At 66.3% G+C, this 55384-nt stretch carries 54 protein-coding genes (1 of these 54 cut by a window edge); 21 read left to right on the top strand and 33 right to left on the bottom strand.

Translation table 11 applies throughout. From position 1 onward, the window contains the following. Nucleotides 1-333: 333 nt before the first annotated feature. Nucleotides 334-777 (bottom strand): hypothetical protein, encoded by a 444-nt coding sequence (locus tag J6500_RS03185; protein WP_225711212.1) that lies wholly within the window; start codon nt 775-777, stop codon nt 334-336. A 140-nt stretch (nt 778-917) separates the two neighbouring features. Continuing rightward, complete coding sequence (locus J6500_RS03180) at nt 918-4391, bottom strand: indolepyruvate ferredoxin oxidoreductase family protein (protein WP_225711211.1); 3474 nt, start codon at nt 4389-4391, stop codon at nt 918-920. Between the two features lie 196 nt (nt 4392-4587). Between J6500_RS03180 and J6500_RS03175 the strand changes: the two genes are divergently transcribed. The 4 genes from J6500_RS03175 (at nt 4588) to J6500_RS03160 (ending at nt 7387) form a co-directional block, all read left to right on the top strand. Further along, nucleotides 4588-5541, top strand: a complete 954-nt coding sequence (locus J6500_RS03175) for a hotdog family protein (RefSeq protein ID WP_225711210.1) — start codon at nt 4588-4590, stop codon at nt 5539-5541. Between the two features lie 51 nt (nt 5542-5592). Next, nucleotides 5593-6147, top strand: coding sequence for a carboxymuconolactone decarboxylase family protein (locus J6500_RS03170; protein WP_225711209.1), 555 nt, complete (start codon nt 5593-5595; stop codon nt 6145-6147). A gap of 1 nt (nt 6148) precedes the next feature. Further along, on the top strand, nt 6149-6949 hold the full coding sequence (locus tag J6500_RS03165; RefSeq protein WP_225711208.1) for an SDR family NAD(P)-dependent oxidoreductase: 801 nt from the start codon (nt 6149-6151) through the stop codon (nt 6947-6949). Nucleotides 6950-7168: 219 nt separating this feature from the next. Beyond that, on the top strand, nt 7169-7387 hold the full coding sequence (locus J6500_RS03160; RefSeq protein WP_225711207.1) for a hypothetical protein: 219 nt from the start codon (nt 7169-7171) through the stop codon (nt 7385-7387). Nucleotides 7388-7479: 92 nt separating this feature from the next. Here the strand turns inward: J6500_RS03160 and J6500_RS03155 are convergent, their stop codons facing one another. Both J6500_RS03155 and J6500_RS03150 read right to left on the bottom strand, forming a co-directional pair. Then, nucleotides 7480-10662 (bottom strand): efflux RND transporter permease subunit, encoded by a 3183-nt coding sequence (locus J6500_RS03155; RefSeq protein ID WP_225711206.1) that lies wholly within the window; start codon nt 10660-10662, stop codon nt 7480-7482. 28 nt (nt 10663-10690) lie between these two features. Beyond that, nucleotides 10691-11935, bottom strand: a complete 1245-nt coding sequence (locus J6500_RS03150; RefSeq protein WP_225711205.1) for an efflux RND transporter periplasmic adaptor subunit — start codon at nt 11933-11935, stop codon at nt 10691-10693. Between the two features lie 205 nt (nt 11936-12140). On the opposite strand from J6500_RS03150, the gene J6500_RS03145 reads away from it, so the two are divergent. Together J6500_RS03145 and J6500_RS03140 are read left to right on the top strand one after the other, a co-directional pair. Then, nucleotides 12141-12746 (top strand): TetR/AcrR family transcriptional regulator, encoded by a 606-nt coding sequence (locus J6500_RS03145; protein ID WP_225711204.1) that lies wholly within the window; start codon nt 12141-12143, stop codon nt 12744-12746. A 106-nt stretch (nt 12747-12852) separates the two neighbouring features. Beyond that, a complete protein-coding gene (locus J6500_RS03140) occupies nt 12853-13077 on the top strand; it encodes a hypothetical protein (protein WP_225711203.1) in 225 nt (74 codons plus the stop codon). A gap of 16 nt (nt 13078-13093) precedes the next feature. On the opposite strand, the gene J6500_RS03135 is transcribed toward J6500_RS03140, so the two are convergent. Genes J6500_RS03135 through phnG form a run of 9 tightly spaced genes read right to left on the bottom strand, consistent with a single transcriptional unit; the run spans nt 13094 to nt 20052 of the window. Further along, entirely contained in the window at nt 13094-13705 is a 612-nt protein-coding gene (locus J6500_RS03135) for a pyridoxamine 5'-phosphate oxidase family protein (RefSeq protein WP_225711202.1), read from the bottom strand. After that, the gene (phnN, locus tag J6500_RS03130; RefSeq protein ID WP_225711201.1) at nt 13692-14327 is read right to left on the bottom strand and encodes a phosphonate metabolism protein/1,5-bisphosphokinase (PRPP-forming) PhnN; all 636 of its coding nucleotides are present in this window, start codon (nt 14325-14327) and stop codon (nt 13692-13694) included. Before phnN ends, J6500_RS03135 begins: the two co-directional genes overlap by 14 nt. Beyond that, entirely contained in the window at nt 14324-15478 is a 1155-nt protein-coding gene (locus J6500_RS03125) for an alpha-D-ribose 1-methylphosphonate 5-triphosphate diphosphatase (protein WP_225711200.1), read from the bottom strand. Before J6500_RS03125 ends, phnN begins: the two co-directional genes overlap by 4 nt. Before the next feature lie 14 nt (nt 15479-15492). Beyond that, nucleotides 15493-16191, bottom strand: a complete 699-nt coding sequence (gene phnL, locus J6500_RS03120) for a phosphonate C-P lyase system protein PhnL (protein ID WP_225711199.1) — start codon at nt 16189-16191, stop codon at nt 15493-15495. A gap of 8 nt (nt 16192-16199) precedes the next feature. Next, nucleotides 16200-16997, bottom strand: a complete 798-nt coding sequence (phnK, locus tag J6500_RS03115) for a phosphonate C-P lyase system protein PhnK (RefSeq protein ID WP_225711198.1) — start codon at nt 16995-16997, stop codon at nt 16200-16202. Continuing rightward, nucleotides 16990-17874 (bottom strand): alpha-D-ribose 1-methylphosphonate 5-phosphate C-P-lyase PhnJ, encoded by an 885-nt coding sequence (locus tag J6500_RS03110; RefSeq protein ID WP_225711197.1) that lies wholly within the window; start codon nt 17872-17874, stop codon nt 16990-16992. The genes phnK and J6500_RS03110 overlap by 8 nt, the downstream gene beginning before the upstream one ends. After that, nucleotides 17871-18974 carry a carbon-phosphorus lyase complex subunit gene (locus J6500_RS03105; protein WP_225711196.1) on the bottom strand — a complete coding sequence of 368 codons (1104 nt, stop codon included), beginning with the start codon at nt 18972-18974 and terminating at the stop codon, nt 17871-17873. Before J6500_RS03105 ends, J6500_RS03110 begins: the two co-directional genes overlap by 4 nt. A gap of 3 nt (nt 18975-18977) precedes the next feature. Further along, nucleotides 18978-19586 (bottom strand): phosphonate C-P lyase system protein PhnH, encoded by a 609-nt coding sequence (gene phnH, locus J6500_RS03100; RefSeq protein WP_225711195.1) that lies wholly within the window; start codon nt 19584-19586, stop codon nt 18978-18980. 4 nt (nt 19587-19590) lie between these two features. Next, a complete protein-coding gene (gene phnG, locus J6500_RS03095; protein WP_225711194.1) occupies nt 19591-20052 on the bottom strand; it encodes a phosphonate C-P lyase system protein PhnG in 462 nt (153 codons plus the stop codon). 116 nt (nt 20053-20168) lie between these two features. Between phnG and phnF the strand changes: the two genes are divergently transcribed. Next, nucleotides 20169-20894, top strand: coding sequence for a phosphonate metabolism transcriptional regulator PhnF (phnF, locus tag J6500_RS03090; RefSeq protein ID WP_225711193.1), 726 nt, complete (start codon nt 20169-20171; stop codon nt 20892-20894). Nucleotides 20895-21235: 341 nt separating this feature from the next. Here phnF and phnE (J6500_RS03085) read toward each other — a convergent pair whose 3' ends face one another. The 4 genes from phnE (J6500_RS03085) to phnC all read right to left on the bottom strand — a co-directional run bounded on the left by phnE (J6500_RS03085) (nt 21236) and on the right by phnC (nt 24876). Further along, nucleotides 21236-22084: a phosphonate ABC transporter, permease protein PhnE gene (gene phnE, locus J6500_RS03085; protein WP_225711192.1), complete on the bottom strand. Its 849-nt coding sequence runs from the start codon at nt 22082-22084 to the stop codon at nt 21236-21238. Beyond that, the gene (phnE, locus tag J6500_RS03080; RefSeq protein WP_225711191.1) at nt 22081-22965 is read right to left on the bottom strand and encodes a phosphonate ABC transporter, permease protein PhnE; all 885 of its coding nucleotides are present in this window, start codon (nt 22963-22965) and stop codon (nt 22081-22083) included. Before phnE (J6500_RS03080) ends, phnE (J6500_RS03085) begins: the two co-directional genes overlap by 4 nt. An 84-nt stretch (nt 22966-23049) precedes the next feature. Continuing rightward, nucleotides 23050-23985 (bottom strand): phosphonate ABC transporter substrate-binding protein, encoded by a 936-nt coding sequence (phnD, locus tag J6500_RS03075; protein WP_225711190.1) that lies wholly within the window; start codon nt 23983-23985, stop codon nt 23050-23052. Nucleotides 23986-24060: 75 nt separating this feature from the next. Then, nucleotides 24061-24876, bottom strand: coding sequence for a phosphonate ABC transporter ATP-binding protein (gene phnC, locus J6500_RS03070; protein ID WP_225711189.1), 816 nt, complete (start codon nt 24874-24876; stop codon nt 24061-24063). 191 nt (nt 24877-25067) lie between these two features. Between phnC and J6500_RS03065 the strand changes: the two genes are divergently transcribed. The 3 genes from J6500_RS03065 to J6500_RS03055 are packed head-to-tail and all read left to right on the top strand — an operon-like array spanning nt 25068 to nt 27607. Beyond that, a complete protein-coding gene (locus tag J6500_RS03065; RefSeq protein WP_225711188.1) occupies nt 25068-25733 on the top strand; it encodes a transferase hexapeptide repeat family protein in 666 nt (221 codons plus the stop codon). Continuing rightward, nucleotides 25730-26902 (top strand): alpha-D-ribose 1-methylphosphonate 5-triphosphate diphosphatase, encoded by a 1173-nt coding sequence (locus J6500_RS03060; protein ID WP_225711187.1) that lies wholly within the window; start codon nt 25730-25732, stop codon nt 26900-26902. Before J6500_RS03065 ends, J6500_RS03060 begins: the two co-directional genes overlap by 4 nt. Before the next feature lie 12 nt (nt 26903-26914). Beyond that, a complete protein-coding gene (locus J6500_RS03055) occupies nt 26915-27607 on the top strand; it encodes a DUF1045 domain-containing protein (RefSeq protein WP_225711186.1) in 693 nt (230 codons plus the stop codon). Here the strand turns inward: J6500_RS03055 and J6500_RS03050 are convergent. Further along, nucleotides 27604-28074, bottom strand: a complete 471-nt coding sequence (locus J6500_RS03050; RefSeq protein ID WP_225711185.1) for a LysR substrate-binding domain-containing protein — start codon at nt 28072-28074, stop codon at nt 27604-27606. The genes J6500_RS03055 and J6500_RS03050 overlap by 4 nt on opposite strands. Before the next feature lie 193 nt (nt 28075-28267). Between J6500_RS03050 and J6500_RS03045 the strand changes: the two genes are divergently transcribed. Continuing rightward, on the top strand, nt 28268-29398 hold the full coding sequence (locus tag J6500_RS03045; protein WP_225711184.1) for an aromatic ring-hydroxylating oxygenase subunit alpha: 1131 nt from the start codon (nt 28268-28270) through the stop codon (nt 29396-29398). Nucleotides 29399-29416: 18 nt separating this feature from the next. After that, nucleotides 29417-30202, top strand: coding sequence for a crotonase/enoyl-CoA hydratase family protein (locus J6500_RS03040; RefSeq protein WP_225711183.1), 786 nt, complete (start codon nt 29417-29419; stop codon nt 30200-30202). Nucleotides 30203-30220: 18 nt separating this feature from the next. Here the strand turns inward: J6500_RS03040 and hemC are convergent, their stop codons facing one another. The 11 genes from hemC to J6500_RS02985 form a co-directional block, all read right to left on the bottom strand. Beyond that, nucleotides 30221-31234, bottom strand: a complete 1014-nt coding sequence (gene hemC, locus J6500_RS03035) for a hydroxymethylbilane synthase (RefSeq protein WP_225711182.1) — start codon at nt 31232-31234, stop codon at nt 30221-30223. Between the two features lie 60 nt (nt 31235-31294). Further along, the gene (gene pncA / locus J6500_RS03030; RefSeq protein WP_225711181.1) at nt 31295-31915 is read right to left on the bottom strand and encodes a bifunctional nicotinamidase/pyrazinamidase; all 621 of its coding nucleotides are present in this window, start codon (nt 31913-31915) and stop codon (nt 31295-31297) included. A 5-nt stretch (nt 31916-31920) separates the two neighbouring features. Further along, a complete protein-coding gene (locus J6500_RS03025; RefSeq protein ID WP_225711180.1) occupies nt 31921-32739 on the bottom strand; it encodes an aspartate dehydrogenase in 819 nt (272 codons plus the stop codon). Beyond that, nucleotides 32739-34121, bottom strand: coding sequence for a M20/M25/M40 family metallo-hydrolase (locus J6500_RS03020; protein WP_249781317.1), 1383 nt, complete (start codon nt 34119-34121; stop codon nt 32739-32741). The genes J6500_RS03025 and J6500_RS03020 overlap by 1 nt, the downstream gene beginning before the upstream one ends. A 161-nt stretch (nt 34122-34282) precedes the next feature. Then, the gene (locus J6500_RS03015) at nt 34283-34771 is read right to left on the bottom strand and encodes a RidA family protein (protein WP_225711179.1); all 489 of its coding nucleotides are present in this window, start codon (nt 34769-34771) and stop codon (nt 34283-34285) included. Between the two features lie 24 nt (nt 34772-34795). Then, entirely contained in the window at nt 34796-35206 is a 411-nt protein-coding gene (locus J6500_RS03010; RefSeq protein ID WP_225711178.1) for a c-type cytochrome, read from the bottom strand. Further along, complete coding sequence (locus J6500_RS03005) at nt 35203-36795, bottom strand: flavin monoamine oxidase family protein (RefSeq protein WP_225711177.1); 1593 nt, start codon at nt 36793-36795, stop codon at nt 35203-35205. The genes J6500_RS03010 and J6500_RS03005 overlap by 4 nt, the downstream gene beginning before the upstream one ends. A gap of 107 nt (nt 36796-36902) precedes the next feature. Next, the gene (cnbZ, locus tag J6500_RS03000) at nt 36903-37655 is read right to left on the bottom strand and encodes a 2-amino-5-chloromuconate deaminase CnbZ (RefSeq protein ID WP_225711176.1); all 753 of its coding nucleotides are present in this window, start codon (nt 37653-37655) and stop codon (nt 36903-36905) included. 106 nt (nt 37656-37761) lie between these two features. Continuing rightward, nucleotides 37762-38829 carry a lytic transglycosylase domain-containing protein gene (locus J6500_RS02995; protein WP_225711175.1) on the bottom strand — a complete coding sequence of 356 codons (1068 nt, stop codon included), beginning with the start codon at nt 38827-38829 and terminating at the stop codon, nt 37762-37764. 146 nt (nt 38830-38975) lie between these two features. Then, nucleotides 38976-40097 (bottom strand): amino acid ABC transporter permease, encoded by a 1122-nt coding sequence (locus J6500_RS02990; protein WP_225711174.1) that lies wholly within the window; start codon nt 40095-40097, stop codon nt 38976-38978. A 1-nt stretch (nt 40098) separates the two neighbouring features. Continuing rightward, nucleotides 40099-41286, bottom strand: a complete 1188-nt coding sequence (locus J6500_RS02985; RefSeq protein ID WP_225711173.1) for an amino acid ABC transporter permease — start codon at nt 41284-41286, stop codon at nt 40099-40101. A gap of 83 nt (nt 41287-41369) precedes the next feature. Between J6500_RS02985 and J6500_RS02980 the strand changes: the two genes are divergently transcribed. From J6500_RS02980 to J6500_RS02960, 5 genes are all read left to right on the top strand, one after another. Then, entirely contained in the window at nt 41370-42245 is an 876-nt protein-coding gene (locus J6500_RS02980) for a MurR/RpiR family transcriptional regulator (protein WP_225711172.1), read from the top strand. A 17-nt stretch (nt 42246-42262) separates the two neighbouring features. Beyond that, nucleotides 42263-43612 (top strand): aspartate aminotransferase family protein, encoded by a 1350-nt coding sequence (locus J6500_RS02975; RefSeq protein ID WP_225711500.1) that lies wholly within the window; start codon nt 42263-42265, stop codon nt 43610-43612. 12 nt (nt 43613-43624) lie between these two features. Further along, nucleotides 43625-44635, top strand: coding sequence for an amino acid ABC transporter substrate-binding protein (locus J6500_RS02970; RefSeq protein WP_225711171.1), 1011 nt, complete (start codon nt 43625-43627; stop codon nt 44633-44635). A 290-nt stretch (nt 44636-44925) separates the two neighbouring features. Further along, nucleotides 44926-45561 carry an aspartate/glutamate racemase family protein gene (locus J6500_RS02965; protein WP_225711170.1) on the top strand — a complete coding sequence of 212 codons (636 nt, stop codon included), beginning with the start codon at nt 44926-44928 and terminating at the stop codon, nt 45559-45561. A gap of 104 nt (nt 45562-45665) precedes the next feature. Next, nucleotides 45666-46913, top strand: coding sequence for a multidrug effflux MFS transporter (locus J6500_RS02960; protein WP_225711169.1), 1248 nt, complete (start codon nt 45666-45668; stop codon nt 46911-46913). A gap of 88 nt (nt 46914-47001) precedes the next feature. Here J6500_RS02960 and J6500_RS02955 read toward each other — a convergent pair whose 3' ends face one another. Further along, nucleotides 47002-47430: a DUF983 domain-containing protein gene (locus tag J6500_RS02955; protein WP_225711168.1), complete on the bottom strand. Its 429-nt coding sequence runs from the start codon at nt 47428-47430 to the stop codon at nt 47002-47004. 81 nt (nt 47431-47511) lie between these two features. Between J6500_RS02955 and J6500_RS02950 the strand changes: the two genes are divergently transcribed. Together J6500_RS02950 and J6500_RS02945 are read left to right on the top strand one after the other, a co-directional pair. After that, nucleotides 47512-48888, top strand: a complete 1377-nt coding sequence (locus tag J6500_RS02950; RefSeq protein WP_225711167.1) for an aminotransferase-like domain-containing protein — start codon at nt 47512-47514, stop codon at nt 48886-48888. A 184-nt stretch (nt 48889-49072) separates the two neighbouring features. Further along, a complete protein-coding gene (locus J6500_RS02945; RefSeq protein ID WP_376707749.1) occupies nt 49073-50365 on the top strand; it encodes a serine hydrolase domain-containing protein in 1293 nt (430 codons plus the stop codon). Nucleotides 50366-50686: 321 nt separating this feature from the next. Here J6500_RS02945 and J6500_RS02940 read toward each other — a convergent pair whose 3' ends face one another. Continuing rightward, nucleotides 50687-51919 (bottom strand): rhodanese-like domain-containing protein, encoded by a 1233-nt coding sequence (locus J6500_RS02940; RefSeq protein WP_225711166.1) that lies wholly within the window; start codon nt 51917-51919, stop codon nt 50687-50689. Between the two features lie 247 nt (nt 51920-52166). Here J6500_RS02940 and glgC point away from each other — a divergent pair, with 247 nt between their 5' ends. Both glgC and glgA read left to right on the top strand, forming a co-directional pair. Beyond that, on the top strand, nt 52167-53429 hold the full coding sequence (glgC, locus tag J6500_RS02935) for a glucose-1-phosphate adenylyltransferase (RefSeq protein WP_225711165.1): 1263 nt from the start codon (nt 52167-52169) through the stop codon (nt 53427-53429). Further along, on the top strand, nt 53426-54880 hold the full coding sequence (gene glgA, locus J6500_RS02930; protein WP_225711164.1) for a glycogen synthase GlgA: 1455 nt from the start codon (nt 53426-53428) through the stop codon (nt 54878-54880). Before glgC ends, glgA begins: the two co-directional genes overlap by 4 nt. A gap of 7 nt (nt 54881-54887) precedes the next feature. Here glgA and J6500_RS02925 read toward each other — a convergent pair whose 3' ends face one another. Further along, nucleotides 54888-55202 (bottom strand): hypothetical protein, encoded by a 315-nt coding sequence (locus J6500_RS02925; RefSeq protein ID WP_376707748.1) that lies wholly within the window; start codon nt 55200-55202, stop codon nt 54888-54890. Nucleotides 55203-55332: 130 nt separating this feature from the next. After that, nucleotides 55333-55384 carry the end of a serine hydrolase gene (locus J6500_RS02920; protein WP_225711163.1) on the bottom strand. It continues 992 nt past the right edge of the window, so 52 of the gene's 1044 nt are visible here — the last part of the coding sequence; its start codon lies off the right edge, out of view; the stop codon is at nt 55333-55335.

The following is a 55384-nucleotide window of genomic DNA, read 5'->3' as shown; positions in this document are numbered from 1 at the left end:
CCGCCGACGGTTTTGCGACAGCGGGATGACTCGGAGCATGTCCGCCAGTTCGTCATTGCGAGCAAGGCGAAGCAATCCATCGTTCCGCATGGACGGCGCCATGGATTGCTTCGCTTCGCTCGCAACGGTGGAAGCAGTCGAGCACCCACTCCCTCACCGTCACCCTGAGGAGGCCGCGATGCGGCCGTCTCGAAGGGTCGACCGCCGGCCCTCTCCGCGGACGCATCCGGGCCGGTGCATGCTTCGAGACGCGCGCAAGGGCGCGCTCCTTAGCATGACGGGTTGGTAATTGCGCGCGGGTCAGGCGACTAAGAGGGACGCGGCTGCAGCGCGTCAGCGCCGCCAGTTGCAGATGCCGCCGCTGCGGCAGGGCCAGGTCTGGATCCGGGTGTCGCGGGCCTGCGCGTCGAGCGGGTTGGTGTGGCGGCGCGTCAGCCTGGCGCGGGCGGGCACGTGCGTGGCTGCGCGTTTGCGCTCGTGCGCCTTCTCGGCGGGCGGCGTCACCTTGGTGGTGCGGACGGCCCTTTGCGGCGCGACCTTAGTCTCTTCGACCTTCGGCCCGGCGCTGGCCTGCGGATCGCTGCTGTGGTCGGCCTTCGCTTCGACCGGGACTGGCTCGAACTGCGCCGGCGGGCCGAGGCGCTTCGGCGACAACACCGCCTTGGACAGATCGAGGCTGAAATATTCGCTCGGGCGATACTCGTCAGCCCGCGCCACGCCACACAGAGCCAGGGACGCAGTACAGAGGGCGGCGATACAAGCGCTTTTCAGGACCATGAACACGGCCTTCCTGAAATCACTCAAACGGAACAGGCATCATTTAGGGACGCGCCCGTGCATTTCCAGCCGGGGTTGCCGTCAGGGTTACCGGTCAACGATGGCGGCCGCGGAAAGTTCCGGCGGGCCGCCATCCACCTCTATTCGGCCGCCTGCGCCATCCGCTGGCCGATCGCGCTTTCCAGCCGCGCGCACTCGCCGCGATAGCGGGCGACGTTGGCCTCCTTGATGTGGCCATAGCCGCGTACGAGGTCCGCCGCCTTCGCCAGCGCCACCAGCCGCGGCAGGTCGAGCGGCCTCTTGCCGTCGAGATGACGCAGGATCATCGCCGAATATTCGACCGGCAGGGCGCGCTCCATCTTGCGCTCCGCCGTGTAGCCGAAGATGTCCCACCTGGTGCCGCGCAGCCCCTTCAGCCTCGCCAGCAGCCCGAACGCCTTGAAGATCCAGGGGCCGAACTCGCGCTTCTGCAGCCGCCCGGTGACGGGATCGCGCTGCGCCAGCAGCGGCGGCGCCAGCAGCACCTTCACGTCGGGGTTGCCCTCGAACTGCTCCCGCAACGCCTTGCTGAACTCGCCGTCGGAATAGAGCCGCGCAACCTCGTATTCGTCCTTGTAGGCCATCAGCTTGAACAGGCCCTTTGCGAAGGCCTCGGTCAACTCATGCGAGCCCGGCGCCGCCGTTGCCTCCGCGGCGCGGACGCGCGCGACGTCGTCGAGGAAACGTTTTGCATAGGCCGCGTCCTGATAGTCGGTAAGAAACTTGGCGCGGAACGCGATCGCCTCGTCCAGCGTCCGCTTGGCCGGTGCCGTGCCCGCGCTCTTGAAGCACGCGGCGCTGACCACGCGCGGCAGATCGTGCGCGGCAAGCCGGCCCCAGGAGAACGCCGTCTTGTTCATCTCGATCGCGGCGCCGTTGAGTTCGATCGCCTTGAGGATCGCGTCCAGCGACAGCGGGATCGCGCCGCGCTGGAACGCGAAGCCGAGCATGAACGCGTTGGTGGCGATGCTGTCGCCCATCAGCGCGGTAGCCAGCCCGGTGGCGTCGAGGATGTCGAGATCGCCGGGCGTCACCGCGCCGTTCAGTGCATCGCGCATCGAGCTCGCCTCGAAATCGATATCCGGGTCGATCACGAAGCTCGCGGTCGGCAAGAGATCGGCGTTGACGACGGCGCGGGTGACGCCGCGCTCGGCGCGGCTCAAGGCCGGATCGCTGGTGGCGACGACGATGTCGCAGCCGAGGATCAGATTGGCATTGCCCGGCGCGATGCGCACGGTAGTCAGCATGTCGGCCGCCGGTGCCAGCCGGACATGGCTCATCACCGCGCCGTTCTTCTGCGACAGGCCGGTGAAGTCGAGCGTCGAGCAGGCCAGCCCCTCGACATGCGCGGCCATGCCGAGCAGCGCGCCGATGGTGATGACGCCGGTGCCGCCGATGCCGGTGACAAGGATGTTGTACGGCGCGGTCAGCGTGGCCGCAGTCGGCGCAGGCAGGTCAGCGAACAGCGCCTTGGGATCGGCGGCCGTGCGGTCGGCCTTGCGCAGCTTGGGGTCCTGCACCATCACGAAGCTCGGGCAGAAGCCTTCGACGCAGGAGAAATCCTTGTTGCAGTTCGACTGGTCGATGCGGCGCTTGCGGCCGAGCTCGGTCTCCAGCGGCTGCACCGAGACGCAGTTCGACGCCACCGAACAGTCGCCGCAGCCTTCGCAGACGCGCTCGTTGATGAAGACGCGTTTTGCGGGATCGGGAAACAGCCCGCGCTTGCGGCGGCGGCGCTTCTCGGCGGCGCAGGTCTGGTCGTAGATCAGGACGGTGAGGCCCTCGATCTCGCGCAAGGTCCGCTGCACGGCATCGAGCTCGCGGCGATGATGGATCGTGGCGCCCGGCGGGAAATAGTTGGCAGGATATTTGTCGGGATCGTCGGAGACGATCGCGAGCCGCTTGGTCCCCTCGGCCGCGACCTGATGCGCGATCTGCGACACCGTGAAACCGCCCTCGGCCGGCTGGCCGCCGGTCATCGCGACCGCATCGTTGTAGAGGATCTTGTAGGTGATGTTGACGCCGGCCGCGGCAGCGGCCCGCAGCGCCAGCAGGCCGGAATGCGTGTAGGTGCCGTCGCCGAGATTCTGGAACACGTGCTGTTCGCTGGTGAACGGCGCCTGCCCGATCCAGGCGACGCCCTCCGCACCCATATGCGAGATCGTCGCGGTGCGGCGGTTCGGCACCGACAGCGCCATGCCGTGGCAGCCGATGCCGGCCATGGCGCGGCTGCCGTCCGGAATCTTGGTCGAGGTGTTGTGCGGGCAGCCCGAGCAGAAATACGGCGTGCGCGACAGCTTGGCCGTGCCGGTGCCCTCCGCCGGACGATCGAACGCCTCGAGCTTTGCCAGCCGCTGCTCCAGCGCGGGGCTGCGGTGGCCGAGCTTGCGCAGACGCGCCACCATGGCGGCGGCGACCATGGTCGGCGTCAGCTCGCCTTCGCTCGGCAGCAGCGGCGCGCCGCTCTCGTCGCGCTTGCCGACCACCGAAGGACGCTTCGAGGCGTCCATGTTGTAGAGAATGCGAACCAGCTGGTCTTCGATGAAGCCGCGCTTCTCTTCGACCACCAGCACGTCCTGCAGGCCTTCGGCGAAGGCGCGCGCGCCGCGCTCCTCCAACGGCCAGGTCAGCGCCACCTTGTAGATGCGCAGGCCGAGCGCCTCGGCCTCGGCATCGGTGATGCCGAGATCGGCGAGCGCTTGGCGCAGATCGAGATAGGCCTTGCCGGTCGCCATGATGCCGAGCCGCGCCGGCTTCGAATCCAGCACGATGCGATCGAACCGGTTGACGCGGGCGAAGGCGGCGACCGCCTGCATCTTCGGCCCGTGCAGCCGCCGCTCCGCCTCCAGCGGCGGATCCGGCCAGCGGATCGAGAGACCATCCGGCGGCATCTCGAAATCGTCGGGCATGATGATCTTGATGCGGTCGGGATCGCTGACGATCGAGGCCGAGCTCTCGACCGTCTCCGAGATCGCCTTGAAGCCGACCCAGCAGCCGGAATAGCGCGACAGCGCGAAGCCGAGAATGCCGAGATCGAGATAGTCCTGCAGCGTCGCCGGATTGACCACCGGCATCAGCGCCGAGGCGAACACCTGCTCACTTTGATGCGCCAGCGTCGAGGACTGGCAGCCATGGTCGTCGCCGGCCAGCGCGATCACGCCGCCATTGCGCGACGTGCCGGCCGAATTGGCATGCTTGAGCGCATCGAGCGAACGGTCGACGCCGGGGCCCTTGCCGTACCAGATGCCGAACACGCCATCGACCTTGGCGCCCGGGAACATGCCGACCTGCTGGCTGCCCCACACCGCCGTCGCCGCGAGATCCTCGTTGAGGCCGGGCACGAAGGCGATGTCGTGCTCGCGGAGGAAGGATTTCGCGCGCCACAGCGCGTGGTCGTACATGCCGAGCGGCGAGCCGCGGTAACCGGAGATGAAACCCGCGGTGTTCAGCCCGTGCGCGCGATCGCGTTCGCGCTGCAACATGGGCAATCGGACCAGCGCCTGGGTACCGGAAAGGAAAATTCGCTTGGTGTCCAACCGGTACTTGTCGTCCAGTCCAACGTCCATCAACGTCATCAGTCTCAGCTCCCCGTCCCGTGCCGGTCCGAACCGGTCTCATTTTCTGCGCAGCATCATGCATCAGCATGCACTGATTTTGCTATGCATGAACAGGCCCGATCCATGGGCGCAGCACATATCTCATGTTGCGATTGCGAGGGCTTGCCGAAGCCTGGCTTCTTTGAAACGGTGGCGCGCAAAGGGAGACCCGAGGATGCTGACAGTCGAGACTGCGTTCACGACGGAAATCGTGCAAGACGGTGATCTGTTGGTCGGACCATGGCGGCAGCCGAAGCAGATGCTGCAGGCTCAAGTCTACGACTCGCACGCCTCGATCCACGACGATGCGACCGCGAAGAAGCTCGGCTTCCGCGGCGGCACCATCGAGGGTCCGACGCATTTCAGCCAGTTCGCGCCGCTCTGCGAGCGGATATGGGGCCGCGCCTGGTTCGAGACCGGCTGCCTGTCGGCGCATTACCGCAATCCCGCCTTCGAGGGCGAGGAGGTGCAGGCCCGGATCGAGAAGCCGAAGGATGGCCAGACCGTCTGCGCGATCGGCATGATCAAGCGCGACGGCACCGAGGTCTTGCGCGGCACCGCGTCGGTCGGTGGCGACGGCAGCGAAACGGCCCTCAGCCGCCGGCTCGGCGAATTGAAGCCGCTGGCCGATCCCGTCATCCTCGCCGACATCAAGGTCGGCATGAAGACCGCCCGGCAGCCGATCAGGATGGATTTCGACCAGCACATGGGCGACCTCTATCCGTTTTCGCTGGCTGACAAGCTGAAGGTGATCACCGAGCCCTCCGACGGCTACTACGCGCAGGAGCACAATCCCTGGGGCCGCGCCATCATCCCGATGGAGATGCTGAGCGTGCTGTTCCAGTATCGCGCGCGCGAGGACCGGCTGCCGGTGCGGGGCCCCGCGGTCGGGCTGTTCGCCGACCAGGAGATCCGCCTGCTGCGCGGCCCGCTATTCCCCGGCGAGACCTATTTCGCCGAGCGCGAGGTCGTCGCGCTCTCCGGCAGCAAGCGCACCGAAAGCATGTGGGTGCGCACCACCGTGTTCGACGCCGACAGCACGCTGGTTGCGACCATGCTGCTGAACGGAGCCAGCATGAAGGATTCCTACGCCAATTACGAGCGCGAGCACAAAGCCCTCTACGGCTGAAGCGACAGCCGCCTCCCCCCGCAAGCCGCCGAACCAAGGATAACAACAACAATGGCCCGCCTGCCCTATCTCGAAGCCGAACAAGTCGCGCCCGAATATCGCGACATGCTCAAGCGCAACACCAATCTGCACAAGCTGCTGGTGAACTCGCCGGACATGGCGCGCGCCTTCAACGGCATCGGCAGCTACATCCGATTCAAGAGCAAGCTCGATCCGCGGCTGCGCGAGCTTGCGATCCTCCAGGTCGGCTGGCTGGAGAAATCCGAGTACGAATTCACCCACCACGTGAAGATCGGCAAGGAGTTCGGCGTCACCGACGAGGACATCCAGGGGCTGATGGCAGAGACCGACGGCAAGCCGTCGAAGCTCGAGCCGCTGGCGAAGGCGATCCTGAAAGGTGCCCGCGAGATGGTGCGCGAGCTCGCGATGTCGGATGCGACCTTCGCCGAGATCAAGAAGGAGCTCTCCGACGAGCACATGACCGACCTCGTACTGACGATCGCGTTCTACTGCGCCGTGGTGCGCGTGCTCGCCACCATGCAGATCGACAACGAACCCACCTACAAAGAGGTACTTCAGCAGTACCCGATCCCGGGAGTGAAGTGAGATGCGCCTGCAAGATCGTGTCGCCATCGTCGTCGGTGCCGGACAGAGCCCCGGCGAAGGCATCGGCAACGGCCGCGCCACCGCGCTGACCTTTGCGCGCGAAGGCGCCAGGGTGCTGTGCGTCGATCACAATCTGGCCTCGGCGCAGGAGACCGTCGATCTGATCGCGGCGAAGGGCGGCACCGCGGCGGCCTTCAAGGCCGATGTGACGAAGGACGCCGACATCAAGGCGATGGTGGCCGATGCGCATGGGCGCTGGGGCAGCATCGATATCCTGCACAACAATGTCGGGGTCAGCCTGTCCGGCGGCGATGCCGAGCTGCTCGACATTACCGAAGAGGCGTTCGACCGCTGCGTCGCGATCAATCTGAAGAGCTGCATCCTCGCCGCCAAACATGTGATCCCGATCATGCGCAAGCAGCAGCGCGGCGCGATCATCAATATCTCGTCGATGGCCGCGATCACGACCTACCCGTACGTGGCCTACAAGGCGACCAAGTCGGCGATGATCGCCTTCACCGAACAGCTCGCCTACCAGAATGCGCAGTACGGCATTCGCGCCAATGTGATCCTGCCGGGGCTGATGAACACGCCGATGGCCGTGGACACCCGTGCGCGCGAATTCAAGAAGAGCCGTGCCGAGGTCGAGGCCGAGCGCGACAGCAAGGTGCCGCTGCGGCAGAAAATGGGCACCGGCTGGGACGTTGCCAATGCGGCGCTGTTTCTCGCCTCCGACGAGGCCAATTTCATTACCGGTGTCACGTTGCCGGTGGATGGCGGTGCCAGCGTGCGGCGCGGTTAACAGGTCGATCTGTGCGATTAACCTGTGTGACCTGACCGCCGTTAATCTCTGTGACGAGATCACGCGTCAATGCGCCCAACGATTCGAAAAACTTGAAACATTCCAATGACACGGCGATGTGACGAGGCGTCCACATAAATCGAAATCCTGACTCGTTGTGGTCGCACGAAATTCATCTGCGCTCTGTATCTGGCTGCCCAGAAATTGGAGTGCCTGGACATGAGCGAAGAACTCGAACTCAGACCTGATCAGTGGGATGCGTTGAAGGCGCTGCGGGCCCCCGCGGCAAACCCTTCCAGACTGAACCGGTATGCGGTCGATAGCCTTGTGACCCTCGGCTTTGTTGCGGTGCGGGGCGATTCGTTCGCGTTGACACCGGCGGGCCGCAAGATGCTGGTCCGCGGTTCGTCACAATTGCTGCTCGACATCGCCGCCTGAAATCACTGGAAACGCCTCAAACGAGAGCCTCGGTTCCGATCGACATCGGAACCGAGGCTCTCGCTTTTGATGTGGAGCGAACCCGCGCGGCATCATGCCGCGTGGGTGTTTCCGGGAATGGTCGCCTCGCCGTGCTGCGTCAGCGGCTTCATGCCAGTGAGACTGCGCAGCAGCACATAGAATACCGGCGTCAGGAACAGGCCGAAGATCGTGACGCCGATCATGCCCGAGAACACCGCAACGCCCATCGCGCGCCGCATCTCCGAACCGGCGCCGGTCGAGAGCACCAGCGGCAGCACGCCCATGATGAACGCCATCGACGTCATGAGGATCGGCCGCAGCCGCAGCCGGCTCGCCTCGATCGCGGCCCGGATCGGCGAACGGCCAGCGAATTCGAGCTCACGCGCGAACTCGACGATCAGGATCGCGTTCTTCGCCGACAGGCCGACCAGCACGATCAGGCCGATCTGGGTGAAGACGTTGTTGTCGCCCTTCGACAGCCAGACGCCGAACATCGCAGCGAGCAGGCCCATCGGCACGATCATGATGATCGAGAGCGGCAGCGCGAGGCTCTCATAGAGCGCGGCGAGCACCAGGAACACCAGCAGGATCGCGAGCGGAAATACCCAGATCCCGGAATTGCCGGCGATGAACTCCTGATAGGTCAGGTCGGTCCATTCGAAGGCAAAGCCGGGCGGCAACACCTCGGCTGCGATCCGCGTCGCCGCCTCCTGCGCCTGGCCGGAGGAATAGCCGGGCGCCGCGGCGGCGTTGATGTCCGACGACAGGAAGCCGTTGTAGCGGATCGCGCGCTCCGGACCGGCGCTCTGGCGCACCTTCAGCAAGGCCGACAGCGGCACCATGTCGCCCGACGACGAGCGCACCTTCAACTGCCTGATGTCGTCGGCGCGCGCGCGGAACGGCGCGTCGGCCTGCACATAGACCGAATAGGTGCGGCCGAACTTGTTGAAGTCGTTGACGTAGTAGGAGCCGAGATAAATCTGCAGCGTGTTGAACACCTCCGTCACCGGCACACCGAGCTGCAACGCCTTGGTGCGGTCGATATCGGCGAACAGCTGCGGCACGTTGACCTGGAAGCTGGAGAACGCGCCGGCGATCTCCGGCGCCTTCGAGATCGCCGCCATGAACGCCTTGGTCGCGTCGTTCAGCGCGTCATAGCCGAGGCCGGCACGGTCCTCGATCTGTAGCTTGAAGCCGCCGATGGTGCCGAGGCCGTTGACCGGCGGCGGCGGGAACATGGCGATGAAGGCTTCCTGGATGCCGGCATATTTCTTGTTTAGCTCGGCCGCGATCGCATTGCCGCTGAGCGCGGGATCCTTGCGCTCGTCGAACGGTTTGAGCGTCGAGAACACGATGCCGGCGTTGGAGGAGTTGGTGAAGCCGGAGATCGACAGGCCCGGGAACGCCACCGAGCTCTCGACACCGGGCTGGGTCAGCGCGATGTCGCTCATCTTGCGGATCACCTCCTCGGTGCGGTCGAGCGTGGCGCCGTCAGGCAGCCGCGCGAACCCGACCAGATACTGCTTGTCCTGGCCTGGCACGAAGCCGCTCGGCACCTGCTTGAACAGCACGCCGGTCAGGCCGACCAGCACCACATAGAGACCGATCACCGCGGCCTTGCCGTAGATCACCTTGGTGACGGTGCGGCCATAGTTCTCGGACGACTTCGTGAACACCTTGTTGAAGCCGCGGAAGAACCAGCCCAGCGACTTCTCCATGATCAGCGTCAGGCGGTCCTTGGGCTCGTGATGGCCCTTCAGCAGCAGCGCCGCCAGCGCCGGCGAGAGCGTCAGCGAGTTGATGGCGGAGATCACGGTCGAGATCGCGATCGTCAGCGCGAACTGCTTGTAGAACTGGCCGGTGAGGCCGGAGATGAACGCCAGCGGCACGAACACCGCGATCAGCACCAGCGCGATCGCGATGATCGGACCCGACACTTCGCGCATCGCCTGGTTGGTGGCATCGCGCGGCGACAGCCCGGATTCGATGTTGCGCTCGACGTTCTCGACCACGACGATGGCGTCGTCGACCACGATGCCGATCGCGAGCACGAGGCCGAACAGGCTGAGCGCGTTGATCGAAAAGCCGAACACATGCATCACCGCAAACGTGCCGACGATCGACACCGGCACCGCCAGCAGCGGGATGATCGAGGCGCGCCAGGTCTGCAGGAACAGGATCACGACCAGCACGACCAGCGCGATCGCCTCGAGCAGGGTGTGGATCACGGCCTCGATCGAGGAGCGCACGAACTGGGTCGGGTCGTAGACGATCTGGTAGGACACACCCTCCGGCATGTTCTTCTTGATCTCGGCCATGGTGGCGCGGACGTTGTCCGAGATCTGCAGCGCGTTGGAGCCCGGGGCCTGGAAGATCGGCAGCGCCACCGCCTGCTTGTTGTCGAGCAGCGAGCGCAAGCCGTATTCGGACGCGCCGAGCTCGATCCGCGCGACGTCGCGCAGCCGCACCACCTCGCCATTCGCGCCGGTCTTGACCACGATGTCGCCGAACTGTTCCTCGGTCGACAGCCGTCCCTCGGCGTTGACCGAGAGCTGCAGGTCGATGCCCTTGACGCTCGGCGAGGAGCCGACCACGCCGGCGGCGGCCTCGACGTTCTGCGCCTGGATCGCCTTGACGATATCGTTGGCGGTCATTGCATGCTCGGCCGCCTTCTGCGGATCGACCCAGATCCGCATCGAATAGTCGCCGGCGCCGTAGAGCTGGACGTCGCCGACGCCGTCGATCCGTGCCAGCCGGTCCTTGACGTTGAGCACCGCGTAGTTGCGCAGATACGTCATGTCGTAGCGGTTGTTCGGCGACAACAGATGCACGACCATGGTGAGGTCGGGCGAGCTCTTCTTGGTGATGATGCCGAGCTGGCGCACCACCGCCGGCAGGCGCGGCTCGGCCTGCTGCACGCGGTTCTGCACCAGTTGCGTCGCCTTGTCGGGATCGGTGCCGAGGCGGAACGTCACGGTCAGCGTCATCGCGCCGTCGGTGGTGGCCTGGCTCGACATATAGAGCATGCCCTCGACGCCGTTGATCTGCTCCTCGATCGGCGTTGCCACCGTCTCGGCGATTACCTTGGGATTGGCGCCGGGATAGGTCGCGCGGACCACCACCGAGGGCGGCACCACGTCGGGGTATTCCGAGATCGGCATCGCAAACAGCGAGATCAGGCCGGCAAGGAAGATCAGGATCGATAGCACGCCGGCGAAGATCGGCCGGTCGATGAAGAATTTTGAGAGATTCATGGTGGTGCCCCTGGGGCGCAGCGAAGGCTCAGCGCTGCGCCGTGTTCTGCCTGGTTTCGGCGGCTGCCTGCTGCATGCCGCGCGCGCCCATCTCGGCGACCTCCAGCTTCAGGAGGGCGCCGGGGCGCACGCGCTGCAGGCCGTTGACGACGATACGCTCGCCCGACTTCAGGCCAGCGGTGACGATGCGCAGGCCGTCGACCGCGCCGCCGAGCGTGACCGAGCGGTACACCGCGCGGCTGTCGTCGCCGACGACCATGACGAACTTCTTGTCCTGGTCGGTGCCGACGGCGCGCTCGTCGATCAGCACCAGCGTCTGCTGCTGCGGCTGGCCCATGCGCACCCGCGCGAACTGTCCGGGGATCAGCCGGCCGTCGTCGTTACGGAAGGTGGCGCGGACGCGGATGGTGCCGCTCTGGCTGTTGACCTGGTTGTCGATCAGCTGGATGTGGCCCTTGGCACCGAGGCCGCCGGAGGTCGTCATCTCGACCGGGATCCTGGCGAGATTGCCACGCTGGCCGGAGCCGTCGGCGATCGAGTTCAGCGCGCGCAGCACCATTTCCTCGTCGGCATCGAAGCTCGCGTAGATCGGATTGACCGAGACCAGCGTGGTCAGCACCGGCGATGCGGTGCCGGCGGCGACGAGGTTGCCGACGGTGACCTCGATCTTGCCGACGCGGCCATCGACCGGCGCGCGCACCTCGGTGTAGTCGAGATTGAGTTTGGCCGTCTGCAGCGTCGCCTCCGCCGCCTTGACGTTGGCGATCGCCTCGCGATTGGCGTTGTCGCGCTGGTCGAAATCACGCCGGGTGACGACGTTGTTGCCGACCAGAGCTGCGCCGCGCTCGACCTCGCTGGCGGTGAACACGGCTCTCGCCTTCGCCGCCTCGAGCTGGGCCTGGGCCTTGTCGACCTCGGCGGCATAGGGCGCCGGATCGATCTTGAACAGGACATCGCCGGCCTTCACCAGCGCGCCCTCGGTGAAGTTGGTCGCGAGGATCGCGCCGGCGACTCGCGGCCGGAGTTGGATGCGGTCGACGGCCTCGAGCCGGCCGGAGAACTCCTCGAACAGCGTGGCCGGGCGCGGCTCGACGATGGCGACAGTGACGGGCACCGCCTGCTCGGGAGCCGCCGCGGGCGCCGTCGCTTGCGCGGCATAAAAATAGCGGCCGGTGGTGATCGAACCGGCCACCGCGAGGCCGCCGAGGATCACAATACCTCCAACAATGGATCGGAAACGGCCGGAACGGGGATCTTGGGTTGACGAAGGCATGAGCGCGCTCCAAATCGATCTGTAGTGCTCGCTACAGATGTGGAGCTGGACGCGGCTTCGCAAGATACTTATGTATCGGACGCTATGAATTTCTTAGCGCGTTTCTGGGGAAATGGAAAGTCGCGGAAAAACATCACGTCCAACAACGAGATAGGCTAGGGACAATCCCGTCGTAGAAACGGCACCCGGCTTACGGAGCAACGAAATGGGTATGGGACGCCCCCGCGCATTCGACGCGGACGCCGCTTTGGACCAGGCCATGGAGGTGTTCTGGCGCCACGGCTATGAGGGCGCGACGATCGCGCAGCTCACCGAGGCAATGCACATCAATCCGCCGAGCCTCTATGCCGCCTTCGGCAGCAAGGAAGGCCTGCTGAAGGCCGCGCTCGACCGCTACACCGAGAAACGCGACGCCTGGATGGAGAAGGTGTTGGGCGCGCCCACCGCCCGCGAGGTCGCCGAACGCTTCCTGATGGAGCATGCGGACGCCCAGACCGACCCTGCCAACCCGCCTGGCTGTCTGCTGGTCCAGGGTGGCCTGGCCTGCGGCACTGGCTCGGCGAATGTTCCCTTCGAGCTGGCGGCGCGCCGCAATCACACCGAGGATCAATTGCGTGACCGTTTTGTCCGCGCCAAGGCGGACCGCGATCTGGGCGACGGCGCCGACCCTGCGTCGCTCGCGCGCTACCTCTCCGCCGTCGCGTCAGGCATGTGCGTGATGGCCTCCTCCGGTGCGACCCGCGAGGCGCTGCGCGAGATCGCGGCCGTGTCGCTGAAGGCGTTCGAGGAGCAGTCGAAGGGCGACGCGTAACGGCGCTTCGCCACATCGGCAACCTGTCAAATTCATCGCGCTGTCACGGAACGCGGCCCGATCGGCGCCGGTTGTCCCGCGTCATGTCGTGAGCGGGAGACGACCAATGAATGCCGAGGATACGCAACAGCAACCCCAGCAGGACCCCCAGTCAGCGCAGCCGCAGCCGGTTCGCCACGGCGCCGGTTTCTATGCCGGCATCGTCGGTGGCCTTGCGGTGATCGCGATCCTGGTTGGGCTCTCGCTCACCACTGGCCTGCCCGGGATGCACAGCACGCCGACGGCGCAAGTCTCCGGTCAGTCCGTGGTCGGCAAGACCGCGTCCGACTGATCGCGGCCGCCCGCGCTCACCACATCGTCTGCCGCGCGCGCTCGGGCCATTCCCGGTCGTACTTCTCGCCGCCGACCGTGTTCTCGCTCATCTCGGCGAGGATCTGGCCTGGTGTCGGCAACGACCTCGGATCGACCCGCTTGTCGGGATTCCAGAGATCGGAGCGCACGATGGCGCGGGCGCATTGGAAGTAGATCTCGTCCACGGTCATCACGATGACGGTGCGCGGCGTTTTGCCTTCCATCTCGAATGAAGCCAGCAGTTCCCGCTCGGCCGTGACATAGGCGCGGCCGTTGACGCGCAGCGTGCTGCCGGAGCCCGGGATCAGGAACAGCAGCCCGACACGCGGATCGCGTACGATGTTGCGCAACGAATCGCAGCGATTGTTGCCGCGGCGGTCCGGCATCATCAGCGTCTTGTCGTCGTGGATGCGGACGAAGCCCGGCAGGTCGCCGCGCGGCGAGCAGTCGAGGCCCTCTGGCCCCGACGTCGCCAGCGACACGAACGGCGATTTCTCGATCAGCACCCGATAGAGCGGCGTCACCCGATCGGCGACCTTCACGGTCGACGCGTCGTTCGGGAAGCCATAGATCGCTTCGAGCTGCTCGATCGTTTCAATCACCGACATCAGCGTCACTTCTCCCTTGCTGCTGCTTATCGTCCCAACGCTCGCCCTTGATGACGCGGACCAGCTGCCGCGCGTGATATTCGGCGGTGCCGGAGTTCACGATCGTGACATCGGGCGTGGCCGTCGTCTCGTCGACGCTGCGCGCCAGCCGCTGTGCGAGCTGGCCGTCGCTGGCACGGGCCCGCGCCGCAAGGCGCGCGGCAAGCACGTCAGGCGGCGCGGTGATCGAGACCACGACGACGTTGGCATAGTCGCGGCGCGCGGCCGCGATCACGGTGCGCGAAACATTGGCGATCACGGTGCGGCCGGCGCGGATGTCGTCACCGATCGCCCGCGACAGCGCGTAACGATGCCCATGCGCCTCCCAGTGCATCGCGTAGTCGCCATTGGCGACGCCGCGCTGAAACTGCTCCGCACTGACCTCGTCATTGTCCTCCGACGCCGACGCGGCGCGGGTGATCAGACGGCGCGGAAACACGATGCCGCTGATATCGGCACAGGCTGCCTTCGCCAGCGACAACAGCGTATCCTTGCCGGCACCGCTCGGCCCGACGACCAGGATCAGGCGGCCTGGGCCGATCGATCGGGCATGCTGCTCGGCGACGACGGACGCGTCGGTCATGCGACCCGCCCTCCCTCGCGCCAGACGCTGCGCACCACCGGAAGGTCGCGCGCGACATGGACGCGGATCAGGTCGGCGCGCCGGCCGACCGCGATCTCGCCGCGGTCGGACAGGCCGACCGCCTCGGCCGGCGTCTTGGTCACGGTGCGGACCGCGGCGGCAAGATCGATCGCCGGCACATGCCGCGGCAGCTGCAGCGCCGCCATCAAGAGGCTCGAGGGGATGTAGTCCGACGACAGGATGTCGAGAACGCCCTCGCGCGCGAGATCGACCGCCGCGATGTTGCCGGAATGCGAACCGCCGCGAACGACGTTCGGCGCCCCCATCAGGATATCGATCCCGGCGGTGTGCAGCCCGCGCGCGGCTTCCATCGTGGTCGGGAATTCGGCGACGGCGACCTTGTCGTTGATCGCATCGGCCACGTTCTCTTCCGTGGTGTCGTCATGGCTCGCCAGCGGGATGCCATGCTGCTGCGCCAGCGCGACGATCGCGCGGACATTGGTCGCGGCATATTGCTTCTGATAGTCGAACCGCCGCGCGAACAGCACGTCGAGCTCGGCGTCGGTCATGCCGCCGCCCTTGCCGCGGTAATAGTCGCGCAGCTTCACCTCGTCGCGGAACTGGCGCTGGCCCGGCGTGTGGTCCATCAGCGACATCAGCCGCACGTCCGGCCGGCCGACCAGTTCCTTGGCCTCCTCCACCACCGAGGGCATCGGCACCTCGCAGCGCAGATGCAGGAAGTGATCGGCACGCAGCAAATTCTCTTCGCGCGCGGCGGAGATCGCCGCCGCCAGCACGCCGGCGCGGCCGTCGACCTCCTCGGCGCCGTCCTCGCGCCAGACTCTCAGCGAATCCAGCACCGTGGTGATGCCCGAGGTGGCAAGCTGGCCGTCATAGGAGATCACGGCGGCGATCGGATTCCAGAACACCTTCGGCCGTGGCACATAGTGCATCTCGAGATGGTCGGTGTGCAGCTCGATCAGGCCGGGCATGATCAGGTCGCCGCCGGCGTCCTCCGCCGCTTCGGGCGCCCGGCCCTCGCCGAATTCGGCGATCTTGCCGTCAGATATCGCCACCCAGCCCTGCTCGATCACGCGATCGGCGAGAACGACCCTCGCGTTGCCGATGATGGTGTCTTGCTTGGCGGTCATTTCAAATGGTTCCTTCAGGCAGCAGCGGCGAACGAGGTCACGTCGACGATCCGGTCGGCGATCAGATGGCGGATCTCGTCATCATGGACGATCGCGACCATCGCGACGCCCTTAGTCTTCTTCTCGGCAATCAGCTCGACCACAACTGCGCGATTCGCCGCATCGAGCGAAGCGGTCGGTTCGTCCAGCAACAGGATGGGAAGGTCGGAGATGAAGCCGCGTGCGATGTTGACACGCTGCTGCTCGCCGCCGGAGAAGGTCGAGGGCGGCAACGTCCACAGCCGCTCGGGGATGTTGAGCCGGCGCAGAAGATGGCCGGCGCGGGTGCGGGCCTCCTCGCGCGCCACGCCGTTGACGATCAGCGGCTCGGCGACGACGTCGATGGTCGCGACCCGCGGCACTGCGCGGAGGAACTGGCTGACATAGCCGATGGTCGAGCGGCGGATGCTCAGCACCTGGCGCGGCTCGGCGGTGGCGAGGTCGATCACCGCGCCGTGGTGGCGGATGCCGATCCGGCCGCTGTCGCAGCGGTAATTGCCGAAGATCATCTTGAGGATGGAGGATTTGCCGGCGCCCGACGGGCCCGACAGCACGACGCATTCGCCTGGCTCGACATGGAACGAGACGCCGCGCACCACGGGCAGCTCGACGCCGCCCTGCAGATGCATGGTGAAGGTCTTTTCGGCGTTGGCGAGTTCGATCATCGCGGTCATTGGCAGGCTCATGGCGGTAGGATCGAGGAGACGAGCAGTTGGGTATAAGGCTCGCGCGGGTCGTCAAGCACCTGGTCGGTCAAGCCGGTCTCGATGACGCGGCCGCCCTTCATCACCATGACCCGATGCGACAACAGCCGCGCGACGGCGAGATCGTGGGTGACGACGATGGCGGCGAGACCGAGCTCGCTGACCAGGTTGCGCATCAAATCGAGCAGGCGCGCCTGCACCGAGACGTCGAGGCCGCCGGTCGGCTCGTCCATGAACACCAGCCGCGGCTCGGTGACGAGGTTGCGGGCGATCTGCAGCCGCTGCCGCATGCCGCCCGAATAGGTCTTCGGCGCATCGTCGATGCGGCCGACGTCGATCTCGACCCGCTCCAGCCAGGTCGAGGCGCTGTCGCGGATTTTGCCGTAGTGATTCCAGCCCACCGCCATCAGCCGTTCGCCGACATTGGCGCCGGCCGAAACGCCCATGCGCAGACCCTGCGCCGGATCCTGATGCACGAAGCCCCAGTCGGTGCGGAACAGGAAGCGGCGCTCGGCCTCGCCGAGTACGGCGAGGTCGCGCAGCACGCCGTCGCGCATCCGGTACGACACGCGTCCCGCGCTCGGCGCGAGCTGCGCCGAGAGCAGCTGCAGCAGCGTCGACTTGCCCGAGCCGGATTCGCCGACGATCGCCAGCACCTCGCCCGGATAGAGCGAGAACGAGATGTCGCGGCAGGCCGCGAGCTGGCCATAGTTCTTGGCGAGCCCGTCGGCAACCAGCAGCGGCTGGTCGTTGTCGAGATGAGACGCCTCAGACATGCGCCTTCTCCTTGTGCGGCGCCGCCCTTTCGGTGCCGTGATGGCCGGCGGCCTGGCGCTGCTCGCAGAAATCGGTGTCGGAGCAGACGAACATCCGCCCGCCTCTGTCGTCGGTGACGATCTCGTCGAGATAGGAATTGTCGGCGCCGCACAGCGCGCAGGGCGCGTCGAAGCGGTAGCGCGTGAACGGGTGGTCCTCGAAATCCAGCGATACTACCGTGGTGTAGGGCGGGATCGCATAGATGCGCTTCTCGCGGCCGGCGCCGAACAGCTGCAGCGCCGCGCAATTGTCCATCTTCGGATTGTCGAATTTCGGCGTCGGCGACGGGTCCATCACGTAGCGCGCATTCACCTTCACCGGGTAGGCGTAGGCGGTCGCGATGTGGCCGAAGCGCGCGATGTCCTCGTAGAGCTTGACATGCATCAGGCCGTATTCGGCCAGCGCATGCATGCGCCGCGTCTCGGTCTCGCGCGGCTCGAGGAAGCGCAGCGGCTCGGGGATCGGCACCTGATAGACCAGCACCTGCCCCGCATGCAGCTCGGCCTCGGGAATGCGGTGCCGCGTCTGGATCACGGTGGCGTCGGTCGTCGATGTGGTCGTCGCAACGCCCGCGGTCTTGCCGAAGAACTTGCGGATCGAGATCGCGTTGGTGGTGTCGTCGGAACCCTGGTCGATGACCTTCAGCACGTCGTCAGGCCCGAGGATCGCCGCGGTCACCTGCACGCCGCCGGTGCCCCAGCCATAGGGCATCGGCATCTCGCGGCTGGCGAACGGCACCTGATAGCCGGGGATCGCGATCGCCTTGAGGATCGCGCGGCGGATCATCCGCTTGGTCTGTTCGTCGAGATAGGCGAAGTTGTACGTCGGCGCGTTCATTCCGCGGCCTCCCGCAGTTCCGGCGTATCGTTGGCTTCCGCGAACTCCTGCCGCAGCTTGCGTAAGAGGCCGAGCTCGGACTGGAAGTCGACATAGTGCGGCAGCTTCAGATGCTCGACGAAGCCGGTCGCCTGCACATTGTCGGAGTGCGACATCACGAACTCCTCGTCCTGCGCCGGCGACCTTGCCTCCTCGTCGAGCTCGCGGGCCCGCAGCGCGCGGTCGACCAGCGCCATCGACATGGTCTTGCGCTCGCTCTGCCCGAAGGCGAGGCCGTAGCCGCGGGTGAAGCACGGCGCCTCGGTCGCCGAGCCCTTGAACTGGTTGACCATCTGGCACTCGGTCAATTCGATCGAACCGAGCGGCACCGCGAAGCCGGCATCCTCGGCAAAGAACTCGACCTCGACGTCGCCGAAGCGGATCTCGCCGGCGAACGGATGGTTGCGGCCGTAGCCGCGCTGCGTCGAGTAGCCGAGCGCAAGCAGGAAGCCCTCGTCGCCGCGCGCCAGATTCTGCAGCCGCAGGTCGCGGTCGGCGGGGAAGCTCAGCGGCTCGCGCGTGAGGTCGCCGACCGGCGCATCCGGTTCGGCCTGCGGCGAGGATTCGATCAGGCCGTCGCGGCCGAGGATGTCGGTCACCCGCGGCGCCGGCGTCTGCGGCGCCTCGGCCGTTGCCGGCTGCTCCGGCACGAAACCTTCCGCGAGCTGCGGATCGAGCAGGCGGTGGGTGTAGTCGAAGGTCGGGCCGAGGATCTGGCCGCCCGGAATATCCTTGAAGGTCGAGGAGATGCGGCGGCGCACCTGCATCTCGCCGGTGTTGACCGGCTCGCTGGCGCCGAAGCGAGGCAGCGTGGCGCGGAAAGCGCGGACCAGGAAGATCGCCTCGATCATATCGCCGCGCGCCTGCTTGATCGCCAGCGCCGCGAGCTCGCGGTCGTAGAGCGAGCCTTCGGTCATGACGCGGTCGACGCCGAGCGAAAGCTGCTCGGAGATCTGCGCCAGCGTCACCTCCGGCACATCGCGGTCGCCACGCCGCTCATGCGCGAGCAGACGGTGGGCGTTCTCGATGGCGCGTTCGCCTCCCTTGACGGCTACATACATCGCTTACACTCCGCTTGCGACCAGCCGCGTGGTGCGCGGGATCGCCACTATCGCATCGTCATGGACCAGCACGACATCGATGCCGCGCGGGAACAAGGCTTCGTTGACGGCAAGCCGTGCGAACAGATCGCGCGGCCGGATCATCGCCTGCAGCAGCACGGTGCCGTCGATGCCGGGGCCCTTCAGCTCGAAGGCCGGCCCCTGCGTCAGGCCGTCGACCTGCAGGATCAGCGTGGTCGACCTATCCGGATATTCGCTGCTGCCGAATGCGAAGCGCTCCAGCGCCGGAAGATTCTCGGCATCGCCGACCAGCGCGAAGCTCGCGATCGACGGCTCCCCAATCACCGGGGCGCTGGTGTGAAACTTCAGCCAGCGCGCGACACTTGGTGTCGCCGTTATCGCCGCATCGAGCCAGATCGGCGTGTCGTGATCGAACAGCGTCAGCGCGATCGCGGCCGCGCCGCGCATCAGCCCAGCGGGCGTTCCCACGCTCGCGGTGACGCGCTGAACGCTGCCCGGACGGGCCATCGCATCCATCACCGAGCGGAAGGTCGACTGGGCCGACAACACCTTGTCGGCAAATCCTGCGGGCAGTTCGGCAATCGTCGTCATCGCATCACCCCTCACCACGCACCATCGTGTAGAAATCGACCCGCGTCGCCGCGGTCTCCTCGGCCTTGCGATTGCGCGCGGCGAGCATCGCCGCGCGCAGCGGCTCAATCACCTTGGCCTCGACCTCGTCGGACAACTCCGCCGACTGCACCATGGCGTCGCACAGCGCGATCATCCGCGCCTTCTGCGCGTCGCGGCCGAGCGTGTAGCCGAAGCCGACCTCGCCGGTCGCAAGCCGCACCGCCGCGCGCGACACCGTCGCCTCGCCGAGATTGAACGGCGCGCCGTCGCCGCCGATCCGGCCGCGCAACATCACGAGACCGTTTTCCGGCTCGCGCAGGTTCTCATGCGCAGGCACTGCGATGTCAGCGAGAAAGCCTGCGATTTCGGCAGCGTCGGAATGCGCCAGCACAGCCATGGCGGCCTTGCGCTGCGCCGTCTTGCTGTTTCGTCCGGTCGTAGTCATGTGCAGCTCTCGGGCAACCTTGCCTGAATCAAGTTGTCTATGATACTAGACAACTTGATAACCAAACGCCATGACTGTTTCGTGACAATTCCAAGATTTCTGGCTATCACCGCGGCATGAGCATGCAGGAAAGTTCCGGTGTCGCCTTGTGGCGGCAGGTCGCCGACGGCATCGAGCGCGGCATCGCCGACGGCCGCTTTGCTGCGGGCGAAAAGCTGCCCGCCGAGATGGAGATCGCCGAGACCTACCGGGTCAACCGCCATACCGTTCGGCGGGCGCTGGCGGCGCTGGCGGAACGCGGCCTGGTGCGCGCCGAGCGCGGCAGCGGCACCTATGTCGAGGCCCAGCGCCTCGCCTACCCCTTGCGCTCACGCACGCGGTTCTCCGAGATCGTCGGCGCCGGCGGCCAGGAGCCGCGCGGCCAGCTGATCGAGGCCGGCGACGACATCGCCAGCCGCGAGCTCGGGCAGGTGCTCGGACTGAAGACCGGCGCGCCGCTGATCCGGATCGAGGCGGTTCGGTTCGCCGACCGCACGCCGATCTGCGTCTCCACCACCTGGCTGTCGGCCGAACGCTTTCCCGATGCCGGCACCGTGTTCGCCAATCTGCGCTCGATGACCAAGCTGCTGGCGCATTACGGCATCAGGGACTACCGGCGCTCCACCACCCGGATCACCGCAGCGATTGCCGACGCCACCGACGCCGCGCGGCTCGATCTCGCGCTGGGACGCCCGGTGCTGGTGGTCGACGCCACCGACGTCGACACCGCGGACAAGCCGCTGGTGACCAAGCGCTCGCGCTTCGCCGCCGAGCGCGTCGAGTTCCTGGTGGAGAACAGCTAGTTAGTCGCCCTTCGAGCAAAGGCACCAGGCTCGCGCATTTCGGAATATTGGAAGAATACCCCTGCGTTGCCCGACGTGTCAAGCGGCCGTCGAACACCGGCAGCCGCCGGCTCCTTTGCATGGGGTTATTTTCATGATTCGGCTCTGCCGCCTCAACGGAGGGCGGAACCGATGATCGCGAACCTTTTTTTCTCCCTCTCCCCTTCTTTACGGAGAGAGGATTGGGGTGAGAGGCTCGCTCCGCGGAAACGGTGAACGACTGACTCGCGGAGAGCCCCCTCACCCGGATCGCATTCATGCGATTCGGCCTCTCCCCCGCAGGCGGGGAGAGGCGAAGGAGCCTATACCACCGCCCGTTGCCCGATGATCGCAAAGCGCAGCTTGGTCGAGATGAAATCGATCGCCGCGACCGCGATCAGGATCATCAGGATCAGGAACGACACCTTCTGCCATTCCAGCACGCGGATCTGCTCGGCGAGTTGCAGGCCGATGCCGCCGGCGCCGACGATGCCGATGATGGTGGCCGAGCGCGTATTCGACTCGATGAAGTAGAGCACCTGCCCGGCGATCACGGGCAGCACCTGCGGCAGCAGGCCGAACCGAATCTCATGCAGCGCGTTGCCGCCGGAGGCGCGGATGCCCTCGACCTGCTTGCGGTCGGCCGCCTCGATCGCCTCGGAGAACAGCTTTCCGAACGCGCCGAAGTCGGACACCATGATCGCGAGCACGCCGGCGAACGGGCCGAGACCGACGACGTTGATCCAGACCAGCGCCCAGATCAGCGTGTCGACGCCGCGGATCGAATCCAGGAAGCGGCGCACCGGAAAGCGGATGAGGTTGGACGGGATGACGTTGCGCGCCGCCAGCAGGCTGACCGGCAGCGCCAGCACCGCGGCGAGCGTGGTGCCGAGCAGCGCGATCGACAGCGTCTCGCCGAGCGCCTGCATGTAGAGCGGGAACGACGAGCCGGGGTTCGGCGGCATCATCAGCATGGTGATCCAGCCGAGCTCGCTGATGCCCTTGATCAGCTTCGTCGGCGAGAAGTCGAGATCGACCAGGCCGTAGATGAAGATCGCGAACGCCGCGGCGATCATCGCCGGCAGCGCCAGCCGTGCCGATGCGGGACGTTCGAACACGTCGGGATACTTCGCGCGCAGTTCCTCGGTGTTCGGCCTCGGCAGCTGGCTCATCGCCGCGTCTCCTTGCCGAACAGCCGGCCGCGCAGCCAGCCGGTCGAGATGTCGATGATGAACACCGTGACGATGATGGTGACGAGGATGGCGCTGACGTCGGAGTAATAGAACTTGCGGATCGCGACCACGAGCTCCTGCCCGATGCCGCCGGCGCCGACGAAGCCCATCACCGAGGCCTCGCGGACGTTGATCTCGAAGCGCAGCAGCGCGTAGCTGGCATAGCCGGCCGAGACCTGCGGCAGCACCGCAAAGCGCATGCAGGACAGCCAGCTCGCGCCGGTGGAGCGGATGCCCTCGACCGGCTTCATGTCGGCGTTCTCGACGATCTCGGCGAACAGCTTGCCGAGCGCGCCGGTCGAATGGATCGCGATCGCGAGCACGCCGGCCATCGGCCCGAGCCCGAAGGCGATCACGAAGATCAGCGCGAACACGATGCCGGGCACGGTGCGGGCGAATTCCAACAGGCGCCGCACCACAAAGCGCAGCCACGGTCCGGGCGAAGTGTTCTGGGCCGCGAAGAAGTTCAGCGCGAAGGCGAGCACCGCCCCGGTGAGCGTGCCGACATAGCTGATCAGGATGGTCTCGCCGAGCAGCTTCAGCCACTTTTGCCAGCCCCAGAACCACTCGGCCGGGTCGGTCCAGACCCGTGCGCCGGAATCCAGCGTGAGGATGCGGTCGAAATAGCTGATGAAGTTGCCGAAATAGGTGAACAGCGTCCGCAGATTCACTTCCGCGCCGAACGCGGCAAGCAGCAGCGCCGCGCAGAACAGGGCGGTCGCCAGCGCCGCCTTCAGCCGCTTGCGCGCGACCGCCTTGCGATAGGTCTCTTCAAGCGCCGCCAGTTGCGGGGCCGGAAGAATGGATACGGCGGTCGCCATCGATGGGCCCAGTCGGGTTGGGAGAGTTGAAACGGAAAAGGGCCGGGTTGTCGAAACCCGGCCCGGTTCGCTCGTTGCGTTCGATCAGCTGGCCTTCTTCTTGCGCAGGCTGTCGACGAACTTGATCAGCTCGATGGTGCCGTCCCAATCCTTGGTGGTGGCGGGATGGAAGCCCTTCTTCTGGCCGTCGGAGAGGCGGTCGAAGGCGGCCTTGTCCTTGGTCGGCGCGTCGAAGAACGCCTTGGCGATCGCAGCCTTCAGGTCTTCCGGCAGGTCGGCGTTATAGGCATAGGGCCCGTTGATGATCGGCGCCGACTTGTGGATGATGCGGAAATCATCCTTCTTCATCGCCGAGCCGTCGGCGTTCTTCAGCATGCCCTTGTGCAGCATCTGGGCGAGCGTGGAGTCGTCGTCGCTGGTCCACTGATTGGCGGCCACGTCGACCGTGCCCTGCGAGAGCGCCAGCACGGCGTTCTCGTGGCTGCCGGTGAACACGACCTTGCCGAAATAGCCCTCGGCGTCATGGATGCCCATCTTGTCGAGTTCGAAGCGCGGCACGTTGTTGCCCGAGGTCGAGTTCGGGTCGACCAGGCCGAGGTTCTTGCCCTTGAGGTCGTCGACCTTCTGGTAGGGGCTCGAGGCCTTGACGAAGAACACCGAGTAGTAGCCGGTCGAGCCGTCGGCGTTGATGTCGTTGGCGAAGGCGTCGGTCTTGACGCCGGTCAGGCGGGCGCGCGCGAACGAGGCCGAGCCGTAGCTCGCGATCTGGATGTTGCCGGCGCGCTGGCCCTCGATGACAGCCGCGTAGTCGTTGGCGATGCGCAGGTTGACCTTGACGCCGAGTTCCTTGGACAGATACGCGACGAAGGGCGTCCAGCGTTCGGTGACGCCGGAGGCGTTTTCCGCCGGAACGACGGCGAAGGTCAGTTCGGGATACTTCGCCTTGTAGTCCTGCGCCGAGGATGAGCCGGCGAAAGCCAGCGCGGCAGCGCCGGCCAGCACGATGCGACGAGTGATCATGATTACCCCTCCAGTGGTGGTCCTGTTGGCCGGGCGAAATGCCCGGCCGCCCTCAATTTCCAAAAATGCGCGCGCTCAGGCGGCGGCAGCGCTGCCGAGCACCGGTGCAGTTGCGCCATCGGGCGTGGGCTGCGGCGCCGCGCCGATGACGTCATTGGCCTCGAGATCGTAGAGCTCGCGGGCGACATGGTCGGTCAGCGCCGCCGGCGCGCCGTCGAACACGACGCGGCCCGCCGCCATGCCGATCAGGCGGTCGCAGTAGGTCCGCGCCAGGTCGAGCGAGTGCAGATTGCAGAGCACCGTGATGCCGAAATGCTTGTTGATGCGTAGCAGCGCGTCCATCACGATCTTGGTGTTACGCGGATCGAGCGAGGCGATCGGCTCGTCGGCGAGAATGACATCGGGCTCCTGCACCAGCGCGCGGGCGATCGCGACGCGCTGCTGCTGGCCGCCGGAGAGCTGATCGGCGCGCTGCGCTGCGTATTGCGCAATGTCGAACTGCTCGAGCGCGGACATCGCAAGCGCCCTGTCCTGCTCCGGCCACACCTGCGCCAGCGAGCGCCAGGACGGGATCTGCGCGAGGCTGCCCATCAGCACATTGGTGAGGACGTCGAGCCGGCCGACCAGGTTGAATTGCTGGAAGATCATCGCCGAACGCGCCCGCCACCGCCGCAAATCCTTGCCGCGCAGCGCGGTGACGTCGGTACCCTCGAACAGGATGCGGCCGGAGGTCGGATCGGCGAGACGGTTGATCATCCTGAGCAGCGTCGACTTGCCGGCGCCGGAACGGCCGATCACGCCGACGAAGCTGCCCGGCGCGATCGAGAAAGACGCGTTGTCGACCGCGGCTTTTGCGCCGAAACGGCACGTCAAACCTTCCACTACCAGCATGCAATGCTCCAACCGCGTCGCGTTGGGCCACCGCTATCCCCGGCGTTTTACAGTTATGTGACGGCGCTACTGCACTGCGGCGATCGTCCACACCCCTCTCTTGCCGTCATCGCCGTGTCATGATGTTGTCATCATGCGTCGTGATGACACGCCATCTCCCCGAAATGCCAAAGGATTTGCGGAGTGCTCTGATGGCCGGAAAAACACTCTCGGTCGTGCCGACCGTTGATCCCAGCGCGTCGGTGCGCGAAAGCAAGCTAGGCAAATATACTGAGGTCGGCGCACGCACGATCCTGCTCGAAGTCAGCATGGATAACTATTCCTACGTCGTGAACGACAGCCAGATCACCTACACCTCGATCGGAAAGTTCTGCTCGATCGCGGCGATGACCCGGATCAATCCCGGCAATCATCCGATGCAGCGCGCTAGCCAGGCGCATTTCACCTATCGCGCCAGCGCCTATTTTCCCGGCGAGGGTGACGACACCGAGTTCTTCAACTGGCGACGTGCGCATCACGTGCATATCGGCCATGACGTCTGGATCGGTCACGGCGCGGTCCTGCTGCCGGGACGCAACGTCGGAACCGGCGCCGTGATTGCTGCCGGCGCCGTTGTGACCAAGGATGTGCCGGCCTACACCGTCGTAGCCGGTAATCCGGCCCGCCCGGTGAAGCGGCGCTTCACTGAGGCGATTGCCGATCGCCTCACGACGCTGGCATGGTGGGACTGGGATCATGAGTCGCTTCGCCGCGCGCTGCCCGATTTCCGCAAGCTTCCGGTCGATGAGTTCCTCGACAAATACGAGGCCGCGAGCGCGGCCCGATCAGACAACAACCAGCGGAGTGCCGCATCGTGACTGACATTTTCATCGCAGGCGGACGCACGCTGATCGACGGCGCCTTCGTCGAGACCTCGCTGCGGACCGCGGGCCGCGACATCGGCGCGCTCGATGCCGAGCAGGGCCGCGCCGCGCTGCATATCGATGCCGGCGGGCTCTTGGTGCTGCCGGGGATCATCGATCTGCATGGCGACGCCTTCGAGCGGCAGATGATGCCGCGCCCCGGCGTCGACTTCCCGATCGACGTCGCGCTGATCGACAGCGACCGCCAGGCGATCGCCAACGGCATCACCACCGTCTATCACGGCACGACCTGGTCATGGGAGCCCGGCCTGCGCAGCGCGGAGAATGCGCGCAAGCTGCTCGACGCGATCGAGGCGCTGCGCCCGCAGCTCGCCGCCGACACGCGCTTCCATCTGCGCCACGAGACCCACAATCTCGCCGCCGAAGCCGAGATCATCCGGTGGCTCAGCGAAGGCCGCATCGATCTGTTCGCCTTCAACGACCACAGCAACGTCAAACCGAAGAAGCGCAATCAATCCGCCGAGCGCGCCGGGCTCTCGCTCGAGGCCTTCAACGAGCTGATCGATCAGGTCGTCGCGCGCCGCCCCGAAGTCCCGGCCTCGATCGCGCGGCTTGCCGCCGCCGCGCGCGAGGCCAATGTGCGCATGCTCTCGCATGACGACAACACCCCCGCGATGCGGCAGGAGTTTCGCGCGCTCGGCGCCACGATCGCCGAATTCCCGGTCAACGAGGAGACCGCGCGCGATGCCGCCGCGGCCGGCGACTTCATCGTGTTCGGCGCGCCCAACGTGGTGCGCGGCGGCAGCCACACCGGCTGGACCAGGGCGTCCGACATGATCGCCAAGGGCCTCTGCTCCGTGCTGGCGTCCGACTACTATTATCCGGCACAGCTGCTCGCCGCCTTCCGCCTCGCCGGCGACGGCATCCTGCCGCTCGCCAAGGCGTGGGACCTGATCTCCGCGGCGCCGGCGCGCGCCGCCGGGCTCGACAATCGCGGCGTGCTCGCCGCCGGCCGCCGCGCCGACATCATCCTGGTCGACGACCAGGTGCCGCTGCGGCCGCGCATCGTGGCCGTCATCGCCGCCGGCCGGCTGGTGCATCTGGCGGATGCAAGCTGCCTCGTTCACTCGCTCGCGCCGCGCAAGACGGTTGCGGCAGCGTAGCCGGGCTGATCCATGGGCAACTTCCCGCGCTACGCCATCTACCATGCGCCATCAGCCGACAGCGAGCTGCACCGCTTCGGCGCCACGATGCTCGGCTACGACGCGGCCTCGGGCGGCGATCTGCCCTTCCCCGACGGCGTCGCGCCGGACTGGCGCGAGCTGACGCAGGACCCGCGCAAATACGGATTCCACGCCACGCTGAAGGCTCCGATGGCGCTCGCCGACGGCAAGTGCGAGGCGGAGCTGCTCGACGCCTGTGCCGCCTTCGCCGATCGCCCACGCTGCATCCCGCTGATCGAGCCGGTGGTCGATGCGATCAGCGGCTTCATCGCGGTGATCCCGGCCAGGCGCTCCGATGATCTGCAGCAGCTCGCCGCCGACTGCGTCACCGAGTTCGACGCGTTCCGCGCACCGCTGACGCCGGAGGATCGTGCGCGGCGCAACCCGGCGAAGCTGTCGGCACGGCAATGCGAATATCTCGATCGCTGGGGCTATCCGTACGTCATGGAGGAATTCCGCTTCCACATGACGCTGACCGGACGGTTGAGCGACGAGCGGCGCGGCCCGATCGTGGCGTGGCTGCGCGAGCGGTTTGCCGCGACCGGCCTTGCTACGCTCGCAGTCGACCGCATCGCCCTGTTCAAGCAGGACGACGGCGGCTCACGCTTCCGGATCATCGGTAGCTGGCCGCTGCGGACGAGCTAGCTTTCCCTCGCAACTTCGGCCAGCAGCCACCTCTTGAACGCCTGCAGCGCGCGGCTGCGCTGCGCGCCCGGTGGATGAACCAGCCAATAGCTGCCGGTCATGTGGCTCACCGGCAGGAGCCGGCGAATGGTGCCGCGCCGTTCACTTTCTGCAATGAACGGTTCGAGCGCGAGCGCGATCCCGGCGCCGCGTTCGGCGGCCTGCAGCGCCGCCACAAAGCTGTCGACCGCGACCGCCCGCGCCGATTGCGGTACGGTCTCGCCGGCATGCTTGAACCAGAGCGGCCACGCGGCGGGGAATGTCGACACCTCGATCAGGACGGCGCGGCCGAGGTCGGCAGCCGTGCGCAGCTTCAGCCGCCGTGCCAGCGCCGGCGTGCCGACCGGAACGGTCCTGACGTCCATCAAGCGATGCGCAACGACGCCCTCGGCCTTGTCGGGCCCGAAGCTGATGCCGGCATCGAACATCTCGGTGTCGAAATCGACATTGCGGTTCGAGGTCTCGGCCGATCCTAGCGGCCTGCGCCGCCCGCTGTCGATCTCGGATGAATGTCATTCATCCGAAACGTCACGCTTTCGCTTGTCGCAAGAGCCGCAATGTCGGATTCTACGCATCATATCGAGCCGGTCGACAGGCCGGCCGAGCCAGCGGAGGGCAGCGATGAGGGCGCAACTCGCGGACGAAGCTTCCGTCGTCGACCGGATCCTGCAGCATATCGACGCGAAATCGACCGACCTCAGCGACGGCGTCTGGCACGAACCGGTCGCGCATTATCTGTCGCAGGACCGCTTCGCTGCCGAGATCGCCCACGCGTTCCGTCGCACGCTGACGCCGTTCTGTCCGTCCGCCGCGCTGGCCGAGATCGGCGCCTATGTCGCGCGCGACGCGGCGCTGACGCCGATCATCGCGATCCGCGGCGCCGACGGCGTCGCGCGCGCCTTCCGCAACGCGTGCCGCCACCGCGGCGTGCAGCTGGTCGACGGCACCGGCTGCAGGAAGGCACTGACCTGCCGCTATCACGGCTGGACCTACGGCCTCGACGGCCGGCTGCGCGGCATCCCCGACGAGCACGGTTTTCCGGGTCTCGACAAGACCACGCACGGTCTCGTGCCGGTCACCTGCATCGAGCGCGGCGGCCTGGTGTTCGTCTCCCAGGACGATCCCGCCGCGGCATCCGACGCCACCGACATGCCGACCTTGTTCGGCGACGACTGGACGCTGTATTCGACCAATACGCAGGAGGTCGAGGCCAACTGGAAGATCGTCGCCGAGGGATTCCTCGAGGGCTATCACATCCGCTCGACGCATCAGGATACGTTCTATCCGCTGCAATACGACAATCTCAACGTGATCGAGGCCTTCGGCCGCAACAGCCGGATCAGCTTCCCCTACCGGCGCATCGAGAAGCTGCGCAATGTGCCGCCGGGCGAGCGCAGGACCGACGGCATGCTGACGCATGTCTATCATTTGTTCCCGAACGTGATGCTCTCGACCTTCCCGACCAACCGGCTGATGACGGTACTGGAGCCGCTGGCGGCTGGCCGCACCCGCCTCGTCACCTACACGCTGTCGAACCAGATCGCGGCGGAGGACGGCCGCGCCGCCGTTGCGCAGGGCCGCGATTTCGTCACCGCCGGCGCCGCCGAGGACCGCCAGATGGCTTGCGCCGCGCAGCGCGGCCTCGCAACGCGCGCCAACGACCATTTCACCTTCGGCCTGTTCGAAGGTGCGATCAGGCACTTTCATCGCAACCTGGCCGCGACCATCGACCGCGGCATGAACCCACGCTGATTCATCGAGGACCCGAGCATGGAGCATCCGACCGTCAGATACCAAACCGAGCAGGCGGTCGCGATCGTGACGATCGACCGCTATGACGCGGCGCGCAATGCGGTGAATCCCGAGACCGCACAGGGGCTGGCACACGCCTTTCGCGCCTTCGACCGCGATCCCGCGCTGTCGGTCGCGATCCTGACCGGCGCAGGCGGCGCGTTCTGCGCCGGCTTCGATCTGAAGCGCACCGCGGCCGGCCATCGCGGCCACCGCGTCGAGAACGGCGACGGCCCGATGGGCCCGACCCGGATGAAGCTGTCGAAGCCGGTGATTGCCGCGATCGAGGGACCGGCGGTGGCGGGCGGGCTCGAGCTTGCGATCTGGTGTGACCTGCGCGTCGCGGCGCGCGACGCCACCTTCGGCGTCTATTGCCGGCGCTTCGGCGTACCCCTGATGGATCTCGGAACCGTGCGCCTGCCGCGGTTGATCGGCCACAGCCGGGCGATGGACATGATCCTCACCGGGCGCGGCGTCTCGGGCGAGGAGGCCGGCGCGATCGGACTGGCCAACCGTGTCGTCGCGCCGGGCAGTGCGCTTGCCGAGGCGCGACGGCTCGCCCATGAGCTGTGCCGCCTGCCGCAGGCTGCGCTGCGCAGCGACCGGCTCTCCGCCATCGAGCAGTGGGAGCTCGGCTGGGAACAGGCCACGCTGAACGAGTTCCGCCTCGGGCTCGCGACCGTCGCGACCGGCGAGACCGAGGCCGGCGCGCGCCGTTTTGCCGGTGGCAAAGGCCGGCACGGCGATTTCGCCGACATTACGTGAGGATTGGCGTGCGGATCGCTAACGCTCGTCCGGCCGCGTGCGGGCGATGATCTCGGCAGCGCCCTTGTCGAGCAGCTCCATGCCGACGGCGCGGCCGAGCTCGCGCGGCCGATCGGCCGGCCCTCGCCGCGTCACCTCGATGAAGCCGGCGCCGGCTTCGTCGAGCACGGAGGCGCGCAGCGTCATCTCGGCGCCCTGCAGCGTGGCGTGACCGGCGATCGGCGAATTGCAGTGGCCGTTCAGCACCCATAGCACCTCGCGCTCGGCCTCCGCGGCCAAGCGCGATGGCGCGTTATCGATCAGCGCCAGCCGGGCGCGCGTCACCCAGTCGTTACAGACGCATTCGACCGCAACGATACCCTGGCCGACCGCCGGCAGCATCTCATCGACCGAGAAATCATGCGCAATGCGCGCGGTGAGGCCGATCCGCTCCAACCCGGAGCGCGCCATGACGAGCGCATCCGCCGGTCCGACCTCGCCGCCCCCCGGCAGCCGCTGCTTGTCGCCGCGATCGAGTTTTGCGACCCGCGTATCGGCGGCGCCGCGGAAGTGGATCACGGTGGCTTCGGGGAACAGCCGGCGCAGATAGGCGGCGCGGCGCACCGCGTTGGTGCCGATCATCATTCCCTTGCCGCGCGCGGCACGGAAGGCGTCAAGCGACAGGCCGGGCCGCAGCACGAGGCAATCATTGGCGGCATCGCGCGGCAGCAGCGCCGCGATCACGAGACCCGGCGTCTCTTCATTGCCCGGCACGTCCTTGAGCGAATGCATCGCGGCCTGCAAGGTGCCCGCACGCATCGCCTCGCGGATCTCGGCGACGAAGGCGCCGCCTTTGCCGCCATGGCGGAGCAGCTTGCTGGTCTGGTCCTGGTCGCCGCGGGTCTCGAACTTGACGACATCGACGGCGAGGTCCGGCGCCGAGGCGCGCAATAGCCGCGCGACCTCCTCGGTCTGCGCCAGCGCCATCGCGCTCTTGCGCGTCCCGATCCGTAAAACCTGTCCCGCCACAGGGTCTCCGCTAGATATGCTCATCGACCGCGGATTAGAACAAAAGGCCAGTCAAAACAACGGTTTTTGCCTCCGCGATCCCGCTCAGGCGACGTCGTCCACGAGCGCGACGCCGGCCCCCGTCATGGCCGCGACGGCGGCCGCGAGCGAGCCGGCGAGATCGATGGCACGGCAGCCCGCCAGCACGACCGTGGTGTCGAAACCGAGACGGCGCGCATCGAGCGCCGAATACTGCACGCAGTAGTCCGTCGCGAGCCCTGCCATGACGATGCGCTTGAGGCCGCGCTCCCGCAGATAGCCGGCGAGCCCAGTCGGCGTCGTCCGGTCGTTCTCGAAGAACGCGGAGTAGGAATCGATCGCGCCGCGAAATCCCTTGCGGATCACCAGCTCAGCCCGGTCGGTCACCAGCTCTGGATGGAACGCCGCGCCCTTCGTCCCCTGGATGCAATGGTCGGGCCACAGCGTCTGCGGGCCGTAGGGCATGGAGACGGACGAGAACGGCGCGGCACCCGGATGCGAGGTGGCAAAGGAGCTGTGGCCCTTCGGGTGCCAGTCCTGGGTCAGCACGACGTGGTCGAACCGCTCCGCCAGCCGGTTAACCACAGGCACCACGGCATCGCCGTCGGCGACCGCCAGCGCGCCGCCCGGGCAGAAATCGTTCTGCACGTCGATGACGAGCAGCAGATCGTCGGGTGCAATCCTCACGGCCGTCACGTCCCGACCCGCAGTGAAGCGCGCAGCTTGCGCAGGCAGGCGATCACCGACAGCGCGGTGATGCGGCCGGTCTTCGGATTGTCGGAGGGAATGTTCTCGATCGTCATCGAGAACCGCGCCGCGTCGGAATCGACGTCGATACGGTGGGTGTTGCGCGTCACCGTCGGATCGGCCCAAATCTCGACCCGGGTGCGATCCGGCCCGATGCCGGCCAGCGACAGCGCCACCGCGACGTTGAGATTGGCCGGAAAGCCCTTCGCGGCGTCACGCGCGCTGCCCTCGAACACGCGCACCGGCTCCCTGATGCCTTCGATCCGGATGTCGTTCTCGACCAGATACGACGCGCCGAGGAGGCCCGCGACCGGCTTGCGCGTTACGAGCCTTGCCGAATGGATGGTGCCTTCCGCTGCGGCGGTCACCGCATCGAGCCCGATCAGCGCGCCGGTCGGCACGATGATCTGGCCGCCATGGGTTTTCGCGAGATCGACGAGGTCCTCGTTCTGCAGCAGCGCGCCGACGCTCAGCACCACGGCGGTCTTGCCGCGTTCGACCACCGGCGCCACGATCGCGCGCACCATCTTGCTCGGCGCGCACTCGACCACGACGTCGGCGACCTCGGCGAGCTGCTCGACCGGCACCATCTCCGGCGCCGTCCTGAGCTCTGCGAGCCAGCTGCGGTGTTTCTCCGGGCTGTTCGCCGAGACCGCGACCAGCATCAGGCCGTCGATGCCCTGATCGAGCGCCTTGACGACGTCGGCGCCGATCGCCCCGAGACCGGCGACCGCGACGCGTGTCGTTCTTGCGCGCTCCGCCATCACTTGCCGCCGGCGAGCATCTTGACCAGACGATAGAGATACTCTTGCCCCTCGTAGAACGACTTCACCGCCACGCGTTCGTCCTTGCCATGGTTCCTGTTGTCGTCGACATCGGCGGCAAGCCCGGAGTGGCCGTAGGTCGGAATCCCCGCATTGCGCAGGTAGCTGCCGTCGGTGGCGCCGGTGCTCATGACCGGAACGATCGCAGCATCCGGCCAGAACTCCTTCGACAGTTTCTCGATCGATCCCATGATCTCCTCGTTGAGCGGCGATGGCGGGCTCAGCACCGCCTGGCCGCCGACCACCTCGATCTGCTTGTCGGCGAGCACGCGTTCGATCTGGGCCTGCACGCTCTCGACCGGCTCGCCGGGCAGGATCCGGCAATTCACCCCTGCGGCCGCAAGCTGCGGCAGCGCATTGATGGCGTGGCCACCCTGCAACATCGTGGCGACGCAGGTGGTGCGGAGCTGGGCGTTGTAGCCCGGATTCTCCGACAGCCGAGCCAGCGCCGCCGGATCGGGCTGTGGCGCCAGGATGGCGCGGATGTCGTCGGCGTTCTGCTTGCTTTCGGTCTCGGCCGTCTTCGCGAAATAGATCCGGGTGGTCTCGTTGAGATTGAGCGGGAAATCGTACTTCGAAAGCCGAACCAGACCTTCGGCGAGTCGGTAGATCGCATTGTCCTTGCGCGGCAGCGACGAGTGCCCGCCGCGGTCCTTCACCGTGAGCTTGTAGCTGGTCGAGACCTTCTCGCTGGTCTGCACGCTGTTGCGGATCGCCTTGCCGTTCTTGAGGCCGACACCGCCGCCTTCGTTCAGGGCGAACTCGGCGTCGATCAGGTCGCGGTGGTTCTTGAGCAGCCACTGCATGCCGAGGCCGTCGGCGTCGAGGATCTCCTCGTCGGTCTCCAGCGCGATGATGATGTCGCGGTCGGGCTTGTAGCCCTCCTTCTTGTAGCGGATCAGGTTGGTGACGAAGGTGGCCGCCATGTATTTGTCGTCGCTAGAGCCGCGGCCGTAGAAATATCCGCCCTCCTCGGTCAGCTTGAACGGATCGTACGACCAATCCTCGCGCTTGGCAGGAACGACGTCGATATGGGCGACCAAAAGGATCGGCTTGCGCGCGCCGGAGCCGCGCAGCCGCGCCACGAGATTGCCCTTGCGCGGCGCCGGCGAGAACACGTGGACGTCGCCCTCGGGGAAGCCGGCCGCGCGTAGCCGTGCGCCCAGCGCCTCCGCCGCCTTCTGGGTGTCACCGGTCGCGGTGGTGGTGTCGATCTCGACCAGCTCCTGATAGATGCCGCGGGCAAACTGCTGCTGCTCGGTCAGCCCCTGCGCGGCGGCAGGGGTTGCCAGCACCGAAGCGACGACTGCCGAAAGCAGCAACAATCGAGTCATTTTTCGGATGTTTTGCGACATGACGCTCTCCCCGGAGTTCTCACCGTCTCGCCGGCTGAATTCAGACAGGCGCCAGCGTCTTTGGCAAGGCGGCGAGCCCTTCAATTTCCGCGCGCATGCCCCGCAATTTCGCGCGTTATTTAGAGACCTTATTTCGTCTCCTTGACCGCGATCACCTCGATCTCGACCAGGAAGCCGGGATTGGCGAGCGCAGCGACGCCGACCACCGAGCGTGCCGGCAGGTTCGGCTGGCTGCCGCCGAAGAACTGGGTGTAACCTTCCATGAAGGCCTTGAAGTTCATCGGCGCAGAGGCGTTGTGCACTAAAAACACCTGCATCTTGACGACGTCGCCCATGCCGAGCCCCTGGCCTTCCAGGATGCCCTTGATGCGGTTGAGCACGCCGACGGTCTGGGTCTTGGTATCGCCGAACGCCTGCACGCTCGATGGATCGGCATCCTTGTTGATGACCGGCGGCACCTGGCCGCTGACGTAGACCGTCGTGGCATTGCCAGTGACGGTGACCGCCTGCGCAATCGGGAACGTCGAGTTCGGAATCGGATGGCGGATCACCTCGGCAGAGGCAGCGGCCGCCGCGACGGACAGCATGGCGCCGAGAACGAGAGTTGCGAGTTTCATGAGTCCCCCATTGCTTGATCGCGGCTAGCGGCGGGCATCCTGGACGTCCTTCGTCGATACCGCGTCCTGATAATCGTTGCCGAAATGCGTCCGCAGATAATTCACGACGGCGGCGACCTGACCATCGGTCATCATGTCGCCGAAGGCCGGCATGCCGCGGCGGCCGTTGATGACGAGGAACACCGGATAGCTGCCGGTTTCGAGATTCTTGTTGGCGGCCAGTGACGGATAGTTGCCGGCGCCGCTCGCCCCGGTCGCGTCCGGCATGTGGCAACCTTGGCAGACATTGGCGAACAGCTCCTCGCCGGTCATCTCGACGAAGCGGTAGCCGTCGGAGAAGGTGCGGCGGCTGGCGGCGCCGTCCTGCCCGATTGCCGCGGTGGCCGACAGCAGCGTCAGCGCTGCCGCCGCCGATGTCGTTGCCCAGCGCATCATATCTTCACCACGCGTTCGTGCAGCCGCGCGATCGCATCGAGCGATGAGAGGATCGCGCCCTCCTGCCACGCGGGCAGGTCGGAGGCGTGCTCGCCCGCCAGCACGATGCGGCCATCGATCTGGCAGAGATTGCGGTAATGCTGCGCGCGCCCGGCATCGCTCCATTCGCCGCTGCAACCGAGCGTAAACGGCACACGGTGCCAGGCCACTGCCACGCCGGTCTCGAACTCCTTGCGGTATTGCGGATGGATCTTGGCACCGAATTCGACCGCGCTCGCGACCCGCTCGGCCGGCGGCATCGCAGTGAACTCGTAGGAATTGGCGCCTTCGAACAGATAGGCGCCGAGCAGGATGCCGCGGCCACTGCGGTTGAAGTCGTAGTTCGGATAGGCGATCTGCCGGATCGGCAAATCCGTGTAGCTGATGCCGCCATAGATCGCCTCGTCCTCTTCCCAGAAGCGGCGCTTGAATTGCAGCCCGACCTTTACCGAGCCGGCATAGGGCAAGGCGTCGATTGCATTCTTCATGGGCGCGCCGACATCGACCGGCAGCTGGCTGAGGATCGACAGCGGGATGGTGCAGATGCACCAGTCGGCGGTGGCCTGCTGCACAGCCGAAGGATTGGCCGTATCGACATAGCTGACGGTGACGCCGGAGCCGTTCTGCTGGACCTGCGTCACCTTGGCGTTGTAGCGGATGAGATCGCCGACCTCGCGCGCGAACGCCTTGCCGATCATGTCCATGCCGCCGACCGGCTGGAACATCGTAGTCTGGAAATTGTAGCGGGCGAAGGCCTGCAGATATCGCCACAGCCGCGAGCGCAGGATCTCCGACAGCGCGATCGGCTCGCTCGGCAGCGGATCGGCCGACAGCCCGCCGCCGGGATCGCGCGCATAGCCGCGGAACTCGGATGACAACATGTTGGCGCTGTACTTGTAGTCGCGATCGAGCGCGCCCCAGGCGCGCAGCGATTGCAGCAGGATTTCCTGATCCTCCTTGCTGACGGCCTCGTCGAGCCTGCCCTGCTGCGTGACCTTGGCGAGCAACTCGGACACTTGGCCCTGGAAATCCGCCTTGATGCTGCGGATGCGTTGCGGCGTGCCATTGAATGCGCGCGTCGCGTGCAGATAGGCGTTGTGGTTGAGCTGTATGAACGGCTCCAGCGCCACGTTGAGCCGCTTGCAGTAATCGAGCAGCGCGCGATGATGATAGGGAATCCGCCACGGCCCGGGATTGATGTAGAGCCCCTGCTCGAATTCGCATGTCTGCTTGAAGCCGCCGAGCTCGACAATGCTGTCGCCGCCGCGGATGGTCCAGTTGCGGCCGCCGGGGCGGCTGTTGAATTCGAGGATCTGGACCTTGTAGCCGGCCTTGCGCAATTCCAGTGCCGCCGTCATGCCGGCGAGACCAGCGCCGAGGATCAGCACGGAGGCGCCCTTCGGATCGCCTGCGAGCTTCAGCGGTCCCCTGTAGGCTGACTCGGACGCGAAGCCGAGGCTGGTCATCGCGTGATACATCGCCGAGCTGCCGGCGATGGTACCGATCAGCGCCAGCAAATCCCGACGCCTGATCACGGATCCGTTCTGCACCGCATTCACCCAGCCGTATCGATCGTTGAGAGAAGGAAACGGCTGACGCGACCGGAGTCAAGAAAGGGCATACGTCTCCGCATGCGCCCACACGCGCTTTTGATACGTCAGACTACGCGTTCGCGATGCACGCGCCGGCAATCCATCTCGAAGTCGAGCCCGACCACCGGCGGCCGGTCGAAATGCCAGGTCAAACCGTTGCGAAACACGCCGCGGCGGCCGAGTTCGCTCTCAAGGACAGGATAGGCGTCGTGCACGGTGTAAAGTTGTACCGCGGTGGTGTCCCGCCACGAGGCGCCGAACGCGTGCATGCGGCGCTCCATCTCGTCGAGCACAAAGTTCGCCTTAGCTCGCATGCCGGCCGGGCTGGTGTCGCCGGACGCGACGGTATGGTCGCGATAATTGGCCTTGCCCTCGACCGACTCGCCGCTGCCGGCGACGACAAAGCTTGGCGACGCGTCCTTGGGCGCCAGCACCGTGTAGCAGAACGCGTGGAAGCTGGGCTCGGCGGGCGGGTCGATCTTCGGACAGACATTGCTGCGCGCCACCGGATTGACGCCATTGCGCATCACGCCCCACGCGATCAGCGTCTCGGTGTAGACTTCGTTGAACGCCTTGAAACCATCCTCGGTGAACGGCGCCGGCGAGCGCAATTCGCAGGCGGCGAACGCCATCAGCGGCCGGCCGGTGGCTTTAACGATCTCGGCGATCCTGGCAAAGCCCGCGCTCAGCGGCACGGGCTCGTAGAACCTGACCCGCTCGATGGCGAAACCGGGCAGCGCAGCGACGCCGCAGGAATACTGGCTGACGCCGGGCATGAAGCGATAGCCGCTGTCGAGAGCTTCGATGGTGCTGGTCATGATGCCTCTTGTGAAGACGGTGGACGGGCGCTGTAACGGTGGCAGCAGAGGATACTCACGAACAGCGCGATGTCACCATCCACGCCTTGCGCTCTTACAAGGTGATCTAGTTTCGAAACACCAGACAGCTCCCGCCGATCTTCTCAAGGCGCGCGCACAGCTGGTTGGCGCGCTCACGGGTGGTCTCGGCGACGCGGACGAGATACCAGGATGCCGAGCCCGGTCCGGCCCGGCTGGTTCGCAGCACCAGCGGCGCGCGATCGCCGAGTACGGGCGCGAAGCGCTTCTGAAGCTGTTGGTAATCGGCGAGCACTCTGGATTGCGACGGGCCGCCCGCCAGTTGCAGTCCCCAAGGTCCCCACGCCGCCTGTTGTGCAGGTGTCGCAGGCTCGCGTCCGGGTCCCCTTGGTCCAGCAGGAAGCGCCTTGACCAGCGTGCCGCGCACGATGTCGCCGCACGCCATGGCGGCGGCGGTGTGGACGCGATCTTCCAGCGAACCCTGCGCCCATTCCTCGGCGGACTTGCCAGTGATGATCCGGACATAGGCACGGGTTTCGCCGGGCAGGTTGCCGCGTCCCGCCAGCCAATCCTGAACCCGCCGCGGGCCACCATTGTAAGCTGCCGCTGCAAGGCCAAGATTGCCGAATTGCTCGCGCAACTCGCGCAGCCAGCGGGCGGATTCCTGGATGGCAGGCAGCGGCTCGAACGGATCGGCGAGACCGCGCCAGCGCGCGGTACCCGGCATGAACTGCGCAATGCCCTGGGCGCCGGCGTGGCTGACCGAGTTGGGATCGAAATTGCTTTCCTGCCAGATCAGCCGGACGAAGAAGTCCGGCGGCAAGCCGTTCTTCAGCGCCGTCTCTTCCAACACCTTGCAGTATTGCTGCGGCCCCTCGAGCTTTGCGGCCGACGGCGTTTGCGCCGGAGCTGGAGCGGATGAAGCAGGAGAGTCCGGTGCCGGACGATCGGCCGCATTATTGGTCTCACCGGCTTTCGTGTTCGGACCGGATGCTTCCGTTTGCACCAGGTCGGCGCGTGGCGCAGCCGGCGCGAGCTCGACATGGCCGGCAGGTTCGGCGCTGGCCAGACGGACGAGCAGCAGCAGGCAGGCCGAGCCGACGGCCGCTCGTGGAAACCATCGATAAATCTGTCGCCGCCCGCAAATAGACTGCATGAAAGAGCGCATCAAAATGAAGCCAATGCGCGCGGATCATAGCATCGGCGCCGCGCCGAGGGCAGAAGATTGTGGATCGAGCCTGGATCCGGCTCGGCCCCGGAAACGAAGCACTCGCCTGCTGCGCGCCCGGCGCGGTGCTCGCCTCAGGTCGGCCCGCGTTGTGCCTCGAGGCTGCGGCTGTAGCGCGACATCGCGAAGCAGAAGGCAAAATAGATCACGCCGACGAAGACGTAGACCTCGACACTGAAGGACTGCCAGGCCGGATCGATGATCGCGGTCTTCGCCGTCGTCAGCAGGTCGAAGATGCCGATGATCAGCACCAGGCTGGTATCCTTGAAGAAGGCGATGAAGGTGTTGACCAGCGGCGGGATGACGTGACGGATGGCCTGCGGCAGCACGATCAAGAGGTTCTTGCGCCAGTAGGACAGGCCGAGCGCATCCGCCGCCTCCGACTGTCCGCGCGGCACCGCCTGCAAGCCACCGCGCACCACTTCCGCAAGATAGGCGCCGGCGTAGAGGATGAAGGCGATCTGCGCGCGCAGCAATTTGTCGATGTTGACGCCGTCGGGCATGAACAGCGGGAACATCACGCTCGCCATGAACAGCAGACTGATCAGCGGCACGCCGCGGATCAGTTCGACATAGAGTACGCAGAGCGAGCGGATCGCCGGCAGCTTCGAGCGCCGGCCGAGCGCGACCAGAATTCCGAGCGGGAAGCCGACGGCAAGCCCGAAGGTCGCCAGGATCAGCGTCACCGGCAGGCCGCCCCAACGGTCCTGCGAGACGTAGGACATGCCGAGGAAGCCGCCCCACATCAGGCAGCCGATCACGGCGAGGGCGACGACCCAGAGCAGGAACAGCTCCTTGCGCCAGAAGCTGCGGCGGCTCGAGACCGCGAACAGCGCGATGAAGATCACGACCACCAGCGCCGGCCGCCACTGCTCGTCGAACGGATAGGTGCCGAACAGGATGAAGCGGTACTTTTCGGGGATCACCGCCCAGCAGGCGCCGACGCCGCGCAGCGCGCGGCAGGCGCTGGTGTCGTTGCCGGCGACGAACCAGATCGCGTTGGCGATGCCCCATTGCCACAGCGCGATGCAGGCCTTGCCCAACACCGCCAGCAGCAGCAGCGTCACGATGGTCGAGGTGACCGACGGAAACAGGTTCGTGCGCAGCCAGAGCACGATCCGGCCGCCGAGCGTGCGCTGCACGCGCGGCCGGCCGATCGGAAGCGGATCTTGCGGAACGTGGGCGAGCGAGCTCATGTCAGCGCTCCACCAGCGCGATCCGCGCATTGTACCAGTTCATGAACAGGCTGATGCCGAGGCTGATGGTGAGGAACACCATCATGATCAACGCGATCGACTCGATCGCCTGCCCGGTCTGGTTCAGCGTGGTGTTGGCGATCGAGACGATGTCCTGATAGCCGACCGCCACCGCGAGCGAGGAGTTTTTCGTAAGGTTGAGATACTGGCTGGTCATCGGCGGGATGATGACGCGCAGCGCCTGCGGCAGCACGATGTGCTGCAGCGAGAAGCTCGGTTTCAGGCCCAGCGCCTTGGCGGCATCCCACTGTCCGCGCGGCACCGCCTGGATGCCGCTGCGCACGATCTCGGCGATGAAGGCCGAGGTGTAGGTGACGAGCGCGATCAGCAGCGCAAAATATTCCGGCGCCAAGGTCAGTCCGCCGACGAAATTGAAGCCGCGCAGCTCGGGCAGCGTGATGCTCCAGCTCGCCCCGACGAGGAACGACACCAGTGCCGGCAGCGCGACGACCAGGCCGAGCGCGTAGGGCCAGACCGGCCGCGCCTTGCCGTCGAGCATCTGCTGCGCGATCAGGCGGCGGCGGACGATCAGGAAGACGATCAGTCCGATGATCAGCGCGAGCAGCGTCCACAGATTGGCGTCGTGCAGCGGCACCGACGGCAGGATCAGCCCGCGGTTGGACAGGAACACGCCCTCGACCGGCTTCCAGGCCTGCCGCGCGGCCGGCAGGCCCTGCATCAGCACATACCAGAACAAGAGCTGCAGCAGCAGCGGCAGGTCGCGCAGCACCTCGACATAGACGGCGGCGAGCCGCGACAGCAGCCAGTTGGTCGACAGCCGTGCGATGCCGACCAGCGTGCCGACCACGGTCGCAAGCACGATGCCGATCACCGCGACGCGCAGCGTATTGACGAGGCCGACGATGAAGGCGCGCAGATAGGTGTTCTTCGGCGTATACTCGATCCAGCTGTCAGAAATCGGCATGCCGGCCTCACGGCCGAGGAAGGCGAAGCCGGTCGAGATGCGCCGCACAGAGAGATTGTGCACCGCGTTCGACCACAGCCAGGCGACGATGCCGATGGCAATGCCAACCACCAGGATTTGCCAGAACAGGCCGGCGATGCGCGGATCGTCGAGCGAGAGCCGCAAGGGCCGGGCGGGAGGGCGTTTCGGCGTCGATGTCGTCACAGCACAGGATCCTTGTGAGAAGCGATCTTCTGCGGCGCACTTCATATGTTGCACCAATTGAGGATTTATGCAACATATGTTTCATGGCCCAGGCCCAGCCGAAACCATCGCCCCTCAACGAATTGTGCAGCGCATTGCCGTCGCTGCCCATGCGGTTGCAGGAAGTCGGCCGTTTTGTCGCGGCCAATGACTACGACGCCACCACCCGCTCAATGCGCGAACTCGCCGCCGTCGCCGGCGCCGATCCCGCCTCCTTCACCCGTCTTGCCAAGGCGCTCGGCTATTCCGGCTGGGATGAATTGCGTGCCGCGCTCACCGAGGCGCGCCGGCCGGCACAGGCTTCGCCGTTCTCCGGCCGCGCCAAAAGCCGCCGTGCCGGACCGAACGCGGATGTCAAGCTGGTTCACGACAAGCTGGAGGCCGAGGCCGCGGGCCTTGCGCGCATTTCGGCCAATGCGGTCGCAGATGCGGCGCGTGCACTGCACAGCGCGAACAGGGTCTGGATATCGGGCTTTCGCAGCTGCCGCAGCGTCGCTGAATTGTTGACCTACCAGCTTCGCTTGTTCCGTCCCGATGCGGTGCAACTGGTCGGCGGCTCCGGCCCGTTCGATCTCGACCACGGCGCCTTCCGCGCCGAGGATGCCGTGGTCGTGATCGGGTTTGCGCCGTACACCGCGGTCAGCGTCGAGACGGCAAGCGCGGCGCATCAGGCGCGCGCCACGCTGATCGCGATCGCCGACAGTTTCGCGGCGCCGATGGCCGAAGGCGCCGATCACCTGCTGCTGTTCGAGGCCGCCGCCTCGCCCGGCTTCTTCCCGAGCCTCACCGGCGCGATCGCGGTCGCGCAGTCGCTCGCCGCGGTCGCCTTCACGCTCGGCGGCGCCGGCGCCAAGCGCAAGCTGGAGGAGACCGAGGGCCGGCTTGCCGAGATGTCGCAATATTTTGTCGAGAAAGGATGAGTGTCATCATGAGTATCTTGGCCGCCCACAAGAGCCGCGTGATGCATCGCAGCCTGCGCGAGACCCCGCCGAAGGCGATCGGCGGCGAAGGCGTCTGGCTGATCGCGGAGGACGGCCGCCGTGTGCTGGATTCCTCCGGCGGCGCTGCGGTGTCGTGCCTCGGGCATCAGCATCCGCGCGTGCTCGCGGCGATCGCGAAACAAGCCTCGACGCTCGCCTATGCGCACACCGCTTTCTTCTCGTCGGAGCCGGCGGAAGAGCTCGCCGAGCGGCTGGTCGGCCACGAGCCCGGCGGCCTCGCCGCAGTCTATTTCGTCAGCGGCGGCTCGGAGGCGATCGAGGCCTCGATCAAGCTGGCGCGGCAATATCATATCGAGCGCGGCGAGCCGCAGCGCGCCCGCTTCATCGCCCGCAAGCAGAGCTATCACGGCAACACGCTGGGCGCGCTGTCGGCCGGCGGCAATGCCTGGCGCCGCGAGCCCTATGCGCCGCTGCTGTCGCCCTCGTTCTCTCACGTCACGCCGGCCTTCGCCTATCACGAGAAGCGCGACGATGAATCCGAGGCGGCGTTCGTCGCCCGCCTCGCCGCAGAGCTGGAAGCCGAATTCCAGCGGCTCGGCCCCGACACCGTCGCCGCCTTCATCGCCGAGCCGGTGGTCGGCGCCACCGCCGGCTGCGTGCCGGCGCCCGAGGGCTACTTCAAGGCGGTGCGCGAGATCTGCAACCGCCACGGCGCGCTCCTGATCCTCGACGAAGTCATGTGCGGCATGGGCCGCACCGGCACGTTGAATGCGTGGGAACAGGAAGGCATTGCGCCCGACATCCAAGCGATCGCCAAGGGACTCGGCGGCGGCTACCAGCCGATCGGCGCGATGCTGGCCAGCGGCACCATCGTCGAGACCGTGCGCAACGGCTCCGGCGCGTTCCAGCACGGCCATACCTATCTCGCGCATCCGCTGGCCTGCGCCGCCGCGCTCGAGGTGCAGAAGATCATCGCCGAGGAAAAGCTGCTCGACCAGGTCAAGGAGCGCGGCAGGCAGCTCGAGCAGCGCCTCACCGAGCGCTTCGGCAATCATCGCCATGTCGGCGATATCAGGGGCCGCGGCCTGTTCTGGGCGATCGAGCTGGTCGCCGACCGCGCCAAGCGGCAGCCGTTCGATCCGAAGCTGAAATTGCATCAGCGGATCAAGTCCACCGCCTTTGCCGGCGGACTCGGCTGCTATCCGGCGGGCGGCACCGTCGACGGCAAGAGCGGCGACCATGTGCTGCTCGCTCCGCCCTATATCGCGACTTCCGGCGACATCGACATGATCGTCGAAAGACTAGGCGCCGCGGTCGACAGCGCGTTGAAGGATATCGGTCATTAGGAGGAGGAAAACATGCTCAGGGGTATCATCACGGCAACAATTCTCGCCGCAGGCATCAGCGGCGCCAGCGCGGCGACGCTCGACACCGTCAAACAGCGCGGCACGCTGGTGTGCGGCGTCTCGACCGGCTTTGCCGGCTTCTCGGCGCCGGACTCGCAAGGCAACTTCAAGGGCCTCGACGTCGACTATTGCCGCGCGCTCGCTGCCGGTGTGCTCGGCGATCCCGCAAAAGTGCGCTACGTCGCGCTGACCGCGCAGAACCGCTTTACGGCGCTGCAGTCCGGCGAGATCGACGTGCTCTACCGCAACTCGACCCAGACCTTTTTGCGCGGCACGACGCTTGGGCTGCGGCAGGGGCCCGTCAATTTCTACGACGGCCAGGGTTTTGTGGTGAAGAAGGATCTCGGCGTGAAGGAGCTCAAGGACCTCAAGGGCGCCACCGTCTGCGTTGCGCAGGGCACTACGCATGAGGTGACGCTCGGCGACTACGGCCGCGCCAACGGCATCGACTGGAAGCCGCTGGTGTTCGACCGCGTCGACACGATGTACCAGACCTTCTTCGGCGGCCGCTGCGATGCCATGACGCAGGACGCTTCCGCGCTCGCCGGCGCGGTCGCCACCGCGGCGCCGAAGGCCGACGACTATGTCGTGCTGCCGCAGACCATCAGCAAGGAGCCGCTCGGCCCGTTCACCCGCAACGGCGACGAGGTCTGGAGCGACATCATCACCTGGCTGCATTACGGCCTGGTCGAAGCCGAGGAGCTCGGCGTCACCCAGGCCAATGCGGACGAGATGGCGAAGTCGCAGGTGCCCGCGGTCCAACGCCTGCTCGGCGCCTCCGGTGATCTCGGCTCGCGGCTCGGCCTCGATAACAAATGGCTGGTCGCAGCGATCAAGGCGGGCGGCAATTACGGCGAGATCTTCGAGCGCAATGTCGGCAAGGCCAGCCCGCTGAAGCTCGAGCGCGGCCTCAACGCCACCTGGAGCAGGGGCGGCCTGATGTACGCGATCCCGTTCAAGTAGAAAGTCACCTCTCCCCCGCTTGCGGGCTAGGGCATGCACACATCTGGTGCGGCGGCTTAAAAGTCAGGAAGGCACCAATGGATGGGTTCCCTACCCCCTTGCGGGGGAGGGTTAGGGAGAGGGGTAAGCCGCGCGGACGGTGTTTGTGGCTTACCCCTCTCTCCAACTCTCCCCCGCAAGGGGGGAGAGAGCCCTCCCACCTCCCGTGCGGCTTTTAAGCAAAATCGGCTAAACCCTCACCCCGCCCCTCTCCCCGTGACGAACGGGGAGAGGGAGAAGAAGCACCGACCATGCGCATCACTCTCATCCACGCCCTGAAGCACTCGATCGTGCCGATCGAATCGTCCTTCGCAAGACTCTGGCCGGAGGCGCGGCTGATGAACCTGCTCGATGACTCGCTCTCCGCCGATCTCGCGCGCGACGGCAAGCTCACCGAGCAAATGACCGAGCGCTTCCTCGCCATGGGCCGTTATGCCGCCTCGACCGGCGCCGACGGCATCCTCTTCACCTGCTCGGCGTTCGGCCCCTGCATCGAAGCGGTGGCGCGCGCCCACGCGCCGATGCCGGTGCTGAAGCCGAACGAAGCGATGATCGAGCAGGCGGTCGCGAAGGGAAAGAAGATCGGCCTGCTCTCCACCTTCCCGCCGACGCTGGTCTCGATGCCGCCGGAGTTTCCGTCGTCCGTCATGCTGGTGCCGAAACTCGCTGACGGCGCGCTGGCCGCGCTCGACCGCGGCGACCGCGCCGGGCACGACCGGCTGGTGGTCGAGGCGTCCCGGGATTTGCGCGACTGCGACCTGATCGCGCTCGCGCAGTACAGCATGGCGCCCGCCGCCGACCGCGTGGCCGAGGTCACCGGTAAGTCGGTGCTGACGACGCCCGACAGCGCCGTGCTGAAATTGAAGGCGATGCTGCGCGCGGCGTGAGCGCGGCTGCCCAGCCCATCCCTCACCGGCTATCACCCATCCCGAAACGGGCATTGTGCACCGCAGCGAAGCCGCTAGATTCGGTGGCTTCCAAGAGGTCATAAGTGTCCGATACCAATGCCGATGCCTGGGTTTCCTCAGGCCACCGCCCGATGGGCTTTCCCGAATTCGTCGTCGTTATCGCATCCATCATGGCGCTGAACCCGCTGGCGATGGACATGATGCTGCCGGCGCTGCCGAACATCCGCTCCGCGTTTGCCATCGCCGACGCCAACCGGCCGCAGATGGTGCTGTCGATCTTCCTGGTCGGCTTCGGCGTCGGCCAGTTCGTGATGGGCCCGCTATCGGACCGTTTTGGGCGCCGCCCGGTGCTGCTCGGCGGCATGACGGTCTACACCATCGCCGGCTTGCTCGCGATTGTCGCACCCTCGTTCGAGACGCTGCTGCTGGCGCGCGCGCTGCAAGGCCTCGGCACCGCGGCAACCCGCGTGATCGCGACCTCGATCGTGCGCGACTGCTACGCCGGACGGCGGATGGCGAGCGTGATGTCGCTGGCGATGATGGTGTTCATCGCGGTGCCGGTGATCGCACCGTCATTCGGCCAGGCGGTGATGCTGCTGACGCATTGGCACGGCATCTTCGTGGTGCTGATGCTCTATGGCGTGATCGCGCTGGCCTGGAGCGCGCTGCGCATGCCGGAGACATTGCCGGTCGAGTTGCGCAAATCGCTGGCGATCCCGGAGGTGCTGTCCGCATTCCGCCAGACCATCACCAACCGCCAGACCTTCGGCTACGCGCTCGCCGCCGGCGGCGTGCAGGGCTCGTTGTTCGCCTTCGTGTTCTGTTCGCAGCAGGTGTTCACCGAGATATTCAAGCTCGGCCATTATTTTCCGGTCGCCTTCGCGGCCTGCGCCGTCGGCGTCGCGATCGCGGGCTTCCTCAATGCGCGTATCGTCGGCCGCATCGGCATGCGGGTGATCTCGCATGCCGCCATCACGGGATTTGCGGTGGTTGCCGGCGCGCTGCTGCTCGCGGTCAAGACCGACACGCTGTCGCTGCCGCTGTTCATGGCGTTGTCGATGCTGATGATGTTCGCGTTCGGGCTGATGATGGCGAACTTCACCGCACTGGCGATGGAGCCGCAGGGCAAGATCGCCGGCACCGCATCGTCGCTGTACGGCACCATCACCACGCTGCTCGGGATCGGCATCGGCACCACGATCGGCCAGGATTACGACGGCACGCTGCTGCCGTTCGCGACCGGCTTCTTCCTCTGCACGCTGGCCGCGCTCGCCGTGGTGCTGGTGACGGAGAAGGGCCGCATGTTCCGGCCACATCACCACCCGATTTGATCTTCGTAGCCCGTATGAGCGAAGCGACATGCGGGCCACTGTTCCCGGATATCGCTTCGCTCATCCGGGCTCCGAAGCTGCGTACGCGTCACGCTTCCCGCGTCCGCCCGACACCGCTCTGCGCCCGCACCGGCGCAACCTTGCGCCGCGTCGCGGCAAAGCCCTCCATGCCGAGCTGCCATTGCAGGCCGACGATTGCGCCCTTGGTCGGCTGCAGCAGCCCCAGCGCGCTGAATAGCGTGACCGGCAGCCAGATCGCGAGTTGCAGCCAGGCCGGCGGCGCGTAGTTCATCTCCAGCCAGAGCAGCGCCGGCACCACGACGTGGCCGACTACCACGATGACGAGATAGGCGGGAAAATCGTCGGCGCGCTGCGGCGTGTAGTCCTCGCCGCAAACCTCGCAGTGATCGATCACCTTCAGGAACCGCCCGAACAGATGGCCTCGCCCGCAGTTCGGGCACTGCATCGTAAAACCGCGCCACATCGCTTTTGGCAGGGAAACCGTTTCCGTCGTCATTGCAGTTGTCCTTGACCTGATCTAATGATCCATACAATATGCTTCGTGACGCATACAATCAAAGACAAACGATCAAATTGCATGGATTGGATCCCTACGGTTTCGGAATGGCAGGGCCCGATGTTCCTGCGCATCGTCGATGCGCTCGCGGCCGACATCGCCAGCGGCCGGCTGGTGCGCGGCCAGCGGCTGCCGACCCATCGCGCGCTGGCCTCCGCGCTCGACATCGATCTCACCACGGTGACGCGCGCCTATGGCGAGGCACGGCGGCGCGGCCTGCTCGATGCCCGCGTCGGCCAGGGCACCTTCGTCTCCGAGACCACCGCGCGCGCCACATCCGATTTGCCCGCGCCGATCAACATCGACCTGTCGATGAACCTGCCGCCGCAGCCGGTCGAGGCCAATCTCGACCTGCGCATCGCCCAGGGGCTCGCCAACATCCGGTCGGAGGCCGGCTTCTCCGCCTATCTCGGCTATGCGCGCCCCGGCGGCGCCCCCGACGAGCGTGAGGTCGCGGCCGCCTGGCTGCAACCGCGCGTGCCGCAGGCATCGAGCGAGCGCATCGTGATCTTTCCGGGATCGCAGGCAATCATCTTCAACGCGCTGCTCGCACTGACCTCGCCTGGCGACGTCGTGGTGACGGAAGCCCTCACCTTTCCCGGCATCAAGGCCGCGGCGGCGCGGCTCGACGTTCATCTCGCCGGCGTCGCGATGGATGCCGAAGGCATCAAGCCCGACGCGCTCGACGAGGCCTGCCGCAAGCACAGGCCGAAGGCGGTCTACCTGGTGCCGACGCAGCACAACCCCACCACGGCGACGATGAGCGCGGCGAGGCGCAAGGCGGTGGCCGACATCATCAGGAAGCGCGGCTGTCTGCTGATCGAGGACGACGTCTACGGCCCGCTCGAGCCGCAAATGGCGCCGATCGCGACGCTCATTCCCGAGCGCACCTATTATGCCCTGAGCATCGCCAAGTGCATCGCGCCGGCGCTGCGCGTCGCCTATCTGCTGGCACCCGACGCCGCCGCCGAGCAGCAGATGCGCGCCGGCCTGCAGGCAACGATGCAGATGCCGCCGTCGCTGATGGTCGCCCTCGTCACGCAATGGCTGCGCTCCGGCGTCGCCGGCGAGATCATCCGCGCCATCCGCAACGAGGCTGCGGCGCGCCAGCAGTTGGCGGCGCGCTTCCTCAAGGGCGTCGACTACGCGGCCCGCCCGGCGAGCCACCATCTCTGGATGCCGCTGCCGAAGCATTTCGGCGGCACCGATTTGCTGTCGCATCTGATGCGCAACGGCCTTGCCGTCGTTGGCGAGGACGCGTTCGCGGTGGGCGGCGCCGCGCCGCGCGGCCTGCGCGTCTCGCTCGGCGCCGCGCGCAACCGCGCCGAACTCAGCCAGGCCCTGCAGGTGCTGTCCAATGCGGTGAAGGCGCAGGCCGGCGCGCGGCAGATTGTGTAGGACTCGTGACGGCGGACGGTCCGCCGGACCAATCCACAGATTTCCGGAGCTCGCCGCCCGCTCGGCCGGCGCCATTCGGATCGTGCAAACCTGAAATCATGCCGCAGCGAAACGACTATGTTGCGCCGCATGCCCACGCTAATACTTCCTCCTTCCAGAGCATAAGGCAGGGCGGCAGATTCACATGTCACGCAGATATGACCGGGCGATTCCTATTGCGGCACGCGCGTCCCGTGCCGTGGTGACCGCGTGTCTCGCACTGATCGCAATGACCGCCGCGCGCGCCGCCGACATCCCGCCCCCGTCGCCGGAAAAGCTCGAGCGCATCACCGCGCTCTTCAACGACGAGGTGAACAGCGGCCGGCTGCCCGGCGCCGTGATCCTGATCCAGCAGCACGGCAAGCCGGTCTATCTCAAGACCTTCGGCTATCGCGACGTCACAACCAAGGCGCCGATGACCGTGGACACCATCTTCGCGCTGCATTCGATGACCAAGCCGATCACCAGCGTTGCCGCGATGATGCTGGTCGACGAAGGCAAACTGTCGCCGCAGGACCCGCTGTCGAAATACATTCCGGCCTTCGCCGACGTGAAGGTCGGCATCGAGCCGCGGAACGACAACGACATCAGCGATCTCAAGCTGGAGATGCCGGTCCGCCCGATCACCATCCAGGACATCATGCGGCACACCTCGGGCATCACCTACGAATATATCGGCGCCGACTGGATCCAGAAGCTGTACCACCAGGGGCATCTGTTCGACGGCAAGTTCGACAACAAGGAATTCGTCGCTCGGCTGGCCAAGCTGCCGCTGTCGCGGCAGCCCGGCACGCTCTGGCGCTACGGCCATTCCACCGACGTGCTCGGCCGCGTGATCGAGGTCATCACCGGCAAGACGCTGTACCAGTTCGAGAAGGAGCGCATCTTCGATCCGATGCGGCTGAAGGACACCAAGTTCGTGCTCGACAGCGACGGCGAGCGCGCGCGGATGGCCGAGCCGTTGCCGTCGGACACCATCCTGGTCACCGCCGAGCGCGACCGGCGTGCGCATCCCGAATGGGAATCCGGCGGCGGCGGGCTGGTCTCGACCATCACCGACTACGCCCGCTTTGCGCAGATGCTGCTCAATCGCGGCGAGCTCGACGGCAAGCGCTATATCAGCCTCGCCGCCTTCAAGGACATGACATCGGACCACATCGGACCTGGCTCCGGCGTCGGCCGCGACTACTGGTATTTCCCCGGCGATGGTTTCGGCTATGGCTATGGTATCGCCATGCGCACCGATCCCGGGATCGCAAAGCCGCCGCCACCCGGCCTGATCGGCGAACTGAAATGGGACAGCGGCAGCGGCACCTATTTCGGCGTCGATCCGACGCTCGACATGGTCTACGTCATGATGGAGCAGACCCAGAACGAGCGCCAGCGCATCCTGCCGGTGTTCAAGAAGCTGGTCTACGACGCGTTTACGCCTGATTGAACCGGTGCTTCGTAGCCCGGATGGAGCCAACGGGTCGCGCGAACGCGCGCCCGATGACAGGCTCCGCGCAATCCGGGAAAGTCTTGCCGCGGACGCAGAGGCCCGGATTGCGCTGCGCTCCATCCGGGCTACGGACTACACGCCGACCTCTCCCCGACGAGGTCTCTTCTCCCTCTCCCCGTTCTTACGGGGAGAGGGTTGGGGTGAGGGGCCTCTATTCGCGAACACGCTGACAGTTGAATTCGCGGAGGCCCCCCTCACCCGGAACGCATCTGGCGATGCGTTCCGGCCTCTCCCCGCGGGCGAGGAGAGGCGAAGAGATCAGATCACATAAAACCCATGCGTATCGTCGCGGCGCAGCTGCGCGACAAGTCCGTATTCCCAATCGAGATAGGCCTGCATCGCCTGCTCCTGCACGTCGGTGCCCTCATACGGTCGGCGGTAGCGGTGCGCAGGATCAACCTTCGGCACCACCGCCGGCGGGCCGATCTCGAGTGGGCCGTCATAGCCGCCGTCGAGCACATAGACCTCCCAGCCCATCTGCGCGAGCCAGGACGCCGTCATCTCGGCGCGGATGCTCCGGTCGTCGGTCAGCACGATGCGCGCGCCGCGCACCGGCGCGGCCATGTCGATCTCCTGGACCAACTGGCCGCCCGCGTAGTGGCGGAAACCGGCCAGATGGCCGCCGGCGTATTCCTCCGCCTCGCGCACGTCGAAGCGATAGAGCGTGCGATGCGTCTCGCCTTGCAGCGCGGCAAGCTCCCGCGCGCCGATGTGCCGGACGCCGGCGGAATAGGCGACGTCGCGCGCATTGTCCTTTGCGCCCTCGAACGGTCCGATGCCGCCGCGCCTGGCGGCGCCGTGCTCGAGATCGTGCTGCGCCAACGTCCAGCCGATGGTGCCGTTGCGCAGCGCCCGAACCTTGTTGGGCAGACCGGCATTGATCAGCGACTGCGTGCCGATGATCGAGCGGGTACGGCCGGCGCAATTGACGATAATGGTGGTGTCCGGATCGGGCGCAGCCAAGCCGGCGCGCAGCACCAGCTCGGCGCCGGGTACGCTGACCGAACCCGGAATGTTCATGGTGGCGTATTCGTCGAAGCGGCGGACGTCGAGAATCGCGATGTTGGCCTTCTCCGCAATCAGCTGCGCCACCTCATCGGCGCCGAGCGACGGCGTATGGCGCCGCGCCTCGACCAGCTCGCCGAACGCCTTGGCGTAGGAATTCACGTCTTGGAAGATTTCGTAGCCGGCCGCGCGCCAGGCCTGGAGGCCGCCCCCGAGCGTGCCGATACTGCTATAGCCGAGCGCGCGCAACTGATCGGCTGCGGCGGCGACCAGCCCCTCGCCGTCATCATAGAGTACGATCGGCACGTCTTTGCACGGCAGCCGGATCGCGGCTTCGAGCACGATCCGGTCGAAGGCCATGTTGGCGGCAAACAGCGGATGGCCGGTGGCGAATTGCGCCTCGTGCCTGACATCGAGCAGTGCGATCTCGCGGCGCAGCAGCAGCGCCAAGCGGATGTCCTGGGGCGTTACGGTCGGAAGCGTCATGGAAATGCGGGCCTGAAGCAGGGACGGACCGGCTTGCTGTAGGCGGAAATGACGCATCGTCAATAGCTTTAATCAGGCCGCAACCCCGCCCCTCGAAGGCCGAAATCCCGGGAACGAAAATTGCCGCTGCCGCTTTGCTCCATCGGGGCCGCTTGCTACGTTCGCGGGCGGGCCCCGTGACGCCCGATCAGGCCTTCCGGACAAGAGAAGGTAGCGGGGCCGCGCTGAAAGTCCCGGGAGGATCTCCATGAGAACCGTCGTAAACGAACCGTTGTCGCGTCATGCCCTCGCCTTCGTGCTGGCCGGCGGTCGCGGCAGCAGACTTCAGGAGCTCACCGACAAGCGCGCCAAGCCCGCCGTCTATTTCGGCGGCAAATCGCGCATCATCGATTTCGCGCTGTCCAACGCGGTGAACTCCGGCATCCGCCGCATCGCGGTGGCGACGCAATACAAGGCGCACAGCCTGATCAGGCATCTGCAGGGCGGCTGGAACTTCTTCCGCCCGGAGCGAAACGAGAGTTTTGACATCCTGCCCGCGAGCCAGCGCGTCTCGGAGACCATGTGGTATGTCGGCACGGCGGATGCGGTCTATCAGAACATCGACATCATCGAGGCGCACGGCACCAAATACATTTTGGTGCTGGCCGGCGACCACGTCTACAAGATGGACTACGAGATCATGCTGAAGCAGCATGTCGAGAGCGGCGCCGACGTCACCGTCGGCTGCCTCGAAATGCCGCGGGCGGAATCTTCCGGCTTCGGCATCATGCATATCGACGAGACCGGCCTGATCAAGTCCTTCCTGGAGAAGCCGGCCGATCCGCCGCCGATGCCCGGCAAGCCGGACAAGTCGCTCGCCAGCATGGGCATCTACGTCTTCAATTCGGAATTCCTGTTCGACGAACTGCGGCGAGATGCCGCCGACCCGAACTCGGCGCATGATTTCGGCAAGGACATCATCCCCTACATCGTCAAGCACGGCCGCGCGATCGCGCATCAGTTCAACGATTCCTGCGTCCGCTCGGGCGACGACCCGCGCGCCTATTGGCGCGACGCCGGCACCATCGACGCCTATTGGGGCGCCAATATCGACCTTACCGACGTGGTGCCGGAGCTCGATCTCTACGACCGCTCCTGGCCGATCTGGACCTATGCCGAGATCACCCCGCCCGCGAAATTCGTCCATGACGAGGAAGGCCGCCGCGGACAGGCGGTGACCTCGCTGGTGTCGGGCGCCTGCATCATCTCCGGCGCATCGCTGCGGCGCTCGCTGCTGTTCACCGGCGTGCACGTCAACTCATATGCTTACGTCGAGAATGCAGTGATCATGCCCTATGTCAATGTCGGCCGCGGCGCGCGGCTGAAGAATGTCGTGATCGACCGCGGCGTGCGAATCCCGGAGGGAATCGTGGTCGGCGAGGATCCCGACTTCGACGGCAAGCGCTTCCGCAGGAGCGACCAAGGCATCACGCTGATCACGCAGTCGATGATCGACAGGCTGGCGACATGACGCCCATCCGCGTCCTCGCGGTCGCCTCGGAAGTCTACCCGATCATCAAGACCGGCGGCCTTGCCGACGTGGTCGGCGCGCTGCCGGCGGCGCTGAAGCAACACGGCGTCGCGACGCGGACGCTGGTGCCGGGATATCCCGCCGTGCTGAGTGCACTGCGCTCCGCGGAAACGGTGTTGAGCTGGCCGGAATATTATGGTGGGCCGATCCGTGTGCTTGCCGCCGCGAACGATGGGCTCGATCTACTCGTGCTCGACGCGCCGCATCTCTATGCCCGTCCGGGCAATCCCTATGTCGGGCCGGATGGCCGCGACTGGCCGGACAACGGCATCCGCTTCGCCGCGCTGTCGCGAGTGGCGGCAGAGATCGGCATCGGTACAATCCCGACCTTCTTACCCGACATTGTCCACGCGCATGACTGGCAGGCGGGGCTGGCGCCCGCTACGCTGCACTACAGCGGACAGCAGCGGCCCGGCACCGTGATGACGGTGCACAACCTCGCCTATCAGGGCCAGTTCTCGCCGGACATGCTGGCCACGTTCGGCCTGCCGCCGGAGGCCTATGCGCTGCACGGCGTCGAATATTACGGCGCGATCAGCCTCCTAAAAGCCGGGCTGCAATTCGCCGACCGCATCACCACGGTATCCCCGACCTATGCGCGCGAGATCCAGGGCGACGACGGCGGCATGGGACTCGGCGGCCTGCTCCGCGAGCGCGCCGACGTGCTGAGCGGCATTCTCAACGGCATCGACATCGCGGTGTGGAATCCGGCGACCGATCATGAGATCGCCGCGCAGTTCAGCGCCGAGCACTTGACGCCGCGCGCCGCGAACAAGGCGGCGCTGCAGCGGCGCTTCGGCCTCGATGTCTCGTCCGGCGCGCTGCTGCTCGGCGTGATCAGCCGGCTGTCGTGGCAGAAGGGTCTCGATCTGCTGCTCGAAACCGTCCCGACACTGCTCGGCGAAGGGATGCAGCTCGCGCTGCTCGGCAGCGGCGATCGCGATCTGCAGGATCGCTTTGCCGCGCTGGCGCAGGCGCATCCGGGACGGATCGGCGTCGAGATTGGCTACGACGAGGCGCTGGCGCATCTGATCCAGGCCGGCAGCGATGCGCTGGCGGTGCCGTCGCGCTTTGAGCCTTGCGGCCTCACCCAGCTCTGCGCGCTGCGCTACGGCGCTGTCCCCGTTGTCGCCGATGTCGGCGGTCTTGCCGACACCGTGCTGGATTTCGACGAGGCCACCGTCACGTCCGATGCGGCGACCGGCGTCAAGTTTCGCCCCGTCACCGCGGAGGCGCTCGCGCATGCGCTGCGCAAGGCCAACCTGTTGTTCAACGATCCCGTGACCTGGCGCCGGCTGCAACACGCCGGCATGACCACGGACGTTTCCTGGCACAATCGCGCCGGCCGCTACGCCGCGCTCTATCGCGAGCTTGTCGCCGCGCGGCGGTAACCAGCGTTCAGTTGACCAGGTTGAAGGCCGCGACGCGGTTGATGTCGGCGAGACGCCGGTCGGGATTCCCCTTCAAATCCAGGCTTGCGACGAGATCGAGCAGCCGGCTATACGCATGGTCGGCGACCGCCACCGGCAGCGGCTCCTCGTCAAACGCCTCGACATAGCTGCCGACGAGACCGCTCAACAGCCGGCAAACGCCGCGTTGCTCCGGGTCGTCCTTGCTCAAGGTCTCGAGTTTTTGCTGGAAGGTCCTGAAGGTTCGCAAGCCGTGCGGCTGTTGCGAGAGCCAGGAATGCAGATCAGGATTCAAATCGGTCATATCAGCCTCTTCAAATAGGAGAAGAAGCTACTGGCTTATACAGCCGGCCGGGGTTCGGCGCCATCGCGATTTTTCGCATGCCACCCCTCCGGATTGCGCTGCAATGTCATCGGATTGGCACGGACCGCGGCTAAAGTTTTGCGATTGCGGGCAGGATCCTGTAGCGCGCGATCTCGTGCGGA

The sequence above is a fragment of the Bradyrhizobium semiaridum genome (assembly GCF_020329505.1).
Classification (GTDB): domain Bacteria; phylum Pseudomonadota; class Alphaproteobacteria; order Rhizobiales; family Xanthobacteraceae; genus Bradyrhizobium; species Bradyrhizobium semiaridum.
Note: the sequence above shows the minus strand (reverse complement) of the source record. Positions and strands in the feature narration are given on the sequence as shown.

What these genes read in the sequence shown, in the direction of transcription:
- J6500_RS03185 (WP_225711212.1), bottom strand. Translation starts at nt 777, where the DNA reads ATGGTCCTGAAAAGCGCTTGTATCGCCGCCCTCTGTACTGCGTCCCTG.
- J6500_RS03180 (WP_225711211.1), bottom strand. Translation starts at nt 4,391, where the DNA reads ATGACGTTGATGGACGTTGGACTGGACGACAAGTACCGGTTGGACACC.
- J6500_RS03175 (WP_225711210.1), top strand. Translation starts at nt 4,588, where the DNA reads ATGCTGACAGTCGAGACTGCGTTCACGACGGAAATCGTGCAAGACGGT.
- J6500_RS03170 (WP_225711209.1), top strand. Translation starts at nt 5,593, where the DNA reads ATGGCCCGCCTGCCCTATCTCGAAGCCGAACAAGTCGCGCCCGAATAT.
- J6500_RS03165 (WP_225711208.1), top strand. Translation starts at nt 6,149, where the DNA reads ATGCGCCTGCAAGATCGTGTCGCCATCGTCGTCGGTGCCGGACAGAGC.
- J6500_RS03160 (WP_225711207.1), top strand. Translation starts at nt 7,169, where the DNA reads ATGAGCGAAGAACTCGAACTCAGACCTGATCAGTGGGATGCGTTGAAG.
- J6500_RS03155 (WP_225711206.1), bottom strand. Translation starts at nt 10,662, where the DNA reads ATGAATCTCTCAAAATTCTTCATCGACCGGCCGATCTTCGCCGGCGTG.
- J6500_RS03150 (WP_225711205.1), bottom strand. Translation starts at nt 11,935, where the DNA reads ATGCCTTCGTCAACCCAAGATCCCCGTTCCGGCCGTTTCCGATCCATT.
- J6500_RS03145 (WP_225711204.1), top strand. Translation starts at nt 12,141, where the DNA reads ATGGGTATGGGACGCCCCCGCGCATTCGACGCGGACGCCGCTTTGGAC.
- J6500_RS03140 (WP_225711203.1), top strand. Translation starts at nt 12,853, where the DNA reads ATGAATGCCGAGGATACGCAACAGCAACCCCAGCAGGACCCCCAGTCA.
- J6500_RS03135 (WP_225711202.1), bottom strand. Translation starts at nt 13,705, where the DNA reads ATGTCGGTGATTGAAACGATCGAGCAGCTCGAAGCGATCTATGGCTTC.
- phnN (WP_225711201.1), bottom strand. Translation starts at nt 14,327, where the DNA reads ATGACCGACGCGTCCGTCGTCGCCGAGCAGCATGCCCGATCGATCGGC.
- J6500_RS03125 (WP_225711200.1), bottom strand. Translation starts at nt 15,478, where the DNA reads ATGACCGCCAAGCAAGACACCATCATCGGCAACGCGAGGGTCGTTCTC.
- phnL (WP_225711199.1), bottom strand. Translation starts at nt 16,191, where the DNA reads ATGACCGCGATGATCGAACTCGCCAACGCCGAAAAGACCTTCACCATG.
- phnK (WP_225711198.1), bottom strand. Translation starts at nt 16,997, where the DNA reads ATGTCTGAGGCGTCTCATCTCGACAACGACCAGCCGCTGCTGGTTGCC.
- J6500_RS03110 (WP_225711197.1), bottom strand. Translation starts at nt 17,874, where the DNA reads ATGAACGCGCCGACGTACAACTTCGCCTATCTCGACGAACAGACCAAG.
- J6500_RS03105 (WP_225711196.1), bottom strand. Translation starts at nt 18,974, where the DNA reads ATGTATGTAGCCGTCAAGGGAGGCGAACGCGCCATCGAGAACGCCCAC.
- phnH (WP_225711195.1), bottom strand. Translation starts at nt 19,586, where the DNA reads ATGACGACGATTGCCGAACTGCCCGCAGGATTTGCCGACAAGGTGTTG.
- phnG (WP_225711194.1), bottom strand. Translation starts at nt 20,052, where the DNA reads ATGACTACGACCGGACGAAACAGCAAGACGGCGCAGCGCAAGGCCGCC.
- phnF (WP_225711193.1), top strand. Translation starts at nt 20,169, where the DNA reads ATGAGCATGCAGGAAAGTTCCGGTGTCGCCTTGTGGCGGCAGGTCGCC.
- phnE (WP_225711192.1), bottom strand. Translation starts at nt 22,084, where the DNA reads ATGAGCCAGCTGCCGAGGCCGAACACCGAGGAACTGCGCGCGAAGTAT.
- phnE (WP_225711191.1), bottom strand. Translation starts at nt 22,965, where the DNA reads ATGGCGACCGCCGTATCCATTCTTCCGGCCCCGCAACTGGCGGCGCTT.
- phnD (WP_225711190.1), bottom strand. Translation starts at nt 23,985, where the DNA reads ATGATCACTCGTCGCATCGTGCTGGCCGGCGCTGCCGCGCTGGCTTTC.
- phnC (WP_225711189.1), bottom strand. Translation starts at nt 24,876, where the DNA reads ATGCTGGTAGTGGAAGGTTTGACGTGCCGTTTCGGCGCAAAAGCCGCG.
- J6500_RS03065 (WP_225711188.1), top strand. Translation starts at nt 25,068, where the DNA reads ATGGCCGGAAAAACACTCTCGGTCGTGCCGACCGTTGATCCCAGCGCG.
- J6500_RS03055 (WP_225711186.1), top strand. Translation starts at nt 26,915, where the DNA reads ATGGGCAACTTCCCGCGCTACGCCATCTACCATGCGCCATCAGCCGAC.
- J6500_RS03050 (WP_225711185.1), bottom strand. Translation starts at nt 28,074, where the DNA reads ATGTTCGATGCCGGCATCAGCTTCGGGCCCGACAAGGCCGAGGGCGTC.
- J6500_RS03045 (WP_225711184.1), top strand. Translation starts at nt 28,268, where the DNA reads ATGAGGGCGCAACTCGCGGACGAAGCTTCCGTCGTCGACCGGATCCTG.
- J6500_RS03040 (WP_225711183.1), top strand. Translation starts at nt 29,417, where the DNA reads ATGGAGCATCCGACCGTCAGATACCAAACCGAGCAGGCGGTCGCGATC.
- hemC (WP_225711182.1), bottom strand. Translation starts at nt 31,234, where the DNA reads ATGAGCATATCTAGCGGAGACCCTGTGGCGGGACAGGTTTTACGGATC.
- J6500_RS03025 (WP_225711180.1), bottom strand. Translation starts at nt 32,739, where the DNA reads ATGGCGGAGCGCGCAAGAACGACACGCGTCGCGGTCGCCGGTCTCGGG.
- J6500_RS03015 (WP_225711179.1), bottom strand. Translation starts at nt 34,771, where the DNA reads ATGAAACTCGCAACTCTCGTTCTCGGCGCCATGCTGTCCGTCGCGGCG.
- J6500_RS03010 (WP_225711178.1), bottom strand. Translation starts at nt 35,206, where the DNA reads ATGATGCGCTGGGCAACGACATCGGCGGCGGCAGCGCTGACGCTGCTG.
- cnbZ (WP_225711176.1), bottom strand. Translation starts at nt 37,655, where the DNA reads ATGACCAGCACCATCGAAGCTCTCGACAGCGGCTATCGCTTCATGCCC.
- J6500_RS02995 (WP_225711175.1), bottom strand. Translation starts at nt 38,829, where the DNA reads ATGCAGTCTATTTGCGGGCGGCGACAGATTTATCGATGGTTTCCACGA.
- J6500_RS02990 (WP_225711174.1), bottom strand. Translation starts at nt 40,097, where the DNA reads ATGAGCTCGCTCGCCCACGTTCCGCAAGATCCGCTTCCGATCGGCCGG.
- J6500_RS02980 (WP_225711172.1), top strand. Translation starts at nt 41,370, where the DNA reads ATGGCCCAGGCCCAGCCGAAACCATCGCCCCTCAACGAATTGTGCAGC.
- J6500_RS02970 (WP_225711171.1), top strand. Translation starts at nt 43,625, where the DNA reads ATGCTCAGGGGTATCATCACGGCAACAATTCTCGCCGCAGGCATCAGC.
- J6500_RS02965 (WP_225711170.1), top strand. Translation starts at nt 44,926, where the DNA reads ATGCGCATCACTCTCATCCACGCCCTGAAGCACTCGATCGTGCCGATC.
- J6500_RS02955 (WP_225711168.1), bottom strand. Translation starts at nt 47,430, where the DNA reads ATGACGACGGAAACGGTTTCCCTGCCAAAAGCGATGTGGCGCGGTTTT.
- J6500_RS02950 (WP_225711167.1), top strand. Translation starts at nt 47,512, where the DNA reads ATGGATTGGATCCCTACGGTTTCGGAATGGCAGGGCCCGATGTTCCTG.
- J6500_RS02945 (WP_376707749.1), top strand. Translation starts at nt 49,073, where the DNA reads ATGTCACGCAGATATGACCGGGCGATTCCTATTGCGGCACGCGCGTCC.
- J6500_RS02940 (WP_225711166.1), bottom strand. Translation starts at nt 51,919, where the DNA reads ATGACGCTTCCGACCGTAACGCCCCAGGACATCCGCTTGGCGCTGCTG.
- glgC (WP_225711165.1), top strand. Translation starts at nt 52,167, where the DNA reads ATGAGAACCGTCGTAAACGAACCGTTGTCGCGTCATGCCCTCGCCTTC.
- glgA (WP_225711164.1), top strand. Translation starts at nt 53,426, where the DNA reads ATGACGCCCATCCGCGTCCTCGCGGTCGCCTCGGAAGTCTACCCGATC.
- J6500_RS02925 (WP_376707748.1), bottom strand. Translation starts at nt 55,202, where the DNA reads ATGACCGATTTGAATCCTGATCTGCATTCCTGGCTCTCGCAACAGCCG.